Origin of the sequence: Salinarimonas ramus (assembly GCF_014645695.1) — a bacterium.
GTDB classification, from domain to species: Bacteria; Pseudomonadota; Alphaproteobacteria; order Rhizobiales; family Beijerinckiaceae; genus Salinarimonas; species Salinarimonas ramus.
In genome coordinates this window covers 1-53,958 of the sequence record NZ_BMMF01000016.1, presented here as the reverse complement: position 1 = coordinate 53,958, position 53,958 = coordinate 1, and the positions used below count along the sequence as shown (strand labels likewise).

General features: G+C 71.5%; 56 protein-coding genes, 1 pseudogene and 2 riboswitches (1 of these 59 only partly in view). Of the genes and pseudogenes, 29 read left to right on the top strand and 28 right to left on the bottom strand.

The annotated features are described in order from the left end of the window. The 3 genes in view from IEX89_RS22050 to flbD are tightly spaced (at most 11 nt apart) and all read left to right on the top strand, a layout consistent with a single transcriptional unit that may run on beyond the window. Window positions 1–582 carry the 3' portion of a FliH/SctL family protein gene (locus tag IEX89_RS22050; RefSeq protein ID WP_188915441.1) on the top strand. Its footprint begins 18 nt before the window's first position, so the window shows 582 of its 600 coding nt (coding positions 19–600); its start codon lies off the left edge, out of view; its stop codon occupies window positions 580–582. Between the two features lie 4 nt (window positions 583–586). Then, a complete protein-coding gene (fliN, locus tag IEX89_RS22045; RefSeq protein ID WP_188915440.1) occupies window positions 587–940 on the top strand; it encodes a flagellar motor switch protein FliN in 354 nt (117 codons plus the stop codon). Window positions 941–951: 11 nt separating this feature from the next. Beyond that, window positions 952–2,316, top strand: coding sequence for a sigma-54-dependent transcriptional regulator FlbD (flbD, locus tag IEX89_RS22040; RefSeq protein ID WP_188915439.1), 1,365 nt, complete (start codon window positions 952–954; stop codon window positions 2,314–2,316). A 35-nt stretch (window positions 2,317–2,351) separates the two neighbouring features. On the opposite strand, the gene trpA is transcribed toward flbD, so the two are convergent. The 7 genes from trpA to flgF form a co-directional block, all read right to left on the bottom strand. After that, entirely contained in the window at window positions 2,352–3,179 is an 828-nt protein-coding gene (trpA, locus tag IEX89_RS22035) for a tryptophan synthase subunit alpha (RefSeq protein WP_188915438.1), read from the bottom strand. Between the two features lie 46 nt (window positions 3,180–3,225). Beyond that, the gene (gene trpB, locus IEX89_RS22030; protein ID WP_373290628.1) at window positions 3,226–4,404 is read right to left on the bottom strand and encodes a tryptophan synthase subunit beta; all 1,179 of its coding nucleotides are present in this window, start codon (window positions 4,402–4,404) and stop codon (window positions 3,226–3,228) included. A 59-nt stretch (window positions 4,405–4,463) separates the two neighbouring features. Beyond that, window positions 4,464–5,156: a phosphoribosylanthranilate isomerase gene (locus tag IEX89_RS22025; protein ID WP_188915436.1), complete on the bottom strand. Its 693-nt coding sequence runs from the start codon at window positions 5,154–5,156 to the stop codon at window positions 4,464–4,466. Window positions 5,157–5,344: 188 nt separating this feature from the next. After that, window positions 5,345–6,106, bottom strand: a complete 762-nt coding sequence (gene flgH / locus IEX89_RS22020; RefSeq protein WP_244645646.1) for a flagellar basal body L-ring protein FlgH — start codon at window positions 6,104–6,106, stop codon at window positions 5,345–5,347. Between the two features lie 16 nt (window positions 6,107–6,122). Further along, window positions 6,123–7,211: a flagellar basal body P-ring formation chaperone FlgA gene (gene flgA / locus IEX89_RS22015; RefSeq protein ID WP_188915435.1), complete on the bottom strand. Its 1,089-nt coding sequence runs from the start codon at window positions 7,209–7,211 to the stop codon at window positions 6,123–6,125. Window positions 7,212–7,216: 5 nt separating this feature from the next. Then, entirely contained in the window at window positions 7,217–8,008 is a 792-nt protein-coding gene (gene flgG, locus IEX89_RS22010) for a flagellar basal-body rod protein FlgG (protein WP_188915434.1), read from the bottom strand. Window positions 8,009–8,027: 19 nt separating this feature from the next. After that, a complete protein-coding gene (gene flgF / locus IEX89_RS22005; protein ID WP_188915433.1) occupies window positions 8,028–8,777 on the bottom strand; it encodes a flagellar basal-body rod protein FlgF in 750 nt (249 codons plus the stop codon). 287 nt (window positions 8,778–9,064) lie between these two features. On the opposite strand from flgF, the gene fliL reads away from it, so the two are divergent. From fliL to IEX89_RS21980, 5 genes are all read left to right on the top strand, one after another. After that, a complete protein-coding gene (fliL, locus tag IEX89_RS22000; protein WP_188915432.1) occupies window positions 9,065–9,595 on the top strand; it encodes a flagellar basal body-associated protein FliL in 531 nt (176 codons plus the stop codon). 58 nt (window positions 9,596–9,653) lie between these two features. After that, window positions 9,654–10,820 (top strand): flagellar motor switch protein FliM, encoded by a 1,167-nt coding sequence (gene fliM / locus IEX89_RS21995; protein WP_188915496.1) that lies wholly within the window; start codon window positions 9,654–9,656, stop codon window positions 10,818–10,820. Between the two features lie 7 nt (window positions 10,821–10,827). Continuing rightward, window positions 10,828–11,400 (top strand): DUF6468 domain-containing protein, encoded by a 573-nt coding sequence (locus tag IEX89_RS21990; protein ID WP_188915431.1) that lies wholly within the window; start codon window positions 10,828–10,830, stop codon window positions 11,398–11,400. A gap of 25 nt (window positions 11,401–11,425) precedes the next feature. Then, on the top strand, window positions 11,426–12,343 hold the full coding sequence (locus IEX89_RS21985) for a MotE family protein (protein WP_188915430.1): 918 nt from the start codon (window positions 11,426–11,428) through the stop codon (window positions 12,341–12,343). A gap of 87 nt (window positions 12,344–12,430) precedes the next feature. After that, window positions 12,431–12,919, top strand: coding sequence for a MarR family winged helix-turn-helix transcriptional regulator (locus IEX89_RS21980; RefSeq protein ID WP_188915429.1), 489 nt, complete (start codon window positions 12,431–12,433; stop codon window positions 12,917–12,919). 21 nt (window positions 12,920–12,940) lie between these two features. Here the strand turns inward: IEX89_RS21980 and IEX89_RS21975 are convergent, their stop codons facing one another. The 10 genes from IEX89_RS21975 to rsfS all read right to left on the bottom strand — a co-directional run bounded on the left by IEX89_RS21975 (window position 12,941) and on the right by rsfS (window position 21,547). Beyond that, a complete protein-coding gene (locus IEX89_RS21975; protein ID WP_188915428.1) occupies window positions 12,941–13,525 on the bottom strand; it encodes a GcrA family cell cycle regulator in 585 nt (194 codons plus the stop codon). A 287-nt stretch (window positions 13,526–13,812) separates the two neighbouring features. Next, the gene (locus tag IEX89_RS21970) at window positions 13,813–13,974 is read right to left on the bottom strand and encodes a hypothetical protein (protein ID WP_188915427.1); all 162 of its coding nucleotides are present in this window, start codon (window positions 13,972–13,974) and stop codon (window positions 13,813–13,815) included. Window positions 13,975–14,052: 78 nt separating this feature from the next. After that, on the bottom strand, window positions 14,053–15,447 hold the full coding sequence (chrA, locus tag IEX89_RS21965; protein WP_188915426.1) for a chromate efflux transporter: 1,395 nt from the start codon (window positions 15,445–15,447) through the stop codon (window positions 14,053–14,055). 25 nt (window positions 15,448–15,472) lie between these two features. Continuing rightward, a complete protein-coding gene (gene hisE / locus IEX89_RS21960) occupies window positions 15,473–15,880 on the bottom strand; it encodes a phosphoribosyl-ATP diphosphatase (protein ID WP_188915425.1) in 408 nt (135 codons plus the stop codon). A 73-nt stretch (window positions 15,881–15,953) separates the two neighbouring features. Then, window positions 15,954–16,472, bottom strand: a complete 519-nt coding sequence (locus IEX89_RS21955) for an RNA pyrophosphohydrolase (RefSeq protein WP_188915424.1) — start codon at window positions 16,470–16,472, stop codon at window positions 15,954–15,956. Between the two features lie 6 nt (window positions 16,473–16,478). Continuing rightward, entirely contained in the window at window positions 16,479–17,738 is a 1,260-nt protein-coding gene (locus IEX89_RS21950) for a divergent polysaccharide deacetylase family protein (protein ID WP_244645645.1), read from the bottom strand. Window positions 17,739–17,874: 136 nt separating this feature from the next. Then, window positions 17,875–19,200, bottom strand: a complete 1,326-nt coding sequence (locus tag IEX89_RS21945) for a S41 family peptidase (RefSeq protein ID WP_188915422.1) — start codon at window positions 19,198–19,200, stop codon at window positions 17,875–17,877. Continuing rightward, window positions 19,200–20,630: a murein hydrolase activator EnvC family protein gene (locus tag IEX89_RS21940; RefSeq protein ID WP_244645644.1), complete on the bottom strand. Its 1,431-nt coding sequence runs from the start codon at window positions 20,628–20,630 to the stop codon at window positions 19,200–19,202. The genes IEX89_RS21945 and IEX89_RS21940 overlap by 1 nt, the downstream gene beginning before the upstream one ends. Before the next feature lie 2 nt (window positions 20,631–20,632). After that, complete coding sequence (gene rlmH, locus IEX89_RS21935; RefSeq protein ID WP_188915421.1) at window positions 20,633–21,121, bottom strand: 23S rRNA (pseudouridine(1915)-N(3))-methyltransferase RlmH; 489 nt, start codon at window positions 21,119–21,121, stop codon at window positions 20,633–20,635. 6 nt (window positions 21,122–21,127) lie between these two features. Next, the gene (gene rsfS, locus IEX89_RS21930; RefSeq protein ID WP_188915420.1) at window positions 21,128–21,547 is read right to left on the bottom strand and encodes a ribosome silencing factor; all 420 of its coding nucleotides are present in this window, start codon (window positions 21,545–21,547) and stop codon (window positions 21,128–21,130) included. A 349-nt stretch (window positions 21,548–21,896) separates the two neighbouring features. On the opposite strand from rsfS, the gene rpsT reads away from it, so the two are divergent. Both rpsT and dnaA read left to right on the top strand, forming a co-directional pair. After that, window positions 21,897–22,175, top strand: coding sequence for a 30S ribosomal protein S20 (rpsT, locus tag IEX89_RS21925; protein ID WP_188915419.1), 279 nt, complete (start codon window positions 21,897–21,899; stop codon window positions 22,173–22,175). A 1,070-nt stretch (window positions 22,176–23,245) separates the two neighbouring features. After that, the gene (gene dnaA, locus IEX89_RS21920; RefSeq protein ID WP_188915418.1) at window positions 23,246–24,715 is read left to right on the top strand and encodes a chromosomal replication initiator protein DnaA; all 1,470 of its coding nucleotides are present in this window, start codon (window positions 23,246–23,248) and stop codon (window positions 24,713–24,715) included. Between the two features lie 64 nt (window positions 24,716–24,779). Here the strand turns inward: dnaA and IEX89_RS21915 are convergent, their stop codons facing one another. After that, window positions 24,780–25,949 carry an aminotransferase class V-fold PLP-dependent enzyme gene (locus tag IEX89_RS21915; protein WP_188915417.1) on the bottom strand — a complete coding sequence of 390 codons (1,170 nt, stop codon included), beginning with the start codon at window positions 25,947–25,949 and terminating at the stop codon, window positions 24,780–24,782. A gap of 89 nt (window positions 25,950–26,038) precedes the next feature. Between IEX89_RS21915 and kynA the strand changes: the two genes are divergently transcribed. Continuing rightward, on the top strand, window positions 26,039–26,857 hold the full coding sequence (gene kynA, locus IEX89_RS21910) for a tryptophan 2,3-dioxygenase (RefSeq protein WP_188915416.1): 819 nt from the start codon (window positions 26,039–26,041) through the stop codon (window positions 26,855–26,857). A 4-nt stretch (window positions 26,858–26,861) separates the two neighbouring features. On the opposite strand, the gene IEX89_RS21905 is transcribed toward kynA, so the two are convergent. Further along, window positions 26,862–27,212: an ArsR/SmtB family transcription factor gene (locus tag IEX89_RS21905; protein WP_244645643.1), complete on the bottom strand. Its 351-nt coding sequence runs from the start codon at window positions 27,210–27,212 to the stop codon at window positions 26,862–26,864. A gap of 196 nt (window positions 27,213–27,408) precedes the next feature. Between IEX89_RS21905 and IEX89_RS21900 the strand changes: the two genes are divergently transcribed. The 3 genes from IEX89_RS21900 to IEX89_RS21890 all read left to right on the top strand — a co-directional run bounded on the left by IEX89_RS21900 (window position 27,409) and on the right by IEX89_RS21890 (window position 32,388). Further along, a complete protein-coding gene (locus tag IEX89_RS21900) occupies window positions 27,409–30,789 on the top strand; it encodes a DEAD/DEAH box helicase (protein WP_188915414.1) in 3,381 nt (1,126 codons plus the stop codon). A 632-nt stretch (window positions 30,790–31,421) separates the two neighbouring features. Further along, on the top strand, window positions 31,422–31,913 hold the full coding sequence (locus tag IEX89_RS21895; RefSeq protein ID WP_188915413.1) for a YciE/YciF ferroxidase family protein: 492 nt from the start codon (window positions 31,422–31,424) through the stop codon (window positions 31,911–31,913). Between the two features lie 70 nt (window positions 31,914–31,983). Continuing rightward, on the top strand, window positions 31,984–32,388 hold the full coding sequence (locus tag IEX89_RS21890) for an acyl-CoA thioesterase (protein ID WP_188915412.1): 405 nt from the start codon (window positions 31,984–31,986) through the stop codon (window positions 32,386–32,388). Window positions 32,389–32,416: 28 nt separating this feature from the next. On the opposite strand, the gene IEX89_RS21885 is transcribed toward IEX89_RS21890, so the two are convergent. Beyond that, window positions 32,417–32,707, bottom strand: coding sequence for a PilZ domain-containing protein (locus tag IEX89_RS21885; RefSeq protein WP_188915411.1), 291 nt, complete (start codon window positions 32,705–32,707; stop codon window positions 32,417–32,419). A 76-nt stretch (window positions 32,708–32,783) separates the two neighbouring features. Continuing rightward, a complete protein-coding gene (locus IEX89_RS21880) occupies window positions 32,784–33,932 on the bottom strand; it encodes an AI-2E family transporter (RefSeq protein ID WP_188915410.1) in 1,149 nt (382 codons plus the stop codon). A gap of 230 nt (window positions 33,933–34,162) precedes the next feature. Here IEX89_RS21880 and IEX89_RS21875 point away from each other — a divergent pair, with 230 nt between their 5' ends. The 9 genes from IEX89_RS21875 (at window position 34,163) to gcvPB (ending at window position 41,933) form a co-directional block, all read left to right on the top strand. Then, window positions 34,163–34,414, top strand: a complete 252-nt coding sequence (locus tag IEX89_RS21875) for a hypothetical protein (RefSeq protein WP_188915409.1) — start codon at window positions 34,163–34,165, stop codon at window positions 34,412–34,414. 114 nt (window positions 34,415–34,528) lie between these two features. After that, window positions 34,529–34,933 (top strand): hypothetical protein, encoded by a 405-nt coding sequence (locus IEX89_RS21870; protein WP_244645642.1) that lies wholly within the window; start codon window positions 34,529–34,531, stop codon window positions 34,931–34,933. A 131-nt stretch (window positions 34,934–35,064) separates the two neighbouring features. Beyond that, window positions 35,065–35,556 carry a pyridoxamine 5'-phosphate oxidase family protein gene (locus IEX89_RS21865; protein ID WP_188915408.1) on the top strand — a complete coding sequence of 164 codons (492 nt, stop codon included), beginning with the start codon at window positions 35,065–35,067 and terminating at the stop codon, window positions 35,554–35,556. A 102-nt stretch (window positions 35,557–35,658) separates the two neighbouring features. Continuing rightward, the gene (locus IEX89_RS21860; RefSeq protein WP_188915407.1) at window positions 35,659–36,267 is read left to right on the top strand and encodes an exonuclease domain-containing protein; all 609 of its coding nucleotides are present in this window, start codon (window positions 35,659–35,661) and stop codon (window positions 36,265–36,267) included. A 125-nt stretch (window positions 36,268–36,392) separates the two neighbouring features. Beyond that, a riboswitch (glycine riboswitch) is annotated at window positions 36,393–36,484 on the top strand. Window position 36,485: 1 nt separating this feature from the next. Further along, a riboswitch (glycine riboswitch) is annotated at window positions 36,486–36,590 on the top strand. Between the two features lie 67 nt (window positions 36,591–36,657). Further along, window positions 36,658–37,806, top strand: coding sequence for a glycine cleavage system aminomethyltransferase GcvT (gcvT, locus tag IEX89_RS21855; RefSeq protein WP_188915406.1), 1,149 nt, complete (start codon window positions 36,658–36,660; stop codon window positions 37,804–37,806). Between the two features lie 38 nt (window positions 37,807–37,844). Next, entirely contained in the window at window positions 37,845–38,219 is a 375-nt protein-coding gene (gcvH, locus tag IEX89_RS21850; RefSeq protein ID WP_188915405.1) for a glycine cleavage system protein GcvH, read from the top strand. A gap of 13 nt (window positions 38,220–38,232) precedes the next feature. Next, window positions 38,233–38,721, top strand: a complete 489-nt coding sequence (locus IEX89_RS21845; protein ID WP_188915404.1) for an OsmC family protein — start codon at window positions 38,233–38,235, stop codon at window positions 38,719–38,721. 16 nt (window positions 38,722–38,737) lie between these two features. After that, the gene (gcvPA, locus tag IEX89_RS21840; RefSeq protein WP_188915403.1) at window positions 38,738–40,081 is read left to right on the top strand and encodes an aminomethyl-transferring glycine dehydrogenase subunit GcvPA; all 1,344 of its coding nucleotides are present in this window, start codon (window positions 38,738–38,740) and stop codon (window positions 40,079–40,081) included. Window positions 40,082–40,355: 274 nt separating this feature from the next. After that, entirely contained in the window at window positions 40,356–41,933 is a 1,578-nt protein-coding gene (gcvPB, locus tag IEX89_RS21835; RefSeq protein WP_188915402.1) for an aminomethyl-transferring glycine dehydrogenase subunit GcvPB, read from the top strand. A 69-nt stretch (window positions 41,934–42,002) separates the two neighbouring features. Here gcvPB and IEX89_RS21830 read toward each other — a convergent pair whose 3' ends face one another. Next, window positions 42,003–42,617, bottom strand: coding sequence for a LysE family translocator (locus IEX89_RS21830; RefSeq protein ID WP_188915401.1), 615 nt, complete (start codon window positions 42,615–42,617; stop codon window positions 42,003–42,005). Between the two features lie 124 nt (window positions 42,618–42,741). Beyond that, window positions 42,742–43,278: an RNA 2',3'-cyclic phosphodiesterase gene (thpR, locus tag IEX89_RS21825; RefSeq protein ID WP_188915400.1), complete on the bottom strand. Its 537-nt coding sequence runs from the start codon at window positions 43,276–43,278 to the stop codon at window positions 42,742–42,744. A gap of 93 nt (window positions 43,279–43,371) precedes the next feature. Here thpR and IEX89_RS21820 point away from each other — a divergent pair, with 93 nt between their 5' ends. The 4 genes from IEX89_RS21820 (at window position 43,372) to IEX89_RS21805 (ending at window position 47,516) form a co-directional block, all read left to right on the top strand. Then, entirely contained in the window at window positions 43,372–44,499 is a 1,128-nt protein-coding gene (locus IEX89_RS21820) for a DUF2336 domain-containing protein (RefSeq protein WP_188915399.1), read from the top strand. A gap of 264 nt (window positions 44,500–44,763) precedes the next feature. Further along, window positions 44,764–45,825 (top strand): ABC transporter substrate-binding protein, encoded by a 1,062-nt coding sequence (locus IEX89_RS21815; protein WP_188915398.1) that lies wholly within the window; start codon window positions 44,764–44,766, stop codon window positions 45,823–45,825. Between the two features lie 91 nt (window positions 45,826–45,916). Continuing rightward, the gene (locus IEX89_RS21810; RefSeq protein ID WP_373290624.1) at window positions 45,917–46,708 is read left to right on the top strand and encodes an ABC transporter ATP-binding protein; all 792 of its coding nucleotides are present in this window, start codon (window positions 45,917–45,919) and stop codon (window positions 46,706–46,708) included. Window positions 46,709–46,730: 22 nt separating this feature from the next. Then, on the top strand, window positions 46,731–47,516 hold the full coding sequence (locus IEX89_RS21805; RefSeq protein ID WP_188915396.1) for an ABC transporter permease: 786 nt from the start codon (window positions 46,731–46,733) through the stop codon (window positions 47,514–47,516). Window positions 47,517–47,529: 13 nt separating this feature from the next. Here the strand turns inward: IEX89_RS21805 and IEX89_RS21800 are convergent, their stop codons facing one another. From IEX89_RS21800 to IEX89_RS21790, 3 genes are all read right to left on the bottom strand, one after another. Next, complete coding sequence (locus IEX89_RS21800; protein ID WP_188915395.1) at window positions 47,530–48,792, bottom strand: cytochrome b/b6 domain-containing protein; 1,263 nt, start codon at window positions 48,790–48,792, stop codon at window positions 47,530–47,532. Between the two features lie 68 nt (window positions 48,793–48,860). After that, window positions 48,861–49,442 (bottom strand): YceI family protein, encoded by a 582-nt coding sequence (locus IEX89_RS21795; RefSeq protein WP_188915394.1) that lies wholly within the window; start codon window positions 49,440–49,442, stop codon window positions 48,861–48,863. 234 nt (window positions 49,443–49,676) lie between these two features. Beyond that, complete coding sequence (locus IEX89_RS21790) at window positions 49,677–51,860, bottom strand: esterase-like activity of phytase family protein (RefSeq protein ID WP_188915393.1); 2,184 nt, start codon at window positions 51,858–51,860, stop codon at window positions 49,677–49,679. Window positions 51,861–52,036: 176 nt separating this feature from the next. Here IEX89_RS21790 and IEX89_RS21785 point away from each other — a divergent pair, with 176 nt between their 5' ends. Together IEX89_RS21785 and IEX89_RS21780 are read left to right on the top strand one after the other, a co-directional pair. Then, the gene (locus IEX89_RS21785; protein WP_188915392.1) at window positions 52,037–52,438 is read left to right on the top strand and encodes a RidA family protein; all 402 of its coding nucleotides are present in this window, start codon (window positions 52,037–52,039) and stop codon (window positions 52,436–52,438) included. Then, window positions 52,438–53,220: a creatininase family protein gene (locus tag IEX89_RS21780; protein WP_188915391.1), complete on the top strand. Its 783-nt coding sequence runs from the start codon at window positions 52,438–52,440 to the stop codon at window positions 53,218–53,220. The genes IEX89_RS21785 and IEX89_RS21780 overlap by 1 nt, the downstream gene beginning before the upstream one ends. A gap of 62 nt (window positions 53,221–53,282) precedes the next feature. Here the strand turns inward: IEX89_RS21780 and IEX89_RS21775 are convergent, their stop codons facing one another. Continuing rightward, complete coding sequence (locus IEX89_RS21775; protein WP_188915390.1) at window positions 53,283–53,693, bottom strand: DUF7282 domain-containing protein; 411 nt, start codon at window positions 53,691–53,693, stop codon at window positions 53,283–53,285. 110 nt (window positions 53,694–53,803) lie between these two features. Beyond that, window positions 53,804–53,958 (bottom strand): annotated as a pseudogene (locus IEX89_RS21770) (transposase); the annotation flags it as partial.

Here is a 53,958-nt window from a genome sequence, read left to right as displayed (position 1 = left end):
TTCGATCGCGACTTCTCCCGCCCCGCGGGCACGCCCTCGCCGAAGGCAGAGGCGGCGCTGGCGGAGGCGGAGGCGCGCGGCCACGCCCGCGGCGTCGCCGAGGGCCGCGCGGCCGCCCTGGCGGAGGTCGACGCGGCCAAGCGCGAGACGCTGGCGCGCATCGCCGAGGCCTCCCGCGCGCTCCTCGCCGACGCCGACGCGCGCGGCAACGCGCTGGAGGCGGAGGCGCTGGCCTTCGCCGAGACGCTGGCGCGCACGCTGGCCGGCGCGGCGCTGGAGCGCTTCCCCCTCGACACGATCATGGAAGCCGCCCGCGAGGCCTTCGGGCACCTGCGCGGCGTGCCCCACCTCGTGGTGCGCGTCGAGGAGAGCCTCGTCGACGAGGTCGAGGCGCTGGTGAAGACCCTCGCCCGCGAGCGCGGCTTCGAGGGCCGCCTCGTCGTCATCGGCGAGAACGACATCGCGCGCGGCGACGCGCGCTTCGAATGGGCCGACGGCGGCGTCGTGCGCGACGGCGCGGCGCTCGCGGCCGAGATCGCCCGCAAGACCACGGGCGCGACGCACGAGACACCGGGAGCGTGACGCGATGAGCGGAGACTTCACCCTGCCTCAGCTCGACGACGAGGACATCGGCTTCGACCCGCAGGCGGCGCTGCCGGCGGAATCGACCCGCGACGGGCCGGTCGTCCAGCGCACGGCCGCGGATCTCGAGCAGATCTTCGACGTGCCGGTGGCGGTCTCGGCCGTGCTCGGGCGCGCCCGCATGCCCGTGGGCGATCTCCTGCAGATCGCGCCCGGCGCCGTGCTGGAGCTCGACCGCAAGGTCGGCGAGGCCGTCGACATCTTCGTCAACAACCGCCTCGTCGCCCGCGGCGAGGTCGTCCTCGTCGAGGACAGGCTCGGCATCACCATGACCGAGATCATCAAGAGCGACCATTAAGGAGCCGGATCATGCGCCTTCTCATCATCGGACGGCTCGACGGCGAGCTCACCACCGCCTCGCGCATCGCCATGAGCCGCGGCGCCTCCGTGGTCCAGGCCGACGACCTCGACCAGGGGCTCGCGGTCCTGCGCGCCAAGGGCGCCGACCTGATCATGGTCGACGTCGCCCTCTCCGTGTCGGACCTCGTGGGCGCGCTCGAGGCCGAGCGCATCCGCACCCCCGTCGTCGCCTGCGGCGCGGGCGCCGACACCCGCGGCGCCGTCGACGCGATCCGTGCCGGGGCGAAGGAATACATCCCGCTGCCGCCCGACGCCGACATGATCGCGGCGATCCTGGAAGCGGTCGCTGCCGACCAGGCCGCCTTCGTGTGGCGCGATCCCGCCATGGAGAAGGTGGTGAAGCTCGCCGAGCAGGTCGCGCGCTCGGACGCCTCCGTGCTGATCACCGGCGAGAGCGGCACCGGCAAGGAGGTGCTCGCGCGCCACCTGCACCAGCGCTCGGCCCGCCGCTCGAAGCCCTTCGTCAGCGTCAATTGCGCGGCGATCCCGGACGCGCTGCTCGAGAGCGAGCTGTTCGGCCACGAGAAGGGCGCCTTCACCGGCGCCGTCGCCCGGCGCATCGGCAAGTTCGAGGAGGCGAACGGCGGCACGCTGCTCCTCGACGAGATCTCCGAGATGGACGTACGGCTCCAGGCGAAGCTCCTGCGCGCGCTCCAGGAGCGCGTCATCGACCGCGTCGGCGGCGCCAAGCCCGTGCCCGTCGACATCCGCGTGCTGGCCACCTCGAACCGCAACATGGCCGACGCCGTGCGCGCGGGCACCTTCCGCGAGGACCTGTTCTACCGCCTCAACGTCGTCCACCTGCGCCTGCCGGCTCTGCGCGAGCGCCCCGGCGACATCATCGAGCTCGCCCAGCATTTCGCGCGCAAGTACGGGCAGGCGAACGGCCTGCCCGAGCGCGGCCTCTCCCACGACGCCAAGCGCGTCGTCCTCAAGAACCCCTGGCGCGGCAACGTGCGCGAGCTGGAGAACGCCGTGCATCGCGCGGTCCTCCTCGCGACGGGCGCGGAGATCGGGCCGGACGCGCTGATGACGCCGGAGGGCGATGCGCTCGGCGCCGAGCCCGACGCCGCGACCCGCGCCGCGCGCACGGCGGAGGCGGTGACGCGCGCGCTCGTCGGGCGCACGGTGGCGGAGGTCGAGCAGGACCTCATCCTCGACACGCTCGACCATTGCCTGGGCAACCGCACGCATGCGGCGAAGATCCTGGGGATCTCGATCCGCACCCTGCGCAACAAGCTCAACGAGTACACGGCCTCCGGCGTGGCCGTGCCGGAGCCGGGCCAGGCCCGGCCCGTCGCGATGGCGGGCTGAGACGCGGATCGAGCGGCGCGCGATCCTCTCGCCGCTCAGCCCTTCGCGACCGAGCGCACGCCCGCCGCGAGCTCGCCGACGAGGCCTGTCACGGCCTCCACCGTGCCTGGGCCGGCGGCGCCGTCGACGAGGCTGCGCTCCAGCGCCGAGACCAGAGCCGTGCCGACGACGACGCCATCGGCGCCCTGGGCGATGGCGGCGGCGTGTGCGCCGGTCTTCACGCCGAAGCCGACGACGACGGGCAGGTCCGTGTGGCGCTTGATGCGCTCGACGGCGCTCGCGACCTTGCCGAAATCGGGCGTCGCCGCACCCGTGATGCCGGTGATCGAGACGTAGTAGACGAAGCCCGCCGTGTTCGCGAGGACGGCCGGAAGGCGCTTGTCGTCCGTCGTCGGCGTCGCGAGCCGGATGAAGGCGAGGCCCGCCTCGAGCGCCGGAAGGCACAGCTCGGCGTCCTCCTCCGGCGGCAGGTCGACGACGATGAGCCCGTCGACGCCGGCCGCCTTCGCGTCCGCGAGGAATCGCTCGACACCGTATTGGTAGATCGGGTTGAAGTAGCCCATCAGGATGATCGGCGTGTGCGCGTCGCCATCGCGGAAGCGGCGCACGAGGTCGATCGTGCCGGCCGTGTCCTGCCCCGCCTTCAGCGCGCGCAGGCCCGAGGCCTGGATCGCCGGGCCGTCGGCCATGGGATCGGTGAAGGGCAGCCCCACCTCGATGATGTCGGCCCCCGCCGCCGGCAGCGCGCGGATGACGGCGAGCGCCGTCTCCGGGTCGGGATCGCCCGCCATGACGTAGGTGACGAGGGCGGCGCGGCCCTCGGCGCGGGCCTTGGCGAAGCGGGCGTCGATGCGGGCGGTCATGGGGTCGGTTCCGGTATGGGGCAGGCAGGCGTCGATGCGGGCGCGATCACAGCCCGCCCCGCAGATGCTCGGCCACCGTGAAGATGTCCTTGTCGCCGCGGCCGCACAGGTTGATCACCATGATGTGGTCGCGCGGCTTGCCCGCCGCGATCTCCACCGCCTTGGCGATGGCGTGGGAGGGCTCGAGCGCCGGGATGATGCCTTCGAGCTTCGACATCAGCTGGAAGGCGTCGAGCGCTTCCTTGTCGGTGGCGGAGGTGTAGGTGACGCGGCCGACGTCCGCGAGCCAGGAATGCTCGGGCCCGATGCCGGGATAGTCGAGGCCCGCCGAGATCGAGTGCGCCTCGGTGATCTGGCCGTCGCCGTCCATGAGCAGGTAGGTGCGGTTGCCGTGCAGCACGCCGGGCTTGCCGCCGGTGATGGAGGCCGCGTGCTCGCCCGTGTCGATGCCGCGCCCGGCGGCCTCGACGCCGTAGATCTCCACGTTCTCGTCGTCGAGGAAGGGGTGGAACAGGCCGATGGCGTTGGAGCCGCCGCCGATGGCGGCGATGAGCGAATCCGGCCCGCGGCCTTCCGCCTCCTGCATCTGCCAACGCACCTCCTCGCCGATGACGCACTGGAAGTCGCGCACCATCGCCGGATAGGGATGCGGGCCGGCCACCGTGCCGATGCAGTAGAACGTCGTCTCGACGTTGGTCACCCAGTCGCGCAGCGCCTCGTTCATGGCGTCTTTCAGCGTCTTCGAGCCGGACTGGCAGGGTACGACGGTCGCGCCGAGCATCTCCATGCGGAAGACGTTGGGCTTCTGCCGCTCGACGTCGACGGCGCCCATGTAGACGATGCATTCCAGCCCGAAGCGCGCGCACAGCGTCGCGGTGGCGACGCCGTGCTGGCCCGCGCCCGTCTCGGCGATGATCCGCTTCTTGCCCATGCGCCGCGCGAGCAGGATCTGGCCCAGCACGTTGTTCACCTTGTGCGCGCCGGTATGGTTGAGCTCGTCGCGCTTGAGGTAGATCTTCGCGCCCTGCCCGGCCCCGGCCGTCTCGCGCACGTGCTCGGTGAGGCGCTCGGCGTAGTAGAGCGGGCTCGGCCGGCCGACGTAGTGCGTGGCGTAGGAGCGCAGCTCGCGCTCGAACTCGGGATCGGCCTTGGCCGCCTCGTAGGCGGCTTCCAGCTCGAGGATGTTCGGCATCAGGGTCTCGGCCACGAAACGGCCGCCGAACATGCCGAAATGGCCGGTCTCGTCCGGGCCGTTGCGGAAGGAATTGGGCTTCTGCGGAGCGGTCACGGCGTTCCTGCCTCGTCCTGAGCGCGCCATGCGGCGCGGGCGGCGGCCACGAAGGCCACGATCTCGATAGGGTCCTTGAGCCCCGGCGCGGTCTCGACGCCGGAGGACACGTCGACGGCGCGCATGCCCGTGAGGGCGATCGCCGTGCCGACGGTCTCGGCGGTCAGCCCCCCTGACAGCATGGCCGGGCGCCCGGGGTCAAGCGCGGCGACGAGCCGCCAGTCGAAGGCGATGCCGTTGCCGCCGGGCAGCACGGTCGCGCCGTCGGCAGCGGGCTTCGGGGGCTTCGCGTCGAAGAGCAGGCGATCGCAGACCGCCGCGTAGGGCGGTACGCGGGCGAGATCCGCCTCCTCGGCGATGCCGATCGCCTTCATCACCGGCACGCCGAAGCGCGCCTTGACGGCGCCGACGCGCTCGGGCGTCTCCTTGCCGTGGAGCTGGAGTAGATCGGGACGCACGCTCGCGACGAGGGCGTCGAGGAGGTCGTCGTCGGGATCGACCAGAAGCGCCACGACGGAGGCCCGCCCCCGCGCCCGCTCGGCGAGAAGACCGGCCTCGGCGAGATCGATGTGCCGGGGGCTGCGCGGGAAATGCACGAGCCCGACCATGTCGGCGCCCGCCGCGAGGGCGGCGTCGAGCGTCGAGGGCGTCTTCAATCCGCAGATCTTCACGAGGCCGGGCGTCTTCATCCGGCTTCGATTAAGGCACCGTGCCCGCGTTGTGAAGAGGACCGGCGGTCGCGCTCTCGAAGCGTCGATTCCGGCGGAAGACGGGGAAGCGGCCCCGGCTCGGGGAAGCCGGGGCCGCTCGGGGTCGGAGGGCGGCACGTGGGGAGCGGCCGATCCTCCGGGGGAGCTCGGGAGCGAGGCGGGGCGCCTCAGAAGGGCAGGAGGATGTCGAGCACCTGCTGGCCGTAGCGCGGCTGCTGCACGTCCGTGATCTGGCCGCGGCCGCCATAGGCGATGCGGGCCTGGGCGATCTTGGTCGAATCGATGGTGTTGTCGCTCTCGATGTCCTCCGGGCGCACGACGCCCGCGACGATGAGCTCGCGCACCTCGAAATTGACGCGCACCTCCTGCTTGCCCTCGATGACCATGTTGCCGTTGGGCAGGACCTGGGTGACCACCGCCGCGACGTTCGTCGTCAGCTGCTCGGAGCGGCGAATCGAGCCCGCGCCCTGGCTGGAGGAATCCGAGGACGCCTGGACGAGGGCGTCGGCCTCGACGTCGTCGCCCAAGACCTGCTCCAACTGGGACTCGAGACCAAACATCCCGCCTGCGCCGAGATCCTCGGAGTTCGAGCGCGAGCGCCGCGTCTGGTTGTCGAACTGGGCGCGATCGGTGATCCGCACGCGCACCGTGACGAGATCGCCGACGACCGCGGCGCGCTGGTCCTTGAAGAAGCCGCGCGCGCCCTGGCGCCACAGCGAATTCGAGGCGAAGGACACGACCTCCGGCTCGGGCATGGGCATGCGCACGGGCACGTAGCCGGGCTGGGCCGTCGGGTCCTCGATGGCGGAGAGGGGCGGCGCCTGCCCGATGCCCGCGAGGCGGTCGGCGGCGGCGCAGGCGCCGAGGCTCGCCGCGAGGGCGACGATGGCGAGGGCGCGCACGAGGAGCGTGGCGAGAGTACGGGTCACGATGGCGTCCTCCGGGTCAGCGCGCGAGAGCCGCGACGCGGCCGTGGAAGGCGGGGCCGACGCGCACCGTGCCGGGGCCGATCACCTCGCCCTGCACGATCCGCTCGGAGACGGGGTTCTCGACGTCGACGATGTCGCCCTCCGAGCCCGCCTGGCGGGCGCGCCCGCGCAGCGTCAGCGTCAGCGCGCCGCTCTCGTAGACCATGAGGACGGTGCCGTTGCGCTCGACGAGGACCGGACGCTCGACGTCGCCCTGGCGCAGGAGCTGCCCGGCGGCGAGCGTGCGGCGGGCGACGCGGCCGTCCACCTCGATCGCGTCGAGGCGGCCGTCGGCGGGCACCTGCTCCACGGCGCGGCGCTCGATGCGGTAATCGTCGGCGCGGATCGCCTCGCCGCGCTCGATGCCGCGGGCGAGCACCGCCACCGAGACCACCCGGCGCGCCACGCCGCTCACGGTCGCCTGCGCCCGTCGCTCGGCGGCGCTCGGGCCGACGAAGGCGGTCGCCGCGAAGCGGCGCGTCGCCGGATCGTAGGCGAGGTCGGTCACGGAGACGGGGTCCACGACGTCCGGCGAGACGAGGAGCGCGGGCGCGGCGCCGTCGAAGGCGATCTCGACCTCGTCGGCGTCGAGGCCGCTCGCCTCGGCGACGCGCATCGCGAGCGCCTCGGCGAGAGCCGCGTCATCGATGCGGCGCGCGGCGCGGGTCACCGTGACCTGCTCGCGGCCCTTCGTGTCGATGTCGACGAGCCCCAGCGTATGCGCGGCGAGGAGGAGGCGCGCCACCTGGATCGTGCCCATCTCGCCGAGCGCGGGAGCCCGGAAGACGGGGGTCGCGGCGACGTCCGCGGGCGCGTCCGCGACGAGGTCGGAGAGGCGGATGACGTCCGCGGAGACGACGACGTCGCCGCGCAGGCTCGGCACGGAAGCGACGGGCGCCGGCGCCGGCATCACCTCGGCGATCGCGGCGACCTGCGTCTGCGCGAGCGCCGGGCGGGCGGCGACGAGGAGCGCGAGGCCGAGGCCGACGAGCGCGGCGGCGCGCAGGGCGGCACCGAGCGGCAGGCGGCCGTGGCGCGGGCGGATGGGATCGTAACGGAGGTTCATCGTCGTCACCCGCGGAACATCTGGCTGGCGGCCTGGAGCATCTGGTCGGCGGCGGAGATCACCCGCGAGTTCATCTCGTAGGCGCGCTGGGCCGAGATCAGCGCCGAGATCTCGGTCACCGCGTTGACGTTGGCCTCCTCGAGGTAGCCCTGCTGCAGCGAGCCGAAGCCCTCCTCGTTGGGCAGGCCCTCGGCGGGCGCGCCGGAGGCGGCGGTGGCGCCGAACAGGTTGTCGCCGAGCGACTCGAGCCCGACCTCGTTGACGAAGCGCACGAGCTGCAGGCGTCCGACCTCCTCGGGCTCCGCGGCGCCCGCGCGCGTGACCTCGACATGGCCCGCCGCGCTGATCGAGACGCTCTGGACGTCCTCGGGGATGGTGATGCCCGGCGCGACCTCGTAGCCGTCCTTGGTCACCAGCCGGCCCTGGCCGTCGAGATCGAAGCCGCCGTCGCGGGTATAGGCGATGCGCCCGTCGGGCAGGTTGACCTGGAAGAAGCCCTCGCCGCGGATGGCGATGTCGAAGTCGCGCTCGGTCGGCGTCAGGTTGCCCTGCGACATGGCGCGGGCGGTGGAGACCGCCTTCACGCCCGAGCCGATCTCGACGGCGGAGGGCGTCTGCGTGTCCTGCGCCGAGGTCGTCGCGCCCGCGCGGCGCATGGTCTGGTAGAGGAGATCCTGGAAATGGGCCTGCTGGCGCTTGTAGCCCGTGGTGCGCATGTTGGCGATGTTGTTGGAGATGACCTGGACGTTCAGCTCCTGGGCCATCATCCCGGTCGCGGCGGAGTAGAGGGCGCGCATGGTGGCGTCTCCTTGACGGTCAGGCCGCTTCGCCCAGCGAGCGGATCGCGGTCCGCTGCAGGTCGGTGAGGCTGGAAATGGTCGAGGCGACGCGCGTATAGGCGCGGCTCACCTCCATGAGGCGGGTCATCTCGTAGACGGCCCGGACGTTGGAGCGCTCGATGAAGCCCTGCTGCACGCTGGCGGTGGCCTCGGCGGCGCGGGGCTGCTGCGCGGGCTCGATCGCCGCGAACAGGTTCGCGCCCACGTTCGAGAGGAATTGCGGCTGATCGAAGCGCACCAGCGCGAGGCGTCCGCGCAGGCCGGCATCCGTGGAGATCGTGCCGTCCTTGGCGATGACGATGCCGGTATCGCCCGGCTCGAGCTGGATCGCGCCGCCGTCGCCCATCACCGGAAAGCCGTCGGAGGTCACGAGGCGGCCCTGCGGATCGACCTGGAAGGCGCCGTTGCGGGTGTAGCGCTCGCCGGCGGGGGTCTCCACCACGAAGAACCCCTCGCCGCGGATCGCGGCGTCGAGCGGGTTGCCCGTCGGCTCCGCCGCACCGTCCGAGAGGTCGATGGGGCTGCCCGCGTCGATGACGAAGGACAGGTCCCGATCCGGCCACGGGAAGGTCTCGGCCGAGGCGTCCGGCTCGAGGTATTCCTCGAAGCGCGACGAGCGCGCCTTGAATCCGTTGGTGTTGACGTTCGCCATGTTGTTGGCGATCACGTCGAGCTCACGGGCCAGCGCCACTTGGCGCGACAGGCCGATGAGAAGCGTGTTCTCCATGAGAGACGCTCCTTCTTGTCCCCGATCTTCCCCGCCGGCCCCGTATCGCGCTCCCCAGCGCCGGACCCGGCACGCTCCTCGTTGCGAGCGCCGTGCCAGACCGCGCCGAGCGTCTCGAACCTTTGTGGATCAAGGCTTTCGCGTTAGGCGCCCGTTCACCCTGAGGGGAGCCGCCGTCGACCGGGCGGCAAGAAGGACCCGGCAGCTTTTGCCGCCTTAACGGGGAATTAACCACGCCTCGACGAATGTCGGGGGAACGTGCCGATCGAGACGGGCGCGAGGGGCAGATGGCGAAGAAACCACGCAAGGGCGAGGATCCCGAGGTCGAGGGCGAAGGCGCCCCCGCCGAGGGCGGCTCGAAGAAGAAGAAGCTGATCCTGATCGGTGCCGTGGCGGGCGTGCTCCTGCTCGGCGGCGGCGCGGGGGCCTACTTCTTCCTGTTCTCCGGCCCCTCCGAGGAGGAGATCGCCGAGGCCGCGGCCCAGGCGGAGGCCGAAGCCGCACGCCAGATCGCCTTCGTCGACGTGCCGCAGATGACGGTGAACCTCGCGCCCGAGCCCACCGACGAGCGCCCGCGCTTCCTGCGCTTCACCGCGCGCCTCGAGGTCTCCGACCCCGCGGCCGTCACCACGATCCAGCCGCTCCTGCCCCGCGTCGAGGACGCGTTCCAGACCTACGTGCGCGAATTGCGCGCCTCCGATCTCCACGGCTCGGCGGGCGTCTACCGCCTGCGCGAGGAGCTGCTTCGCCGCGTGAACATCGCCGTCCACCCCGCCAAGGTGAACGCGGTGCTCTTCGGCGAGGTCGTCGTCCAGTAGGGAGGGCGCCGTGGCCGACGAACCCGAGGAGGTCGAGGACGATTGGGCCGCCGCCCTGATGGAGCAGAAGGCGGGCGAGGAAGCCGACGCCTCGCTCGCGGACGAGTGGGGCCAGGCCCTCGCCGAGCAGGGCACGGCCGCCGCCGCCTCCGACATGGCCGCCGAATGGGCGACCATGATCGACGAGGCCGAGGACGACAGCTCGCCGGAGCTCGCGGGCGCCGACCGCATCCTCGTCCAGGAGGAGATCGACCAGCTCCTCGGCTTCTCGCTGCACGAGATGTCGGCGTCGGGCGCGGGCGGCATCCGCGCCATCGTCGATTCGGGCGTCGTCTCGTACGAACGCCTGCCCATGCTCGAGATCATCTTCGACAGGATGGTGCGCCTCCTGTCGACGAGCCTGCGCAACTTCTTCAACGACAACGTCGAGGTTCAGCTCGACAACATCTCCTCCGTCCGCTTCGGCGACTACCTCAACTCGATCCCGCTGCCCGTGCAGCTCGCCGTCTTCCACGCCGAGGGCTGGGAGGGCTCGGGGCTCGTCACCATCGAGTCGAACCTCGCCTACGCGACGCTCGACCTCCTGCTCGGCGGAAAGCGCGGCAACCAGGGCACGCGCCTCGACGGCCGGCCCTTCACCACGATCGAGATGCAGCTCGTCAAGCGCATGGTCGAGATCGTGCTCACCGACGCCGAGACCTGCTTCGGCGTGCTGACCTCGGTGAAGTTCGACGTCGACCGCATCGAGACCAACCCGCGCTTCGCCACGATCACGCGCCCGGCCAACGCGGCGATCCTCGTCGAGCTCAAGCTCGACATGGAAGGGCGCGGCGGCACGCTGCAGATCCTCCTGCCCTTCGCCACCATCGAACCCATTCGCGAGCTCCTCCTGCAGAGCTTCATGGGCGAGAAGCTCGGCCGCGACGCGGTCTGGGAGGGGCACCTCGCCACCGAGATCTGGCAAGCGGATTTCGAGGTGGAGGCCGTGCTCCACGAGATGAGCCTGCCGCTGCGCAAGGTGATGAAGCTCGAGGTCGGGGACACGTTGATGCTCGGCATCAAGCCCACCGACCTCGTCACGCTGCGCTGCGGCGACTGGCGCCTGACGCAAGGGCGCGTCGGGCGCGCCGACGACAAGATCGCCATCCAGGTGGCGCGGCCGCTCAGGCGCGCGCGCACCACGCTCGCGAGCTTCGAGGCGAGCCTCAAGGGAACCAGGGAGTGAGGCCGGCATGACGTCCGTCCTGATGATGATCGCCGAGCTGCTCGTCGCCGTGCTGCTCGTCGCCTGCATGGTCACCTGCGCCAAGCTCGGCAGGCGCATCGCCCGCCTGCAGGCGGACGAGGCCTCCATGCGGCGCACGATCGGGGACCTGGTCCAGGCCACCGAGAACGCGGAGCGCGCCATATCGGGCCTGCGCGCCACGCTCGGCGAGTGCGACCGCACGCTCGCGGATCGCCTGCGCACGGCGGAGCGCTACGCCGCCGATCTCGCGAGCCAGGTGGAGGCGGGGGAGAGCATGATGGGCCGCATCATGCAGATCGTGGATTCCTCCCGCCGCGCCGCGGCGGCCGAGCCGGCGCCGCGCATGCCCGAGCCGCGCATGCAGGAGCCGGCGCCCGCGCCGCGAGCACCCGAGCCGCGCATCGCCGAGGCGCCGCGTCGCCCGCCTTTCATGGCGCCGCCCCGGAGCCCCGAGCCCGTCGTCGCGGCCCGCCCCGCCGAGCCGCCCCGCAGCGCCCGCATCAGCGCGGCCGCCGAGATCCTGGCCGAGCGCGCCGCGCGCCGGCTCGGTCGCGGCTGAGCCGAGGGAGGCCTGAGGACGAGGAATGGACGCGCGCGAGGCCCTTCGCCGCATCGGCGAGACGAAGCTGAGGCTGACGGACGCGGTGGTGATCGCCGCGGCCGCGCTCCTGCTTCTGAAGGGCGTCGCCTTCGTCGCGCGCGAGCCGGAGCCGCCAGCGTCCGCGATGACGGAGGTGCCGGGTCCGAGCGTCGTCACGCCCGAGGATACGCTGCCCGCCTTCGCCCGCGTCCTCGCCTTCGCGCGCAGCGACACGCCCGCGCCCGAGGTCGTCACCACGGGCTCCGCGCCCGACGGCGAGGACGAAGCCGGCGAAGGCGGCGAGGCGGATGCCGCAGCTGCCGCCGAGGCACCGCCCGTCGACGGGCTCGCGCCGGAGCTCCTGCCGAACCTGCGCACCCCCGTCTCCTCGTCGGAGGCGGCCTTGCGCGAGAGCATGGTCGAGCAGCGCGCGGCTCTCGAGCGGCGGCTGCGCGATCTCGACATGCGCGAGGAGCTCCTCGCCGCCGCGGAGGCGCGCCTCGAGGAACGCCTCGCCATCGGCGCCACCGGCGGCGAGGCGGCCGCGGCCGGCGTGCAGTCCGCCTCGGCGATGCCCGGCGGCGGCCCGGCCGCTCCGGCGCAGGCGGCGCCGCAGGAGACGCCGTCCGAGGCGATGACACGGCTCGTCTCGATGTACGAGGCCATGCGCCCCAAGGACGCCGCGCGGGTCTTCGACCGGCTCGCCCTCGAGGTGCTCGTGCCCATCGCCGTGGAGATGAGCCCACGGCGCATGGCGGAGGTGATGGCGCAGATGTCGCCGGAGGCCGCGGAGCGCCTCACCATCGCGCTCGCCATGCGCGCGCGGGGCATGCCGCTCCCCGGCGCGGCCGTGCCGGTGACGACGCAGCGGACGCTGCCGCCCACCGAGCTCCAGGCGATCCCGCTTCCGCAGAGGAATTGAGCAGCTCGACGTGCATCGCTGCCGCTGGCCTGCACGGCGCCGGCGCCCTATGCTTCCCAGGACCCGGCCGACGGATCGAGGGAGACGATGACGCGACGCGCGACCGCCGCCGAGACGGCCCCCGACGGTGCCGACACCGACCGTACGACGACGCCGGACGACCCGGATTTCCGGCTGGAGCGCCAGGTGGGGCACCTCGTGCGCCGGGCGCACCAGCGCAATGCCGAGATCTTCAACGCGGTGATGGGGCGCTTCTCGGTGACGCCGACGCAATTCGCCGCGCTCGTCACCCTGCTCGACCGCGGCCCCACACCGCAGAACCAGCTCGGCCGCCTGACGGGCATGGACCCGGCGACGATCTTCGGCGTCGTGGGGCGCCTGACGAAGCGTGGCTACGTGCGCCAGAGCGCGGTCTCGGAGGACGCGCGCCTCGTCGCCATCAGCCTCACCCGCGAGGGCGAGGCGGCGGCGCGGGAGATGCGGGCCACCGCCGAGGAGGTCTCCACGCGCACCCTCGCGCCGCTGACGCCGGAGGAGGCGGCAACGCTGCTCGCGCTCCTCGCCAGGATCGGCTGAGGCCGGGACGACGCGCGACGTTCAGCCCGCCAACGCCTTGCGGTCGCGCCGGCGGTCGGCGGAGGGCTGGTAGGCGATCTGCGCGTGATGCGTGCAATAGGGCATGCCGGTCAGCGAGCGCGCGCCGCAGAAGCGGAAGTCGGGCGAGCTCGGATCGCCCATGGGCCAGCGGCACATGCTCTCGCGCAGGTCCATGATGGTCACGCGCTCGGAGAGCGGCACCACGATCTCGCCGGCGGGCTGCGGCGCCGGGCGCGGCTGCGCCAGCGGCGCGGCCTCGGCGCGGGCCGGCTGCGGCTCGAGGGCCGCGGCGAGCGCGTTGGCGCCGACGGTGATGGGCCGCGAAGGCTGCGGCGCCGCGACGGGCGCCGCCTCCTCGGCCGCCGCGGCGGCGGGGGCCTGCTTCGGCCGCGGACGCGCGGGCGCCGGCTTCTCCGGCGCCTTGCCGCGGCCCGACAGGCCGAGACGATGGACCTTGCCGATGACCGCGTTGCGCGACACCCCGCCGAGCTCGGCGGCGATGGCGCTCGCGCTGCGACCCTCCTGCCAGAGCGTCTTCAGACGCTCGACGCGCTCGTCGGTCCAGGTCAGGGTTGCATCGGTCATCGCCGCCTCCTCGCGGACGCTGATTCGCGGAATCCGTCTTCGCTCGCGGACGATCGATTGCTCGACCGCGTTCCCGTCGCGCGCAGATGGTATAGAGATTTGCCGCACCAGATGTCGTGTTCGACACAGGCGAACGTACTAGATGCGTCGACTCGCGCGCAAGAGTCGCCCTCCCCGCCCGCTGTGGACGGCCGGCCGTTTTCCCCAGGCAAAGCACGTGCGACGGCGCGAGATGCGGCGATCCGACTCAGGGCGCGGGAGGCACGCCGAGCGCGGCGCGCGCGCCCTCACTTGTTGAGCATCATGATGAGCGCGAAACCGACCTCGTGTCCCGCGGTCTCGTGGGGCGTCGGCGCGCCGGACGCCATGACGCCGATGCCGCCCGCGAGGCCGATCACCATCGTGACGTAGAGGGTGGCGGCGGCGAGGGCGAGCGGACGCTTGAACATGGCGGACCTCCGGCGTGACGGAGGCCCTTGTAGGGCAGCGCACCGGAACCGTTCCCGAACGCGCCGTTCAGCTTCGCTTCAGGTTGCGACCAGCCCCGCGAGGTGGAGCGCGATGCCGGCGAGCGCCGCGCCGGCGAGGACCGCGAGCATGCCCGCCTTGGCGACGAAGACGGCGAGGAGCGCTCCCGCGGAGAGCAGCGCCGCCCACGGATCGAGGCTCGCGAGGACGGGCGCGTCGACGTCGAGCCAGTAGGCGGTGACGGGCAGCGTCTCGCGGAAGAGGACGTGGATCGAGAACCAGAGGGCGAGGTTGAGGATCACCCCCACTACCGCCGCCGTGATCGCCGAGAGCGCGCCCGCCAGCGGGCGGTTCTCGCGCAGCCGCTCGATGAAGGGCGCGCCGAGGAAGATCCACAAGAAGCAGGGCGCGAAGGTCACCCAGGTGGCGAGGAGCCCACCGAGGACGCCCGCGAGCACCGGATCGAGCATGCCGGGATCGCGGAAGGCCGCGAGGAAGCCCACGTATTGCAGGACCATGATCAGCGGCCCCGGCGTCGTCTCAGCCATGCCGAGCCCGTCGAGCATCTCGCCGGGCGCGAGCCAGCCGTACGCCTCCACCGCCTGCTGGGCGACATAGGCGAGGACCGCGTAGGCGCCCCCGAAGGTCACCATCGCCATCTGCGAGAAGAACAGCGCGATCTGCGTGTAGGTGTCTCCCGGCCCGAGCGCGAGAACGAGCGCGAGGACGGGGGCGAGCCAGAGCGCCAGGCATACGGAGGCGACCGTCAGCGTCGCGGCGCGGGTCGGCTTCGCGTGCGGCGGCAGGTCGTCGCCCACGAGGAAGGCGCCCGCGGCGTCGCCCGCCGCGTTCTCCGGCTTGGGCGCGGGCAGGAAGGACGGGTTGCCCGCGCGCGCCGCGAGAAAGCCGATCAGGCCCGCGCCGATCACGATGACGGGAAACGGCACGCCGAAGAAGAAGATGCCGACGAAGGCCGCGGCCGCGAGCGCCGTCATGGCGCCGTTGCGCAAGGCACGTCCCGAGAGGCGCACCAGCGCCTGCAGCACGATCGCGAGCACCGCCGCCTTGAGGCCGAAGAACAACGCTTCGACGAAGCCGACGTCGCCGTAGAGCGCGTAGACGATCGACAGCGCCATGATCGAGACGGCGCCGGGGAGGATGAACAGCAGCCCCGCCATGGCGCCGCCGAGCGTGCGATGGGTGAGCCAGCCGAGATAGGTCGCGAGCTGCTGCGCCTCGGGGCCGGGAAGCAGCATGCAATAGTTCAGCGCGTGCAGGAAGCGCGCCTCCGACACCCAGCGCTTCTCCTCGACGACGATGCGGTGCATCACCGCGATCTGCCCCGCCGGGCCGCCGAAGGACAGAGCGGCCACCCGCGCCCAGACGCCGAACGCCTCCGCGAGGCTCGGATGCGCGCGCGCCGCCGGGGCGTGATCGGGAGCCGTGTCGGGCATGGTGCGGGCCTCTCGATGGCGCCGGTCAGCGCGGGCGATGCGGCGGCAGGCCGGAGAGATGCGCAGGCGCGGGATCGCCGGACGCGTCGGCGCGGGCCTCGCGGCGCCCGGCCTTCTGGTCGCTCTTGGGCACCTTGGCCGCGATCCCGTAGAGCCGCTCGCGCCGCTCCATCTCCTCCCAGATCGCCGACGGCTCGATCCCCGTCGCGGCCCACAGGACGCACAGGTGATACAGGAGATCGGCGCTCTCCGCGACGATGCGGGCCTTGTCGCCCGTCTGCGCGTCGAGCGCGGTCTCGACGGCCTCCTCGGCGAGCTTCTTGCCCATCTTGGGCAGCCCGGCGGCGAGGAGGCGCGCGGTCTTCGAGGTGGCGACGTCCTCGTCGCGGGCGGCGAGGATCGCGCGGTGCAGACGGTCGATGGAATCGCTCATCGGTCCCGCATGAGACATTCGCGTGACGCCGCGATGACGGCGGCCCGCGACCACCCGCCGCCGCTACGCCGTCTCACGCCGGCACGCCGGAAAAACGTGCGAATTCGGCGACGACGCGTTCGTAGACCGGGCGCTTGAAGGGGATGATCAGCTCGGGCAGGCGCTCCAGCCGCTCCCAGCGCCAGGCCTCGAATTCCGGCTCGTGGCCGGCGGGGCTCGCGATGTCGATCTCGCTGTCGTCGCCCTCGAAGCGGAAGGCGAACCACATCTGCGTCTGGCCGCGCCACTTGCCCTTCCAGGCCTGCGACGCGACCGTGCTCGGCAGGTCGTAGGCGTACCAATCCGACGCCTGGGCGAGGAGCGTGACGCTCCTCACGTTCGTCTCCTCGTGCAGCTCGCGCGTCGCCGCCGCGAGCGGCTCCTCGCCGGGATCGATGCCGCCCTGCGGCATCTGCCAGACGTGAGGTCCCTCGACGTGCTCCGGGCCGGAATCCGGGATGCGCTTGCCCACGAAGACGAGGCCCTCGCGATTGAACAGGACGACGCCGACGCAGGGGCGGTAGGGCGGCTTCTCGGGGACTTCTTCCGACACGGGCGATCATCCTCCGGTGGACGTGGCGAGGGCGGCGGAGACCGGGACGAGACGCACGCCGCGCCGCTCGGCGTCCGCGGCCCAGGCGGCGATGCGCTCGACCGTCATCGGCAGCGCGCTCGCGGTGGCGACGGCGAGCCCGCGCTCGCGGGCGAGGCGCTCGAGGCGCGCGAGGGCGGCGTCGATGCGCTCCGGGTCGGGCGTGGTGTCGAGGACGAGATCGCCGAGCGCCACGGGCAGGCCGAGGTCGGCGGCGAGCGCCGGCCCGCGCGTGCGCGAGGAGGTGCCGTCGTCGACATAGGCGAGGCCGCGCGCGCCGATCTCGCCGAGGATGGGGCGCATCGCGTCGGCGTCCGCGGTCAGCTTGGCGCCCATGAAGTTGACGATGCCGACATAGCCGGTGAAGCGCCCCATCACCCAGTGCAGGCGATCGCGATTGTCCTCGTCGGAGGCCTCGCTGGTGAGCGTGTGCGGGCCCGGGTCGCTCTGCGGGTAGTCGAAGGGCTCCATCGGCACCTGCAGGAAGATCTCGTGCCCGTCGGCGCGCGCGGCGGCGACGTGCTGGTCGAGATCGCCGCCATAGGGCGCGAAGGCGAGGCTGACGTCGGGAGGCAGCATGTCCATGGCGCGCATCGTGCCGGACTGGCTGATGCCGAGCCCGGTGACCAGGATGGCGACGCGTGCGGTCTCGCTCATCGTCATCGGAGACGGCGGGCGGGCGTAGACCCGCGCGGGCGTCGCGCCGTCCTCGCCGATGCGGGGCAGGAGACCGTAGCGCGTGCGCTCGACGAGGCGCGGGTCGGGCGCCGGCGCGAGGCCGCCCATGCCGCCGCCGTCGGGAGCGGGCGCCGTGCCCTCGCTCGGAGGCACGCGGATGATGAGGGCGCCGGGCTCGCTCGCGCCGCCGGGGCGCGTCACCGACACGCCCGAGGCGCGCTCGATCTCGGCCGCCGTGGCGCCGGGCCCCGAGCGCGAGAGGTCCTGGATCAGGGCGAGGCCGCTCTGCGGGGAGGCCGAGGGCTCCGCCCCGGCCACCGGGGCCGTCGCCGTCTCCGGCGCGGCATCGCGGATCTCGACGAGCGCGTGCGGCTCTCCGCCGAAGGGATCGTCCGCCAGCGCGAGATAAGCGCCGACGGCCGCGGCGGCCGCCATGGCGACGCCGGACGCGATGCGCCCGAGCGGCAGGCGCGACAGGAACGAGGGCGCGCGGGCGCGAGTCTCGGCGCCGAGCGGTTTCGTCAGGTCGTCGTCGGACGCGCTCGCCACGTGCCGCGTCTCCGCTGTCGCCGAATCAGATCGGCCCGCCTCCAATGTCGAGCATCGGAAGCGGGCCGTCGAGTGCATGCCCGTCACTGGCGGGCGAAACCCGCCCGGACGCTCACGTCTGGACCGAGGGCGGTCCTCAGTTCGGGACGGTCTCGCTCTGCGGAGCGCCGCGCGAGGCGGAATCGACCCGCTCGCCGCGCAGGAGCGCGAGGGCGGCGGCGATCTGCGTGTCGTCGGCCGGGTCCGGCGGCACGTAGGCGGAGGAGGCGGTGCGCTCCTCCTCGCCGTTGGAGAGGTGACCGCGCAGGCCCGCCTCGCCTTCGACCGTGTCGCGGCCCTGGAGCTCCTCCGGCACGTTCTGCAGGACGACGATGTTCGGCTCGATGCCGCGCGCCTGGATCGAGGTGCCTTCGGGCGTGTAGTACCGCGCGGTGGTGAGGCGCAGCGCGCCCGAGCCGCCGAGCGGGATGATCGTCTGGACCGAGCCCTTGCCGAAGGACCGGGTGCCGAGCACGGTGGCGCGCTCGTGATCCTGCAGCGCCCCCGCCACGATCTCGGACGCCGAGGCCGAGCCGCCGTTGACGAGCACGACGACCGGCTTGCCGTTCGTCAGATCGCCGGACCGCGCGGTGTAGCGCTGGGTCTCGCTGGCGTTGCGGCCGCGGGTCGAGACGATCTCTCCCCGGTCGAGGAAGGCGTCGGACACGTCGATCGCCTGGTCGAGCAGGCCGCCGGGATTGTTGCGCAGGTCGAGCACGAAGCCCCTGAGCCGCTCCTCGCCGATCTCGTCGGTGAGCTCGCCCAGCGCGCGCTCGAGGTTCGGGTAGGTCTGCTCGTTGAACTGGGTGATGCGGACGTAGCCGACGTCGTCCTCGACCCGCCAGCGGACCGGACGAATGCGGATGATGTCGCGGGTGATCGAGACCGTGATCGGCTCGGCGCCCTCGCCGCGGCGGATGCGCAGCTCCACGGCGGAATTGACGGGGCCGCGCATGCGGTCGACCGCCTGGTTGAGCGTGAGGCCCTGGACCTCCTCGCCGTCGATGTGGGTGATGAGATCGTTGGCGAGCACGCCGGCCTGGGCCGCGGGCGTCTCGTCGATGGGGGTGACGACCTTGACGAAGCCGTCCTCCATCGTGACCTCGATGCCGAGCCCGCCGAACTCGCCGCGGGTCTGCACCTGCATGTCGCGGAAGCTCTTGGGGTCGAGATAGCTCGAATGGGGATCGAGCGAGGTGAGCATGCCGTTGATCGCGGACTCGATCAGGGCCGCGTCCTCGGGCGCCTCGACGTAGTCGGTGCGCACCTTCTCGAACACGTCGCCGAAGAGGCTGAGCTGACGGTAGGTCTCCGCCGAGGCCGCGATCGCGCTCGTGCCCGTGAGGAGCTGCGGCTGCGACGCCACGGTCGCCGCGCCGGCGCCCATCGCCGCGCCGATCATCAGAAGTGAAAGCTTGCGCATTATCCGCGAACCTCTTGGCCTTCGGTTTCCTGCCACCAGGGTGAGGGGTCGATCGACCCGCCGTCCTTCTTCAACTCGACGTACAGGACGGGGTCCGACGTCTCCAACGCACCGGCGATCGGCGAGAGCGCACCTCCCGCGCCCATCGTCCCCACGGGCTCTCCCGCGAGCACGAACTGGCCGACCTCCACCGTGATCGTCTCCATCCCTGCCAGCAAGAGATAGTATCCCTCGCCCGCATTGATGATCAAGAGACGCTCGAAGGAGCGGAACGGCCCCGCGAAGGCGACCCACCCGTCCGCCGGTGCCGTGACGATCTCACCGGGTCTTGTCGAAAGTGAGATTCCCTGCGTGCGCCCGCCATACCCGTCGGGTGCGCCGAATGCGCGCAGCGTCTCTCCCGAGACGGGTCGCGGCAGCGCTCCGCGGGCCTCGTCGAACGGAATCGCGGGGGAAAGACGGGCGGGATCGCGGAACGCCGCGGCCTCGAAGCGCGCCCGCGTCTCGGCGAGGCGCGCCTCGCTCGCCGCGCGCGCCGCCGATGCTGCGTCGCGAGCGGCGGCGATCTCGCGCTCCATCCCGGCGATCAAATCTTCGAGGGTGGCGGCCTCGCGGGCGAGCGAGGCGGTGCGCGCGCGCTCCGCCGCGGCGTTCTCCCGCGCGGCGGCGAGCCGCGCCTGGCGCGCCTCCACCAGCGCGGTCAGCCGGGTACGTTCGGAGGCGAGCGCCTCGAGCTCCGCGGCGAGCGTCGCGCGGTCGGTGGCGATCGCCTCGCGCAGGCGAACCAGCTCCTCGAGATCGAGCGCGAGCGCCTCCGTCTCGGCGCGCAGCTCCGGCACGACGGAGCCGAGCAGCATGGACGTGCGCACGGCCGCCAGGATGTCCTCCGGCCGCACCAGCACGGCGGGGGGCGGGCGCCGACCCATCCGCTGGAGCGCGGCGAGCACCTCGACGATGACGTCGCGCCGGCTCTCCAGCGAGCGGCGGATCGCGGCCTCCGAGCCGAGCAGCACGCTCAGGCGCTCCTCGAGCTCGCCCGCGCGCGTCTCGAGCCCGCGGATGCGGGCCGTCGTGTCGATGAGGGCCTGCGCGAGCCGCGCGCGATCGTCGGCGAGGCGGGCGATCTCCTCGTCGAGCGCGCGGCGCTGCGCCGCCGCCTCGTCGAGGGCCGAGCGCAGGGCCTCGAGCTCCGCCGCGCGGGCGTCGCGCACGGCTTGGGTGTCCTGCGCCTCGCTCTCGAGCGCCGCCGGATCGACCTCGCCGCCATCGCTCGCGGCCGGCGCCTCGGGCTGCTGCGCAGCGGCGGGGACGTTGCCTCCGAAGAGAACGATCGCGCCGGCGAGGAGCGCGGCGCGGGCGAGGCGGCTCGGGCTGGTCGCCGGGAGCTCGCGCACGAAGAGCGGCGCGCGCATGATGAGGAGCTCGCGCATGATCAGGTCTCGCCGCCGCGGTGGTACGGGTGCCCGGAGAGGATGGTGAGCGCGCGATAGGTCTGCTCGGCGACGAGCGCGCGCACGATCTGGTGGGGGATGGTGAGCCCGCCGAAGGAGAGGACGAGGTCCGCCCGCGCACGCAGCGTCTCGTCGAGCCCGTCGGGTCCGCCGATCACGAAGGTCGCGGCGCCGCGCCCCGCGTCACGAAAGCCGCCGAGCCGGCTGGCGAAGGTCGGGCTGTCGAGGCTTCGGCCGCGCTCGTCGAGGACGACGAGCGCCCCGTCGGGCAGCTTCGCCGCGAGCGCGGCGGCCTCCTCGGCCTTGCGGTCCGCCTCACGGCGTGCCTTCGATTCCGCGATCTCGACGAGATCGGGGCCGGAGAAGCCGAGCGGACGGGCGAGCGCGCGGGCGCGCTCGACGTAGCGATCCACGAGCGCCCGTTCGGGGCCGGCCTTCAGCCGGCCGATCGCGACGAGCGCGAGCCGCACGGCCTCTCAGCCGTCGATCCGCTCGGCCGGCCGATCCGCGCCCCACATCTTCTCGAGATTGTAGAAGGAGCGGACCTCGGGGCGGAACACGTGCACGATGACGTCGCCGGCATCGATCAGCACCCAGTCGCACACGGGCATGCCCTCGACACGCGGGGTGCCGTGGCCGTTGTCCTTGAGCGTCTGGATGATGCGGTCGGCGATCGCGTTGACGTGCCGGTCCGAGCGGCCCGTGGCCACGAGCATGGCGTCCGCGACCGACGTCTTGCCGACGAGATCGATCTCGACCACCTCCTCGGCCTTCATGTCGTCGAGACACGTCTTGGCCAGGGACAGGATTTCCCCGTCGGGCGAGGCATCCGCCTCGGGACGGGCGTGAAGCGGCGCGGTTTCCGCTTCACGCGGAGACACTTGAGCCAGCGTCATGTCCTCTCTGCGCTTGCGACGGCACGATTTACCGCCGCCTCCAAGATGCGCTCGCCGCGCGCGAATTTCAACGTCGATCTCGTGCGTCTCGCGCGAGCAGGCTCGCCCCTATATATATGGACTCGAATCGCCAGCGCGTGCCGTGCCCGACGGCGCATGGGAGGCTCGGCCGACGGCAGCGTCGATGAGGCGTTGACGGCGGGCCCGCGCGCGACTATACACCCGGCTTCACGGGCGCGCGCCGGTATCGCGGTGGGTCGCCCATGGGTTCCTGAGACATCAGCCGATCCCCGCTGCGTGGGCCACCAGGCCTCGCCGGTCGGCGCATCTGAACGGGGTTCTACCAGCCATGGCCAATACGCCCTCGGCCAAGAAGATGACGCGCAAGATCGCCCGTCGCACGGCGATCAACCGCATGCGTCGCTCGCGCATGCGTACCTTCATCCGCAAGGTCGAGGAGGCCCTCGGCAGCGGCGACGCGACGACCGCGCGCAGCGCCTTCGCCGTGGCGGAGCCGATCATCATGCGCAGCGCTCAGAAGGGCGTCACGCACAAGAACACGGCGGCCCGCAAGGTCTCCCGCCTCGCCAAGCGCGTGAAGGCGCTCGAGGCCCGCGCGAGCGCCTGACGCCGCGCGCCGGCGAAAGCCGGCGGACGACCTCGCCTTCCGACCTGGACGTCTCGCAAGCCCGGCCTCGTGCCGGGCTTCGGCGTTCCTGGGGCGGGCTCACGGCGCGCCCGCAGGGGCGTGGCCGACGGTCTTGCGAGCACTTAGCGCGACTTCATGAGTCGCTGCGGACGGCTCGACACGGCGCCTCGCGAAATGTACGTCCACTTGCAGTTCGTCTAACGTTCTGCTTGACTCTCGGGGTCCGATTTCGGGTGGAACACTTGCCTCTAGACTTGCCGCGGCTCCTCCGGACCGCGCAGATAAACTCTTTAAAGCTCAATATCTTAGGGGGCAAAGCAGAAAAGGCCACGGAATCGTGGCGATCAGAAGGCGGTGGCGGCGACGTTTCACAATGCGCCAGGGGCGCTCCGGAACCGGGCGAGACGGGTTCCGAAGGTAAGTAAAACGTTAAGAGCTACAGCGACTTACCCCTGCGCGAAGGCCACGTCCGGCGCCCGCGGGGCCCGTCAAGCCCCCTCGCGAGATTCCTTTCTGTTGCACCCCCCGGAGGGCCTGTGTAAGGTCTCAGGACTTCGGGGGGCTCTTCGAAGTAACTCTTCAGAAATCCAGGGTTCAGCCTCAGGAGCGGGGGGTCTCGCGGTGTTCGTCGTCGGCAACAAAGAAAAACTGCGACCGATGACGACGCTCGACGGGACCCGCACGTCCGCTCTGTAGCCCGACCCGGACAAGATCGCACATCGCGAAGACTTCTGAATGCCTCGGCGGCGGTCGAGGCAGCCGAACGGTTTTCCGTTCGGCGAGACGAGCTTTACTTTACGGGGCGGGCGACATCGACCAGCGGCGGCGGGCGATGCGTCGAAGGTGCGAGAAGGAGGGCGACGATGTTTCACGGGGGCGAAGAGCGCGCGAAGGCACTCGCAGCGGCCTTGGACTGCGGCGGCGCGGCCGTCCGGTCCGGCTCCGGTGCGGGCGGCCTACCGGGCACGTCGTCGAGGGGCATCGCCGATCGGGGATCGGCCGGGGCTGCGCGCGCAGCGGGAGGCGATATCGCCGGGAAGGACGTCGTGATGGAGGACGCCGCCGGCGAGGACACGTCCCCCGCGAACCTCTCGGACGAGAACGTCGCGAAGGAGACCTGGGCGCGCGTCCGGCGGCGGCTGCGCGCCGAGCTCGGCGAGGACGTCTTCACCTCCTGGTTCGCGCGCCTCGAGCTCGACACGCTCGGCGACGGCTGCGCCCGCCTGACCGTTCCCACCCGCTTCCTCAAGAGCTGGATCGAGGCGCATTATCTCGATCGCGTCCTCGACATCTATCGGGCCGAGGAGCGCGGCGTCGAGCGCATCGCCCTCTTCGTGCGCGGGACGACGACGCGCGACGCCGTGCGGCGCACCGAGCCGATGCCGGCCGCGCGCGCCGACGCCGCGCCGCGCCGCGAGGCGCCGAGCACGCCGACCCCCGTCGCCACGGCGACGCCCGCGACCGCCGGCGCCGAGAGCGACATCGCCGGCGCGCCCCTCGATCCGCGCCTGACCTTCGAGAGCTTCGTCGTCGGGCGCTCCAACGCCCTCGCGCACGCGGCGGGCGACCGGGTGGCGCGCCACGACGGGCCGGCGCTCTACAACCCGCTCTACCTCCATGCGGGCGTGGGGCTCGGCAAGACGCATCTCCTCCACGCCATCGGCCACGGGGCGCGGGCGCAGGGCAAGCGCGTCATCTACCTCACCGCCGACCGCTTCATGTACGGCTTCGTGTCCGCCCTCAAGGCGCAGACGGCGCTCGCCTTCAAGGAGCGGCTGCGCGGCATCGACCTCCTGATCATCGACGACGTGCAGTTCATCCAGGGCCGCACGATCCAGCAGGAATTCGGCCACACGCTCAACGCCCTCATCGACGCCGGGCGCCAGGTCGTCATCGCCGCGGACCGTCCGCCGGCGGATCTCGAGAGCTTAGACGAGCGCGCCCGCTCGCGTCTCGCCGGTGGCCTGGTCGTCGAGGTGGGCAATCTCGACGAGGATCTGCGCCACGCGATCCTCGGCGCGCGCATCGCCGCCGTGCGCCAGACGCATCCCACCTTCGACGTCGCCCCCGACGTCATCGCCTGGGTCGCCCGCCAGATCACGACGAACGGCCGCGATCTCGAAGGCGCCGTGAACCGGCTGCTCGCGCACGCGACGCTCACCGGGACCGCGGTGACGCTCGAGACCGCCGAGACCGCGATCCGCGACCTCGTCAAGAACCGCGAGCCCAAGCGCGTCAAGATCGAGGAGATCCAGAAGCTCGTCGCCTCGCGCTACAACGTCTCGCGCTCCGACATCCTCTCCGAGCGCCGCACGGCCGCCGTGGTGCGCCCCCGCCAGATCGCCATGTATCTGTCGAAGACGCTGACGCTGCGCTCGCTGCCCGAGATCGGTCGCCGCTTCGGCGGGCGCGACCACACGACGGTGCTCCACGCCGTGCGCAAGATCGAGAAGGCCATCGGCGAGGACACGACGCTCGGCGAGGAGGTCGAGCTCCTCAAGCGCATGCTCCAGGAGTGAGACGCACGCCCGCTCCGGGAAGCGAGGAGCGGGCCGTTCCTGTCTCTCGCGCGCCCCGCGTACCTCAGCGCAGGGCTGCGGCGACGCGGCGCGCGGCCTCTCCCATCTCGACCTGGGCGTGGTAGAGCCCGAAGCCGAAGCGCAGCACGTCCGCGCGCACGTCCGTGACGATGTCCGCCGCCATCAGGCGCTCGTGGAGCGCCGCCGCGTCCGGCCTCCGGAAGGCGAGGAAGTTCGCCCGGTTCGGCTCGTCGAGCCCCACCACGAGATCGGCGCGGGTCAGCCCCGCCCCTTCCGCCTCGAGGCCGGCGACGAAGTCGCGCTGGCAGGCATGCGCATGGGCATGCACCTCGGCCGCGCCGATGCCGAGCCCGTCGAGCCAGCGCATGACCGCGTCGAAGCGATAGAAGGCCGTCGGGTCGAAGGTCGCGCCCATGAAGCGAAAGCCGTCCTCGGCATAAGCGACCTGCCCTTCCTGCCGCGCGGTCAGCGCGCCGAAGGCGGCATACCAGCCGGTCGCCCGCGGCCGCTCGCCCCAGCCCGGCGGGCAATGCATGAAGGCGACGCCCTCCCCGCTCATGACGTACTTGTAGCCGCCGGACATGTAGAAGACCCGGCTCGCCAGGCGGGAGAGATCCGTCGGCATCGCGAGGAAGCCGTGATAGCCGTCGATCACGACGAAGGTTTCGCGATCGGGCACGGCGTCGACGAGCCGCTCCATGTTCGCGATGACGTAGCCCGAGCCGAACAGCACCTGGCTGAAGAGCACGATGTCCCAGCCCCCGCGCGCCGCCGCCTCCGAGAAGCGCGCCTCGAACGTGGCGAAGGGCTCGACCGGCACGGTGACGAGATCGATCAGCCGGTCCTCGGCGAGGCGGCGTGAGTAACGGTTGAAGGAATGGAACTCCCCGTCCGTCGCCAGCACCCGCGTCGGGCGGTCCGTCGGCATGCAGGAGAACAGCCGCAGCCAGAACTCGAACGTGTTCTGCCCGAAGACGACGCTGCCGGCATCCGGCAGCCCGAGCACCCGCGCCACGTGGCCCTGCGCCGCCTGCCAGACCGGGCCCAGCACGTGGCCCCATTTGCGGTCGGCGAGCCGCGCGGCGTCGTCCCAGGCGACGAGCTGGGCCTCGCGCGTCACGTCCGGCCAGTAGTGGTGGCTGTGGGCGGCGAGGTGCAGGCGCTGCGGGGCGGCGTCGCGATAGCGGGAGAAATGGTGGCGCAGGTCGAGCATGGGATCTTCACGTCCTCTCATCGGGTTCGAGCTTGTGCCGCGGCGCGCGATATTTCAAGCTTGAACCAATCCCGCGACAGGAGCCTCCCATGGCGGACGACGGCGTCAAGACCGACTTCTCCAACGACATGTCCTACGGCGACTATCTGGGGCTCGATACGCTGCTGGCCGCCCAGCACCCTTTGTCCGCGGAGCACGACGAGCCGCTCTTCATCGCCATCCACCAGGTGCAGGAATTGTGGATGAAGCTCTTCATCCACGAGCTCGACGCGGCGATCTCGGCGGTGCGCGGCGATCGCCTGCGCCAAGCCTTCAAGGCGCTCGCGCGCTGCGGGCGCATCCAGGAGCAGCTGGTGAGCGCCTGGGACGTGCTCTCCACGATGACGCCCGCGGACTACCTCGCCTTCCGCGAGCGGCTCGGCGCGTCCTCGGGCTTCCAGTCCTTCCAGTATCGGATGATCGAGTTCAAGCTCGGCGCCAAGGCGGAGGGCATGCTCGAGCCGCACGCCCACGATCCAGCCCGCCACGACCCGCTGCGCGCCGCCTTCGAGGCGCCCTCGATCTACGACGAGGCGATCCGCCTCCTCGCCCGCCGCGGCCTGCCCGTTCCCGCCGACCGGCTGACCCGCGACGTAACCAAGCGCCACGAATACGACCCGGAGCTCGAGAGCGTCTGGGAGGAGGTCTATCGCCGCTCGGAGGCGTTCTTCGACCTCTACGAACTCGCCGAGGAGCTGGTCGATCTCGAGGATCTCATGCGCCAATGGCGCTTCCGGCACGTGACGACGGTGGAGCGCATCATCGGCTTCCGCCGCGGCACCGGCGGCTCCGCCGGCGTGTCGTACCTGAAGAGCGTGCTCGAGAAGCCGTTCTTCCCCGAGCTGTGGCAGCTGCGCACGAAGCTTTGAGAGATCAGGGTCGCGCGGGCGGGCAGAAGGTGCGCTGAAGGGCGCCGATGATCTCGATCACCTCGGGGCGGGCGAGGGAATAGTAGATGTTCTTGCCGTCCCGGCGGCTGGCCACGAGGTCGTCGGCGCGCAGGCGCGCGAGCTGCTGGGAGACGGCGGGCTGGCGCATGTTCAGCATGGCCTCGAGCTCCGTCACCGACTTCTCGCCCTCGATGAGGACGCACAAGATGATGAGCCGCGTCTCGTGCGAGAGCGCCTTGAGGAATTCGCTCGCCTGACGGGCGTTGGCGAGGAGCTCGTCGACGTCGATGGCCGTAGGGTCGGCATGATCCAGGATCGGTGCGGCGGCAGTCATCGAGGCGCCCTTCGGCTCGCGCGGCATTCGAACATCGGTCCCACGTATATAGCCGTCTTTTCCGGCGAAGGAAGCGCGCCGGGCGTGCGGGCACGACCGGGCGAGCGCCCTCCGACGAAGGCTGCGGCGACGGCTGCGGAAACCTCGGCACGCGCTCGGCGTTCCTCGCAGCCCGCCGCCCGAGCACGCACGATCCATGCCGAACCGAACGAACGCCGCTCCGGAGAGCCTCAACGCTCCGGATCTCCCCGCCGCCGCGCCCGTCGGGCGGCTCGCTCTCGCGCTCGCCCGCATGGCGCGGGAGAACATGGCGCGGGAGGGCGGGACGGACGGGCCGCTCGTCCATGTCGCCGAGAGCGGCCGGCGCGCGGATGCGCTCGCGGCGTGCGTCGCCGCGCTCGCGCCGGACCTGCCGATGGCGCGCCTGCCGGCGTGGGATTGCTTCCCCTACGACAGGATGCCGCCTTCGCAGGCGTGCATGGGCGCGCGGATGAGCGTCCTGCGCCGCCTGGCGGAGGGCGGGCTCGCCGAGGGCGGCGCGGACGCGCCGGCGCTCGTCCTGACGACGCCCGCCGCCCTCCTGCGCCGCGTGCCGCCGCGCACGGTCTGGGCGCAGGGCCGGCTCGCGTTCCGCGTGGGCGAGGCCTTCGATCCGCCCGCCGTCGAGGCCGCGCTCGTGCGCCTCGGCTACCGGCACGACGAGCGCGCCGACGAGCCCGGCGAGGCGGCCATGCGCCCGCACGTCCTCGACGTCTTCCCCGCCTCCGCCGATCGCCCCGTGCGCATAGAGCACACGGACGGGCGCGTCGCTGCGATCCACGACGTCGATCCGGCGACCTCCGCGACGACTGCCGATCGCGACGCCCTCGACCTCGACCCCGCCTCCGAGATCGTGCGCATGCCCGACGCGGAGGCGACGCCGCTGCCGCAGGGCGCGGAGCATCGCCTCGCGGAGCGCTACGAGGGCCTCGAGACGCTCTTCGACTACGCGCCGCGCGCCCGCCTCGTCCTCGACCCCGACGCGGCGGAGATTGCGAACGACGTCCTGCGCGACGTCGCGGACGCGCACGCCGCCGCCGTCGCGCTCGCGAGCGCCGAGGAGACGCGCCGCCCGCCGCTCCCGCCGGACACGCTCCATCTCGGGAACGAGGAATGGGAGGCCGCTCTCGCGCGCCGCCTCGTCGCGACCGTGCCGCACGCGGACGAGAACGAGGCGAGCGGCGTGCCGCGCTTCGTCCTCCAGGAGCGCCCCCGGCGCGCCTTCGCGCGCTTCGTGCGGTCTCATCGCGAGGCCGGCCGACGCGTCGTCCTGTGCGCGGACGCGTCGACCTCCCCGCTCTTCCTGCGCCGGGCGCACGCCGCGCTCGGCGAGAGGCCGGATCGGATCGGCTCCTTCGACGAGGTGGCGAAGGCCGAGGCGGGCGCGCTCCTCGCGCTCGCGGTGCCGCTGGAGGCCGGCTTCGTGGACCGCGCGAGCGACGCGGTGCTCGTCGCCGCCGCCGATCTCCTCGGCGAGGTCGGCCGCGCCGACACGGGCCCCGCGAGCCCGATGGACGACCCGAGCCTGCCGTCCGTGGGCGACGTCGTGGTCCATGCCGAGCACGGCATCGGGCGGCTCGAGGGGCTCGAGCGCGTCGCGACTCACGAGGCGGATGCTGAGGAGGCGGGCGAGGCCGTGCGCCTCGCCTATGCCGACGGCGCGACGCTCCTCGTGCCGGTGGAGGAGCTCGACCGGGTCTGGCGTCACGGCGGTGCCGACGACCGGGTGACGCTCGACCGGCTCGACACCGACACCTGGGCGAAGCGTCGCGCCGGCATCGAGGCCGCCATCGCCGAGACCGCGCGCGACCTCGCGCGCCTCGCCGCCGAGCGGGCGGCGGCGAAGGCGCCCGCTCTTCAAGCCGCCGAGCGCGACCTCGCCCGTTTCGCGGCGCGCTTCCCCCATCCGCCGACCGCCGACCAGGCCTCCGCCATCGCCGCCGTCACCGCCGATCTCGCCCGCGAGACGCCCATGGACCGCCTCGTCTGCGGCGACGTCGGCTACGGCAAGACGGAGGTCGCCCTGCGCGCCGCCGCCATCGCCGCCTTCGCGGGCAAGCAGGTCGCCCTCGTCGCGCCGACGACGGTCCTCGCGCGCCAGCACGCGCAGACGATGCACGCCCGCTTCTCCGGCTTCGGCATCGAGACGGCGCAGCTCTCGCGCCTCGTCTCCGCCGCGGAGGCCGCGCGCGTGCGCGAGGGGCTGGCGGACGGCTCGATCCGCATCGTCGTGGGCACCCACGCGCTCGCCGGCGAGGACGTGCGCTTCGCCGATCTCGGCCTCGTGATCGTGGACGAGGAGCAGCGCTTCGGCGCCGAGGACAAGGAGGCGCTGCGCCGGCTCGAAGCCGGCGTGCACGTCCTGACGCTGACCGCGACGCCGATCCCGGCGACGCTGGCGGGGAGCCTCGCGGGCCTGCGCGACCTCTCCACCATCGCGACGCCGCCCGTGATGCGAAAGCCCGTGCGCACCGCGCGCGCCGAATGGGACGACGGGCTCGTGCGCGAGGCGCTCGCCCGCGAACGGGAGCGGGGCGGGCAGAGCTTCGTCGTCGTGCCGCGCATCGCCGACATCGCGGCGATCGAGGAGCGCCTGCGCGCCCTCGTGCCGGACCTGCGCGTCGCCGTCGCGCACGGACGCATGAAGCCCGCCGCCATCGACGAGGCCATGGTGGGCTTCGCCAGCGGCGAGGATCCCCCCGACGTGCTGCTGGCCACCGACATCGTCGAGAGCGGGCTCGACGTGCCGCGGGCGAACACGATGCTCATCGTCCACCCGGACCGCTTCGGCCTCGCCCAGCTGCACCAGCTGCGCGGGCGGGTGGGGCGCGGTGCCCGCCAGGCGCATTGCTGGCTCCTCACCGAGCCCGGGGCGGAGCTGGCGGACGCGACGAGCGAGCGGCTCGACGCCCTCGTGGCGCACGATCGGCTCGGCTCCGGCTTCGCCCTGTCGCTTCGCGATCTCGACCTGCGCGGCGCAGGCGCGCTGCTCGGCGAAACGCAGGCGGGGCACGTCGCCGAGATCGGCATCGGCCTCCACCGCGATCTCGTGGCGCGCGCGCTCGCCGCGCAGCACGAGGACGAGCCAGAGCGCCGGCGGGTACAAGCGGTCACACGGCTCGCGCTCGGCGTCGCCGGCGCGATCCCCGAGGCGGAGATCGCGAGCCCGGACATGCGCCTCGAGCTCTACGCCCGCCTGGCGCGGCTCGAGAGCGAGGAGGCGCTCGACGCGCTGTGCGACGAGATCGAGGACCGCTTCGGCATCGCCGCCGACGCGCTCGGCCCCGTCGTCACGCTCGCGCGATTGCGCCTGCGGGCGGGCGCGCTGGGCGTCCTGCGCCTCGAGGCGGGCCCGGCGGCCCTCGCCGTCACCCTCCACGAGGACGTCGCGCGCCGCCTCGCGAAGAAGCGCCTCGCGGAGCCCGCGAGCCTCGACGGCAACCGCCTGATCTATGCACGCGAGACAGACGACGCGGCCGCGCGGCTGGCGCTGGCGGAGAAGCTGATCGACGCGCTGGAGACGCTGCTGGAAGGATGAGCGTAGCTGGGCGCGAGCAGGTGCGATCGTACTTGCATCAGCGTGCAGAAATGCTATCTTTTCTACGGAGTGACTAGAGAGGGTTTCCCCTCTCCGGTCCTTGCATCAGCCCAGCGCCAGGCGGAGGACGAGGGACCAGCTCGTCCTCCGCACCCTGCGAAGGGTGATGGACACGCTGATGCGTGGCGGGAGCCACCTCATAGCATATCCTCCGTACGATCAGGCGAGGCTCTCGCCCAGAGGCCCCGGGAGCCCGTCTCCCGGGGCGGGGCACTGGACCGCCCTGGCGTGCCGCCTGACCGACGCCGCCACCATGGCGCGCAAGAGGCGGCTAGTCTACATAAGTACCCTCCTTTGATCTAATTTTGTTTTTGTTTCTATCTTAAGATGTTCTTACATCGACAACCGCACACCCGTCGCGCGCTCATACGCAATCTCCCGATGCGCCGCCACGCTCTACCGCAACTCCCGCCCCGCTTTAAAGAAAGCAGGATCGGCAACCGGCCGCCGCGCCGACCGCGAAGCGCGTCCCGAACGCCGCGCCCCGCGACGGGCACGCCAGCGCGCGCCGAGCCGGAACCCGGCTTCCTCTTCTCCGTTCGTGAGGCTCCCCAACCAGGAGACACGCTGCCATGGCCAACGAGAAGACGCTCGAGGACCTGTTCCTCGACACGCTCAAGGACGTCTACAACGCCGAGAAGCAGGCGCTGCGCGCCTATCCCCGCCTCGTCAAGGCGGTGGAATCCGACGACCTCAAGGCGGCGCTAGAGCAGCACCGCGACGAGACCGAGACGCAGATCGAGCGCCTCGACAAGGTCTTCGAGATGCTCGAGAAGCCCGCCCGCGGCAAGACCTGCGAGGCGATCCAGGGCCTCATCGAGGAATCGAAAGAGATCCTCTCGGAGTTCAAGGGCGCGCCCGCCCTCGACGCCGGCATCATCGCCGCCGCGCAGGCCATCGAGCACTACGAGATCGCCCGATACGGCACGCTGCGCACCTGGGCGAACGAGCTCGGCATGAAAGATGCGGCGAAGCTCTTCGAGGAGACCCTGAAGGAGGAGAGCCGCACCGACGAGAAGCTCTCCAAGCTCGCCGAGAAGGCCGCCAACAAGAAGGCGGCCTGACGCGAGACTTGACGCGAGACTTGCCAACCCGCCCCCGCTGACGCATCACGGAGCGTCACGGGAGGCGGGGATGGCGCACGAGACGATTGCCAGGACGGAGCACGAGCCCCGCGGCGACCTGACGGTCCGCACGCTGGCCATGCCCTCCGACACCAACGCCAACGGCGACATCTTCGGCGGCTGGGTGCTCTCGCAGATGGACCAGGCCGGCGGCATCGCCGGCGTGGAGCGCGCGCAGGGGCGCGTCGTCACCATCGCGGTGGAGGCCATGACCTTCATCCGCCCGGTCAAGGTCGGCGACGTCCTGTGCGTCTACACCGAGGTCGAGCATGTCGGCCGCACCTCGATGAAGATCCACATCGAGGCCTGGGCGCGCCGCTTCATGACGAACGTGCGCGAGAAGGTCACCGTGGCCACCTTCACCTTCGTCGCCATCGACGACGAAGGCCGCCCGCGGCCGATCCCGCGAGACTGAGCCCGCCCGAGCCGCGTCCCCCAGATCTTCAGCGATAGCGGAACTTCACGCCGAGCCGGGTCGGGCTGCGGCGAACGACGTCGCACACGCGCCGGATCGCTTCCGTGCCGTTGATGAAGAGCACGAACGCGTCCGGAAGGGCCTCGGCTTCCGTGCAATGCACCTGCGCGCCGCGCTCCGAGAGGTCGAGGACGGTGCACGAGAAGCGCAGCCGCGATTGCGGATCGTAGGCGATGCTCTGGAGACCGAGCTTGCGGCGCACCTCGCGTCGCCGCTCGCCCTCCGGCGGACCTTCCGTATAGAGCCAGCCGCGTTGCATCCGCACGCCTCCTTCAGTCGCGCGAACCCTAGCGATTTCCCGTGTGCGAATGGTGAATGCGAACGGTAAACGCCGATCAGCGTTCGTCGGCGTCCTCCTGCTCGCGGGTGAGCGAACCCGCGAGGAAGGCGCCGACCATCCGCCAGGAGGGGAGGTGGTCGCACACCGTCTTGACGATGACGAGGATCGGCACCGCGAGGAACACGCCCACGGGCCCCCACAGCCATCCCATGGCGGCGACGCCGACCAGGATCGCGATGGCGTTCAGCTCGAGGCGACGTCCGAGTATCAGCGGCGTCACGACGTTGCCCTCCATGGAGGTGCAGGCGAAGTAGACGAGCGGCGGCGCCAGCGTCGTCCAGAAGCCGTCGAACGTCACGACGGAGACCGCCGCCGTGATCATCACGCCGACGATCGCGCCGAGATAGGGCAGGAAGTTGAGCACCGTCGCCATGGCGCCGAAGAGGATCGGCGTCGGCATGCCCACGAGCCACAAGACCGCTCCCACCACGATCCCGAGCCCGATGTTGATGAGCGTGATGGTGAGGAGGTAGCGCGAGATCGAGCGCTCGATGGCACGCACGATCTCCACCGCGGTGCGCTTGTCGTGGAAGGTCGGCAGCACGTGGACCATGCGCTCGTAGATCCGGTCTCCGGCGGCCAGGAGGAAGGCGGCCAGCAGGGCGGCGACGACCACGATGACGAAGACGCGCAGGAGGCCGCTCGATGCGGTGGTGAGGAGGCTCGGCTCGCGCACCACCACCTCCTCGACGCCCGGCTCGCGATCGCCGGCGGCGAGCTCGTCGACGCGCTGGCTCGCCTGCTCGACCGCCTCGAACGAGGTGCGCAGCGAGCGCAGCTCGCGCTCGATCTCGTAGCCGATCTCGGGCGCGCGAGAGAGCCAGTCGGAGAGAGGGAAGGAGAGCGTGTAGGCGCCGAGCCCGAGCGTTCCGACGAGGGCGACGACCATGAGCGGTGCCGTGGCCCAGGACGGCACGCCGCGCCGATCGAGGGTGCGCACGATGGGGCTCAGCGTCAGCGTCGCGAGAACGGCGAGCGCGAGCGGCAGGAGCAGATCCTGCGTGAAATAGAGCGCGCCGACGCCGAGCACGATGGCGCAGACGTGGATCGAGAGCGCGATCGGGCGAGTCAGGCGCGCCTCGACCACGGCGCGCGGGCCCGTCTCGTCTTCCGGCGGCTGCTCCCGCCGCCTCTGCTCCAGCATGTCCGCGTCCTCAGGCTCGTGCGCGCGAGCGACGGTCCGAGGCGCGCGACGAAGCGAGAAACGGCGCAGCTCCCGGCTTGTTCCGAAAGGCGCTTTCCACGGCGAAAGACGGGCTCGCCGCGCGATCGGCTACGCTCTTTCCTCTAACATGCGTTATGATGTCTCAGGCGATCCGGGCCGCGGCCGGCGCGAATCGCCAGGCGGGAACAACGTGCACGGGGGGCGAGCACATGTATGTCGGCATCCTCGCGGCGGGAGCGGTCTTCGGCCTCGTGGCCGGCCTGCGCCTCGGCCTGCCCGCCTTCGCGCTCGGCGTGATCCTGTCGCTCGCGACCCTCGTCATCGCCGACACGGCCGCCGATGCCGGGACGATCGCCACGATCTGCCGCGCGCTCGGCCTCGCCTTGGTGCTGCACGCGCTCTACGGCGCGGGGCTCCTGTGGCGCCACCTCTCCGGTACCCCGCCGCGCGAGCCCGCCTGATCGAGGCTCCTCGAACGCGTCTCCGACGCTCGTGCGAACGCTCGGCGCCTCCGCGCCGTTGTCTCGGCGACATCGGCCGAGGCGACGGCCCCGGCGACAGGAGAGGAGAGCGTCATGACCACGCGTTTCGAAGACGGCCCGCCCGGCTACCGCGCCATGTACCGCGACGGCGACCCCGACGGCCTGCGCGCTCGGGTGCCCGTTCGGCACGCCCGCGAGAGGGCACGCGACATGGCCCACGACGTCGCCGGCTATCTGCCGAGCGGATTTCCCGGCCACCTGCGGACGAGGCGGCTCGCCGCGGCGAGCGTCGGTGCGACCGCGATCGGCGCGCTCGCGGTGGGTGCCGTCGCCATCGGCGCGCTCGCGATCTCGCGCCTCGCCATCTCCCGCATGGGCATGCGCGAGGGGCACATCCAGTCGTTGACCATCGACGAGCTCCGCGTCAGGCGCCTGCGCATCGATCGCGAGGAAGGCCCCCGTCCGCTGCCGCGCTATGCCGCCGCGCGTCGCCCCTGATCGCGACGCCGACGCCCGCCGATCGCCCCGCGCTGCGACGAGGGTGCGATCTCGCGGCGCGAAACAAAACCGGGGCCGCCGCCGTTCCGAGGGCGAACGATCGACGCCCCGGCATTCAGGAGGCCCCGACAATGACCACCGATCCCAAGGCTCGCGAGAAGCTCTTCGACCTCATCGAGGACATCCGCATCGCCATGATGACCACCCAGGAGGCGGACGGCTCGCTGCGCTCGCGCCCGATGTGGAGCCAGAAGCCCGACGACAACGGCGACCTCTGGTTCGCGACCCGCATCGACTCGTCGAAGACCCGCGAGATCGACCGCGACCACCAGGTCGGCCTCGCCTATGCCGACCCGGACGACCAGGATTACGTCTCGATCTCCGGGCGCGCGACCATCGTGCGCGACCGCGGCGCCATCGACGCTCATTGGCAGGAGGGCCTGCGCGCCTGGTTCCCGGACGGCAAGGACGACCCGGAGCTGGCCTTCATCAAGGTCACGCCGGAATACGGGGAGTATTGGGACGCGCCGTCCTCGAAGATGCTCCACGTCTACGGCTATGCGAAGGCCGCGATCACCGGCGAGCCGCCCCATCCCGGCAAGGAGGGCAAGGTCGACCTCTGAGGCGAGATCGACCCGCCGAATAGCTCGGCACGGCCCGCGGCGGCCGTGCCGCACTGGACCCCGGACGCACGGGTGGGCTAGGCATGAGCCTTCAGCCCACCCGTGCCCGGGGTTCGATTCGTGGATTACTGCGTGCTCGACGTCGAGACCGCCAATACCGATTGCGGCTCGATCTGCCAGATCGGCATCGTCTGCGTCGAGGGCGACGCCGTGATCGCCGAGCACGTCACCTACGTCGACCCGGGCTGCGGGTTCTCGCCCTTCAACATCCGCGTTCACGGCATCCGCCCCGAGCACGTCGCCGGCGCGCCGACCTTCGCCGCGCTCTACGACGAGCTGCGCGCACGCCTCACGGGGCATCTCGTCGTGCAGCAGGGCGGCTTCGACAAGACGGCGCTGGCCCGCGCCGCGGCGGCGTGCGGTCGCGAGGAGATCGACGCGCGCTGGATCAACAACGTCTCGGTCGCCCGCCGCGCCTGGCCCGGCCTGCCCGGCTACGGGCTCGCGAAGATGGCGGCGCGCCTCGAGCTGACCTTCCGCCACCACGATGCGCTGGAGGACGCCCGCGTCACCCAGGCGATCTTCGCCCGCGCCGTCGCCGAGACCGGCATCGCGCCCCACGACTGGCCCGCCCGCCTCGCCGCGCCGGTGCAGCGCAAGCCGTCGACGCGCCGCGAGCCGGCCCCGGAAGCCGCGACGGCCGCGGAGTAAGCGGCGGACGCTCCGGCCAGCGCTCGTCGACGCCCCCTGCCCAAAGGTACGGCTGCCGTGCCCGGCTTTTGCACACGTGTCGCGATTGACTTCGCGGGGGGCGTCTCTAAAACGTCATGAGCCGCACGATCCCCGCGGGAGAGACCGGGTTTCCATGCCCGGCGCCGAAGGCGCAACCGCCCCGGAAACGCTCAGGCAGAAGGACCGCGGGGAGCTGGCACTCTGGAAAGCGGCGAGGCTCGCGCCTCGCCCACCGAAGGGCGTAACCGTTCGCGCTACCCACGGGACCGCGGCGGGAAATCTCTCAGGTCGACGACAGAGGGGGCGCGCAGCGAAGGCTTCACGAGGAGCCGTCGGCGCGCCCGCTCACGATCGATCGAGAGGCACGACATGGCCGACAGCCAGGCCGGTTCCGGCGAGACGCTCCTGCATACGCCGCTCCACGCGAGCCATGTCGCCGCGGGGGCCCGTATCGTGCCCTTCGCGGGCTACGCCATGCCCGTGCAATATCCCGCCGGCATTCTCGCCGAGCATCTGTGGACGCGTGCGCAGGCGGGCCTGTTCGACGTGTCGCACATGGGCCAGGCGACGCTCGTCGGCCCCGACCACGAGACCACCGCCCGCGCCCTCGAGACGCTGGTTCCCGCGGCGATCCTCGAGCTCAAGCCCGGCCAGCAGCGCTACACCCAGCTCCTCACCGACGAGGGCGGCATCCTCGACGACCTGATGGTCTCGCGCCCCACCGCCGAGGCGGACCAGGGCAAGCTCCATCTCGTCGTCAACGCCGGCACCAAGGAGGGCGACTACGCCCACATGGCCGCGCGCCTGCCGGCCAACGTGCGCCTCGAACGCCACGACGACCGCGCGCTCCTCGCCCTCCAGGGCCCCGCCGCGGAGGCGGTGATGGCGGATGCCGGCGCGGCGGACGCGGTCGCGCTGACCTTCATGCGCACGGCGCGCCTCTCGCTCCACGGCCACGACGTCCTCGTCTCGCGCTCCGGCTATACCGGCGAGGACGGCTGGGAGATCTCCGTCGCCGCCGCGGACGCGCCGGCTCTGTGGGACGCGCTCCTCGCCGACGAGCGGGTGAAGCCCATCGGGCTCGGCGCGCGCGACAGCCTGCGCCTGGAGGCGGGCCTGTGCCTCTACGGCCACGACATCGACACCACCACGAGCCCCGTCGAGGCCGGGCTCGTCTGGTCGATCCAGAAGCGGCGGCGCGAGGAGGGCGGCTTCCCCGGCGCCGCCCGCATCCAGCGCGAGCTCGCCGAGGGCCCGGCTCGGGTCCGCATCGGCATCGCGCTCGAAGGCCGCGCGCCGGCGCGCGAGGGCGCCGCGATCACGACGCCGGACGGCGAGGGCGTGGGCGTCGTCACCTCGGGCGGCTTCGGGCCGAGCGTCGAGCGGCCGATCGTCATGGGCTACGTCCGCCCCGACATGGCCGAGATCGGCCGGGCGCTGCATTGCGTGGTGCGCGGCAAGGCCCTCGTCGGCCTCGTCGCCCCCCTCCCCTTCACCCCGGCGCGGTTCAAGCGCTGAGCGGCAACGACAGTCGAGAACTTCTCCGGAGCCCCGTCATGACCGTCTACTTCACGAAAGACCACGAATACATCCGCGTCGAGGGCGACGTGGGCACCGTCGGCATCACCGACTACGCACAGGGCCAGCTCGGCGACGTCGTCTACGTCGAGCTGCCCGAGACCGGCAAGGCGCTCGAGAAGGGCGGTGAGGCGGCGGTGGTGGAGAGCGTCAAGGCGGCGTCCGAGGTCTACGCCCCTGTCTCCGGCGAGGTCGTCGAGGTCAACGGCGAGCTCGAGGGCACGCCGGCGATGATCAACGAGGACCCGCTCGGCAAGGGCTGGTTCGTGAAGGTCAAGCTGTCCGACACCGCTCAGCTCGACGAGCTGATGAGCGAGGCGGATTACGAGACCTACGTGAAGTCGATCTCGTGAGGCGAGAGCGGCGATGAGCGCGGAGGCCGGCCATCACTACGGCGCGCGCGTGCACTGGGCACGCGGGGACGGCGACTTCCTCGGCGCCGCCTACGATCGCGGCCACGTCTGGATCTTCGACGGCGGCATCGAGATACGCGCCTCCGCCTCGCCTTTGAACGTTCCCTTCCCCTGGTCGCACGCCGATGCGGTCGATCCGGAGGAGGCCTTCGTCGCGGCGATCGCCAGCTGCCACATGCTCACCTTCCTCGCCATCGCGGCGAAGAAGCGCTTCCTCGTCGACGCCTACGAGGACGACGCGACGGGCGAGATGACGCCGAACGCCGACGGCAAGCTCTGGGTCTCGCGGGTCGTGCTCGATCCGCGGATCGCCTGGGACGGCCCGCGCCGCCCCGACGCGGCGACCATCGCCGACATGCACCACCTCGCCCACCGCGAGTGCTTCATCGCCAATTCCGTCCGCACCCGCATCGTGGTGGCGGGCCTCGACGATCACACCTGACGAGACGGCAAGCCCCATGCGCTACCTCCCGCTTTCCCCCGACGACCGCGCCGAGATGCTCGCGAAGGTGGGCGTCGCCACGATCGACGACCTCTTCGCCGACGTCCCCGCGGACAAGCTCCTCACCGAGCCTCTCGATCTGCCCCGCCGCAAGGGCGAGCTCGAGGTCGAGCGCATCCTCGGGCGCATGGCCGCGCGGAACACGACCGCTTCCTCGGTGCCGTTCTTCGTGGGCGCGGGCGCCTACAAGCACCATGTGCCGGCCTCCGTCGACCACCTGATCCAGCGCTCCGAGTTCCTGACGAGCTACACGCCCTATCAGCCCGAGATCGCGCAGGGCACGCTGCAATACCTGTTCGAGTTCCAGACGCAGGTGGCCGCGCTCACCGGCATGGATGTGGCCAACGCCTCCATGTACGACGGCTCCACCGCCGCCGGCGAGGCCGTGCTGATGGCGCATCGCGTCACCAAGCGTGACAAGGCGATCCTCTCGGGCGGGCTGCATCCGCATTACGCCGAGGTGATCGAGACGCTCTGCGAGATGTCGAACGATCGCGTCGAGCGGCTGCCCGCGGACGTGACGGCCGCGGAGGACATCGTCTCGAGGATCGACAAGGAGACGTCCTGCGTCGTCGTGCAGACGCCCGACGTGTTCGGCAACCTGCGCGATCTGCGCAAGATCGCCGACGCGGCGCATGCGGCGGGCGCGCTCCTCATCGCGGTCTTCACGGAGGTCGTCTCGCTCGGCCTCGTGACGCCGCCGGGCGCCATGGGCGCGGACATCGTCGTGGGCGAGGGCCAGTCGATCGGCAACGCGCTCAATTTCGGCGGTCCGTACGTCGGCCTCTTCGCCGCGCGCCACAAGCACGTGCGCCAGATGCCCGGGCGCCTGTGCGGCGAGACGGTGGATTCGGAAGGGCGCCGCGGCTTCGTGCTGACGCTCTCGACGCGCGAGCAGCACATCCGCCGCGACAAGGCGACCTCCAACATCTGCACGAATTCGGGCCTGTGCTGCCTCGCCTTCACCATCCACATGACGCTGCTGGGCCAGGTCGGCCTCCAGCGGCTGGCGCGGATCAACCACGCCAACGCCGTGAAGCTGGCGGACCGGCTCGCCGGCGTGCCGGGGGTGGAGGTCGTCAACGAGACCTTCTTCAACGAGATCACGCTGAAGCTTTCCAAGCCCGCGGCGGACGTGGTGGAGCGCCTCGCGAACGAGGGCGTGCTCGCCGGCGTGCCCTATTCGCGCCTCGCGCCGGCCTCCGGGCTGGACGATCTGCTGCTGGTCGCCTCGACGGAGGTGAACACCGACGAGGATCGCACCGCGCTGGTGGACGGGCTGAAGGGGGTGCTGTCGTGATGCCCCGCCCCGCATGCTCGGCCGACCACCTTCCCTGTAGGGGAAAGTGGCTTGGCGAAGCCGAGACGGATGGGGCGCGGCGCGCAGCGACGCGTTCCGCGAAGCGGAAATGCCCGGGCGGCCCACGATCTCACCCGTCGAATTCGGCTTCGCCGAACGCGCTTCGCGCGCCCCATCCGTCACCGCGCTGCGCGCGGCGCCACCTTCCCCTACAGGGAAGGAGAGAGATCGCCGCGCCGCCCCATCGCACACATTCCTTTAGCGGAGCCCTCTCATGCTGAACCGTCAGGGACGCCCCACCGCCGCCGGCTCCGCCGAGGCGGCCGAGACCGCCGGCACCTTCACCGGCAACCGCGCCCTCATCCAGGAGGAGGCGCTGTCCTTCGAGATCGGCCGCTACGACACGACCGGCGTCGATCTCGACGAGCCCGAGGACTTCGCGCCGCGCCTGGGCGCCCTGGCGCGCGAGGGCGAGATCGGCATTCCCGGGCTCTCCGAGCCCGAGACGATGCGCCATTTCGTCAAGCTCTCCCAGAAGAACTACGGCATCGACACCGGCCTCTTCCCGCTGGGTTCGTGCACCATGAAGCACAACGCCCGGCTCAACGAGAAGATGGCCCGCTTGCCGGGCTTCTCCGACGTCCATCCGCTGCAGCCGGTCTCCACGGTGCCGGGTGCGCTCGCGCTGATGAACGAGCTGTCGCACTACCTCGTCACGCTCACCGGCATGACGACGGTGGCGCTCTCGCCCAAGGCGGGCGCGCACGGCGAGCTCTGCGGGATGATGGCGATCAAGGCCGCCATCGTGGCCAAGGGCGAGGACGAGACGCGCGACGTCGTGCTCGTGCCCGAGAGCGCCCACGGGACCAACCCGGCCACCGCCGCGCTCCTCGGCTTCAAGGTCCGCGAGGTCCCCGCCGCCGAGGACGGCACCGTGCGCGTCGAGGCCGTGCGCGAGCTCCTCGGCCCGGAGGTCGCCGCGATCATGCTGACGAACCCCAACACCTGCGGCCTGTTCGAGCCGCAGATCGTCGAGATCGCGCAGGCGCTCCACGAGGTCGGCGCCTACTTCTATTGCGACGGGGCGAACTTCAACGCCATCGTCGGCAAGGCACGCCCGGGCGATCTCGGCGTCGACGCCATGCACATCAACCTGCACAAGACCTTCTCGACGCCCCATGGCGGCGGCGGGCCCGGCTCCGGCCCCGTCGTGCTCTCGGAGCGTCTGGCGGCCTTCGCGCCGGTGCCCTTCGTCACCGCGGGCGCGGACGGGTCGCTCACCCTCGTCGAGCACGAGGGCGACGCGCCGGACGGCTCGCCGTTCGGGCGCATCACGGCCTTCCACGGCCAGATGGGCATGTACGTGCGCGCGCTCTCCTACATGCTCTCCCACGGCGCGGACGGCATGAAGCAGGCCTCCGAGGACGCGGTACTCAACGCCAACTACATTCGCGCCGGCCTCGTCGACCTGATGAGCCTGCCCTTCCCCGACCATCCGTCCATGCACGAGGTGCTGTTCGACGACGAATGGCTCAAGGACACGGGCGTCTCCACCCTCGACTTCGCCAAGGCGATGATCGACGAGGGCTACCACCCGATGACGATGTACTTCCCCCTCGTCGTCCACGGGGCCATGCTGATCGAGCCCACCGAGAGCGAATCGAAGGCCTCCCTCGACCTGTTCGTGGCGGCGCTGCGCGATCTCGCCATGGCGGCGAAGGCGGGGGAGACCGCCCGCTTCTCGGGTGCGCCCTACCATGCCCCGCGCCGGCGCCTCGACGAGACCCGCGCCGCGCGCCAGCCGATCCTGCGCTGGACGCCGCCGCAGCCGGTCCGCGAAGCGGCCGAGTGAGGCGTCGCCGCGAGCGTACGGCCTGTCGCGAAGAAACGAGCCCGGCCGCAGCGCCGGGCTCGTCTCGTTTCAGGCTCGCACCAGGAGCGCGACGCCCACCAGGATCAGCACGCCGCCCGCGAGGCGGCCGAGCCAGAGCCCGGCACGCGCTCCGAGGGCGGCACCGGCTCGCGCGGCCAGCGCCGCGTAGACGAGCTTCACCGCGCCCACCGCCACGGCGATGACGAGGACGAGGAGCGCGATTTCCCCCGCACCGATGCTATCGAGGGAGACGAAGGCGGGCAGGAAGCCCAGATAGAACAGGACCGCCTTCTGGTCGGCGAGCGTGATGGTGAGCCCCGCGAGCGCGCTGCCCGCGAGCGATCCGGCGCCGCTCCTCTCGGCAGGGCCCGGGGCGCCGGCGCGCAGGAGCGCGACGCCGATCCAGATCACGTAGGCCGCGCCCGCCCAGCGCACGAGATAGGCGCTGTCGCCGAGCGCTCGATCGAGGAGCTCGAGCCCGAACAGAGCGACCAGCAGCCAGACCACGTCGCCCGCGACGATCCCGAGCGACGTCGCCGCCCCGTGCGCGAAGCCCCCGGAGGCCGCGCGCGCCGTCACCGCGAGCACGCTGACGCTCGGCGTCGCGGCGAGGAGCGCCATCGCCCCCGCGAGCGCCGCGAGGGAGGCGAGCGTCGTCTCCATGTGCGGCTCCCCCCTCTTATGCGTCCGCCCGCTCGGGCGAGCGTGGCCGTTCGTGCATGAGAGCCGCCGCGTCTGGCAACGGCAACCGCACGGGGCGCAGGGCTGGGATGCGCCCGCCGGGCGATCACGCCATGGGGAAGGCCGCCTCGACGACGTAGGGACCGCCGCCGGTCTGCTCGCGGGCGGAGAAGACGGCGATGCGCTCGGCGGAGAAGCTCAGGCGCTCGAAGGGCGCGCGCGCCTCGATCCAGGCGGCGACGTCCCCGGGCGCGGCCTGCCGCAGGCGCGCGAGCGTCACGTGCGGCTTGAACTTGCGGCGCTCCGGCGCGAGCCCCGCGCGCCGCACCAGCCGCTCGGTCTCCTCGTGCAGCGCGACGAGCGCCTCGCTCGCGTGCACCTCGGCGAAGACGGCATGGGGCTTGTCGCCCCCGAAGCAGCCGAGCCCGTCGAGCACGATCTCGACGGGCGCGCGCGCCCGCGCCTCGGCGAGGAGCGCGTAGACGTCCTCCGCCACGTCGGCGTCCACGTCGCCGATGAAGCGCAGCGTGACGTGATAATTCTCCGGCTCCACCCAGCGCGCCCCCGGCAATCCGCCGCGGCAGGCGGCGAGCGCCGAGACGACGTCTTCCGGGATCTCGAGCCCCACGAACAGGCGCGGCATCGCTCACCCCCTCTGCCGGTATTCCCGGCGATTTCACAATTTCTCAAGGACTTTATGTCCTGATCGTCCGCGAGAGGAGCCCACAGGTTCGACATGGCGGCATTGATCAGCGTGATCGACGAGATCGACGACATCGTGTCGAACGCCGACGCGCGACGCCGGACGGCCATGCTGCGCAAGGTGACGAACCTCTTTCTCGAGAAGGCGCCCGATCTCGAGGAGGAGCACGTCGGCGCCTTCGACGAGGTGATCCTGCGCCTTGCGCGGAACCTCGAGTTCCGCGCCCGCATCGAGCTCTCCGAGCGCCTGGCCGACCAGGCGATGGCGCCGCGCAAGGTGGTGCGCGACCTCGCCTTCGACGACGAGGTCGCGGTGGCGGCGCCGGTGCTGACGCGCAGCGTGCGGCTGTCCGAGGAGGATCTCGTCGCCGTCGCCTCCAGCAAGGGCCAGGCGCATCTCCTCGCTCTGTCGCGCCGCCCGCGCCTCTCCGAGCGCCTCACCGACGTGCTGATCGACCGCGGCGACACGGTCGTCGTGCGCTCCGTCGCCGACAACGAGGGCGCGCGGTTCTCGCCGGAGGGCTTCACCGCGTTGGTCGAGCGCGCCCGCGCCGATTCCGATCTCCAGGAGGTGCTGGAAGCGCGCAGCCACCTCTCGGCGGAGCAGGTGACGCAGCTCGTGGAGATCGCCCGCGAGAAGGTCCGCGAGACGCTCCAGGACGAGCTCGGCCAGCGCATGCAGCGCGCCATCGACGCCGTCGTCGAGGACCTCGCCCGCCGCATGGCGGACACCGACGCGCCGGAGGTGGCCAAGGCCGACCTCGTCGGCTCCACCGACTTCGTGCGCGCCCGCGCCCGCACGCGCCCCATCGAGGAGCGCGACGTCGTCGACTGGATCAACCGCAACCGCATCGAGGACGGCCTCGCGGCAATCGCGCATCTCGCCGGCATCCCGGTGCGGATGGTGGCCAACGCCTATCACGCGCCGGACTGGGAGGGGCTGCTCTTCGTCGTGCGCGCAGTGGACTTCACCTGGGGCACGCTGAAGCTCCTGCTCACCAAGAAGGCCGGCCGCACGCCGCCGCTGGAGCTGACGCAGGCGGCCTTCGAGAGCTTCGAGCGCCTCTCCGTGCAGAGCGCCCAGCGCGTCCTGCGCTTCGCCGCCACCCGCGAGCGTTTCGGCCGCGCAGGCGGCAACGGCGGCATGCCGGGCGGCATGTGAGGCGACATGTGAGGCGACATGTGAGGCGACATGTGAGGCGGTCGCCCCGCACGCCTTCGGCGACGAGCGCGGCTGCCTCTCGGCTGTGCGCCTGCGGCCATAGGATATGCCCAAGAATGCAGCATCGACCTTGACCCTGCGGAGCTTTGTGCTTGCATGGGCGGGCCGGGTCTCGCCCGCCCGGTTCGGCACGGCCCTTGCCAGGGTCGCCGGACGAGACCAGCCAGAAGTTCCACCCGCCAGAGTCCGCAGGAGCGCCGCCGCATGACCTTCGCCCTCGCCACCCTCACCCGCCGCAGCCTCGTCGCCGCCTTCGCCGCCGGCGTCGCGCTCGCCGGCCTCGCCACCGCCCCCGCGGTCGCGCAGGATGGCCTGACCCCCGTTCGGTTCTCCCTCGACTGGCGCTTCGAGGGACCGTCCGCGCCGTTCCTCGCGGCCCTCGAGAAGGGCTATTTCGAGGAGGAGGGCCTCGACGTCACCATCGACGCCGGCGCCGGCTCGGTCGAATCCATCAACCGCGTGGCGTCCGGCCCCTACGACATGGCCTTCGGCGACTTCAACTCGCTGATCCGCTACCGCTCCTCGCCCGATTCCGTGCCGGTGAAGGCGGTGGCCATGGTCTACAACAAGCCGGCCTTCGCCATCGTCGGGCGCGCCTCTCGCGGCATCACCGAGGATCTCGAGAGCCTGCGCGGCAAGACCTTCGGCGCGCCGGAGGCGGACGCGGCCTATGCCCAGTGGCCGATCTTCAAGGACGTCAACGACATCGACGAGGCCGCCTGGGAGATGACCTTCGAGAACGTCGGCTTCCCCGTGCGCGAGCCCATGCTCGCCCAGGGCGAGGTGGACGCGGTGTTCGGCTTCGCCATGTCGTCGGCCATCAACCTCGCCGCCCGCGGCGTGCCGATGGAGGACATCGTCGTCCTCAACATGGGCGATTACGGCGTCGAGCTCTACGGCAACGTGATCATGGCCAAGCCCGAGTTCATGGAGGAGAACCCCGAGGCCGTCGCCGGCTTCCTGCGCGCCTTCATCCGCGGGCTCGAGGACACGATCGCCAACCCGACCGAGGGCGCCGGCTACGTCGTGCAGTACAACGACGTCGCCCGCCAGGAGGTCGAGGCCGACCGCTGGCAGATGACGATCGACAACAACATCCTCACCGAGGAGGTCGCCGCCAACGGCTTCGGCGACATCGACGCCGAGCGCTACGAGCGGGCGCTCGAGCAGATCGACCTCACCTTCGACTTCCAGAACCGGCCGGCCCTCGACGACGTGTTCACGTCGGAGTTCCTGCCGCCGATGGAAGAGCGCATGCTCCAGTGAGGTGCGCACGCGCTCGCAGAGCGAGCGCGCCGCAAGACCGCGTGAGGACGGCCCCGGCCATGCGCCGGGGCCGATGCATCCGGAGACATTCGTGCAGGCCTTCGTCGACATCCACGACGTCACCCACGTCTATGCCGGCGCCGAGGACGGCGCTCCCGCCGTCGAGCACATGACGCTCAAGGTCCGCGAGGGCGAGTTCGCCGCCATCGTCGGCCCCTCCGGCTGCGGCAAGTCCACGGTGATGAAGCTCGCCACCGGCCTGCAATTCCCCGCGAAGGGCACCGTCATCGTCGGCGGCGAGGAGGTGACGAAGCCCGTCAAGCTCGCCGGCATGGCCTTCCAGAACCCGGTGATGCTGCCCTGGCGCACCACCCTCGACAACCTGCTCCTGCCGCTCGAGATCGTCGAGCCGCACCGCTCGCGGCTGCGCCGCCACAAGGCGGAGTACGTGGCGCGCGCGGAGCATCTGCTGGCCGAGGTCGGCCTCGCCGGGCAGGGCTCCAAGTTTCCCTGGCAGCTCTCGGGCGGCATGCAGCAGCGCGCCTCGCTGTGCCGCTCGCTGATCCACGGCCCGAAGCTCCTCATGCTCGACGAGCCCTTCGGCGCGCTCGACGCGTTCACCCGCGAGGAGCTGTGGTGCATCATCCGCGACCTCCACGCGGAGCAGGGCTTCACCGTCATCCTCGTGACGCACGACCTGCGCGAGGCGGTGTTCCTGGCCGATCGCGTGTTCTGCATGTCGGCGCGGCCGGGGCGCATCATCGCCGAGCGCGAGGTCGACCTGCCGCGGCCGCGGGACCTCGAGGTGATGTACACCGCCGCCTTCACAGACATCGTCCACGAGCTGCGCGGGCACATCGCCGACGCGCGGCAGGCGGCCTGACGCGGCGCCGGGAGAGGTTCACATGACCCACGCCAAGCGCCGCCGACGCGCCATCCTCGCCGCCGCACCCTGGGTGTTCACGCTGGGCTTCTTCCTGATCTGGGAGCTCCTGGTGCGCGCCACCGGCACCTCGACCTTCGTGCTGCCGGCGCCCTCCTTGATCGCGGAAGCGCTCTGGCAGTTCCGCGGGCCGCTCTCGCTGCACTCGTTCCACACCGCGTGGATGACCTTCGCGGGCTTCGCGCTCGCCGTCGTCTTCGGCCTCCTGCTCGGCATGGCGCTCGGCGCCTCGCGCCTCGTCCATGCGGGCTCGTATCCGCTGCTGGTGGGCTTCAACGCCATCCCGAAGGTCGCCGTCGTGCCGATCCTGGTGATCTGGTTCGGCGTCGGCTGGCTGCCTCCGGTGCTGACCGCCTTCCTGATCTCGTTCTTCCCCATCGTCGTGAACGTCGCCACCGGCCTCGCCACGATCGAGCCCGAGACGGAGGACGTGCTGCGGGCGCTCGGCGCCTCCAAGCGCGACATCATCGTCAAGGTCGGCATCCCGCGCGCCATGCCGTATTTCTTCGGCTCGCTGAAGGTGGCGATCACGCTCGCCTTCGTCGGCTCCGTCATCGCCGAGTACAACGCCTCGAATTTCGGGGTGGGCAACCTGATGGCCCGCGCCTCGGCGGACTTCAACGTGCCGCTCCTCTTCGCGGCCCTCATCGCGCTGGCCGTGCTCGGCGTCATCATGTACGCCGCGACCGCCATCGTCGAGAAGCGCATGACCGGTTGGGCCCAGCGCTCGCAGATGGCGAGCGCGTGATCGGTCACCCGAGTTACGCGCCCTCTCCCGCCGCCACGCCCCCGCGGCGGGCCTCGAGCGAGACGTCGATCTCGACCGAGAAGCCGACGGTGGCCTCGTCCGGGTAGCTCTCGCCCATGCCGAAGTCGCGGCGATCAACCGTCACCGTGCCGGAGGCGGTGGCGACGCCGTCCACGATCTCGAGCGTGAAGGGCAGCGTCACCGGCACCTCGGCGCCGGCGAGCGCCAGCGTGCCCTCGGCGCGATAGGGCACGTCCGCGTCGCCCTCCTCCGCCGCGAGGATGTCGGCGCTGAAGCGAGCGGCGGGGTGCGCCTCGGCGTGGAAGAACTCCGGCCCGCGCGCCTGCTCCGTGACGGAGCCGAGCGTCATCGAGGCGATGGGGATCACCACCGTGACCGATCCGTGCCGGCCGTCCGCGTCGGGCGTCTCTTCGAAAACGATCTCGGCATCGAACCGGCCGAAGCGGCCCGTGACGGGCGAGCCCATCTGGCGCACGGTGAAGGTCAGCTCGCCGCTCTCGACGATCCAGGAGGCGGGCGTCGTCGCGCCGACGGTCGCGGGCAGCGCGACGCCTGGGCGCGCGTCGCTCTCGGCATCCGGCCCGGCGATGGTGACCGCCGTGCCGCCGACGAGACCGTAGACGAGGAGCGCGCCGAGCGCCGGGGCGAGCGCATGGCGGCGCGCCGGGACGGGGGTGCCCGACGAAGCGGCGAGGCGGCCGGGCAGCATGCGCGCCAGCGTGCCGTCGCGATCGACGAGATGGTGCTTGAGCGCACCCGCGACGTGGAGCGCGAGCGCCGCCATCAGGAGCTTCGTGAACACCGCGTGCACCGTGCCGGCGCCGGCCGCGAGGGCGGCGGATTGCGGCACGAAGGGCAGCGTCTGGCCGAGCGGCCACCAGATCGGCGCGAAGCCGGCGGCGGCGGCGTGCTGGACCCAGCCCGACAGCGGCACGGCGACGAGCGAGACGTAGAGAAGCCAGTGGACGCCTTCCGCGAGCGCCGTCTCGAGCCGCCGCTCGGGATGGAGCGGGGCGGGGCGCGGCTGGCTCAGCATCCAGCCGATGCGCGCGAGGGCGAGGAAGAAGATCGCCACCCCGATCGTCTTGTGGATCGAGAAGAGCAGCGCCTTCGTCGCGAGCGCGTCCGACGTGTCGTAGGGCCACTCGACGGCGACGAGGCCCAGCGGGATCATGGTGAGGATGAGCGCCGCGATCGCCCAATGCAGGGCCTTCGAGACCGCGCCGTAGCTGGAGACGGTGTTGCGCGCCTGCATGGGAGACCTCCGTCGACGAGACATGCCGGGCCGCACGCGGCGGCCCGGCCCGGATCATCCGGTCGCGATCACTCGGCCTGCATGGCCTCGATGGAGATGCGCACCTCGACCTCGTCGCTGACGAAGGGGGCGAACATGCCCAGCTCGTAATCGCTGCGCAGGAGCGTCGTCGTGGCGTCGAAGCCGGCCCAGGGCTTGTTCTCCATCGGGTGCGTGCCCGCCTGGTTGAGGGTCGCGTCGAGCACGACGGACTTCGTCACGCCGTTGAGCGTCAGGTCCCCGGTGATGAGCGCCGTGTTCTCGCCCGTCACCTCGATGCCGGTGGAGACGAAGGTGACCATCTCGTCCTCGGCGGCGCCGAAGAAGTCCTCCGACATGAAGTGCGAGAAGCGCTGCTCCCAGCCCGTGAGCATGGTGCGCACCGGGAACGAGACCTCCACGGAGGACGCCGCCGGGTCGTCCTGCACGAACTCGATCGTGCCCTCGAAGCCGGAGAACATGCCCCAGGTCGTCGAGTAGCCGAGGTGGTCGTACGAGAACAGGATCTGGCTGTGGCTCGAATCGAGCACGTAGGTCTCCGCCTGCGCGACGGGCGCGACGAGGAGAGCGGCGGCGAAGGCGGTACCGGCGAGGGCGGGGATGCGCAGCATGGGTCAGGGTCTCCGAATGACGAGGACGACGCGCCACGGGCGCGTTTCGAGAACGGAAGGTAGTGGAGACCGGCTGTGCAAAAAAGGCAGGATCGGATGCTGAGCGGCAGAGGTGTTCTTGCACGGATGCAGGCACGATGTCGTAATGGCGTCGCTCGCCCTGCCCCACCCAACGAAAAAGGGCCCGCCGAAGCGAGCCCTTCCCCTATCGAGATTGCCGGCTTGCCGGAGCGATCACATCGGCCCGATGGACCAGAAGAAGGTCTCGCCGGAGGAATCGTCCACGCCGTCGTTGTCGGTGACGGCGTAGCCCGTGCCGGCGGCGTCGATGGCGAAGCCCTCGACCTTGTCGACGACGAAGCCGTTCCACTGCGCGAGATCGGGGATGAAATCGCGCACGAGCTCCTTCTCCACCACCGGCAGCTCGCCACCCAGCGGCGCAGGGATCATCTGCGCCAGCGGCACGCGGTAGAGGCTCTTCGTGCCGACATTGCCGCCGATCTGGTTGTCGCGCTCGACGATGTAGACGTGCTCGCCATGGGCGGTGATCTCGGAGAGACCCATCCAGGCGCCCTCGCCGGGCGTCTCGAGGGGATAGCGCACCGCGCCCCACTCCTCGCTCTCGGTGTCGTAGGAGACGAGCTTCACGAAGCCGCGCTCGTCGTCGCCCCATTCGCGCTGAATGGCGATCCAGAGGGTGGAGCCCACCATGGTGACGCCCTCCGCGCCGAAGCGGCGCTCGACGGCGAGGAGCTCGGCGGGGAACGCCACCTCCTCCTGGATCTCGCCCTCGGCGTCCACGTGGTAGAGCGCGTGCGGGATGAGGCGGTCGGTGCGGCCCTCGGAGGCGAGCCAGAAGCCGCCCTCGCCGTCGGCGACGATGCCTTCGAGGTCGAGCTTCTGGGCGGGCCGGCCCTCGCGCGTCACGCGGATCGCGTCCGTGATCCGCGCCGGCGTCTGCGTGGCGTCGATGACGAAGATCGAGGGCTGCATGCTAAAGAAGCTGTCGTTCACCGCATAGAGCCGGCCGGCGACCTCCGGGTGGGCGGCGAGGCCCGAGAGCGCGGCGAAGCCGATCGGGCGGCCCTCGTCGTCCATCGTGGAGCGGATCGTCGGGTAGACGGGCGCGCCCTCGCCCATCTCGAACAGCATCACGTGTGAGCGGGGCAGGCCGTCCTCGCCGAGATCGGCCTCGTTGGCGACCGCGAAGAGGTTGCGCTCGGGGATCGCCACGGCACCTTCCGGCGCGATGCCCGAGGGGAGGAGCTGGACGAGCTCGGGCTCGGCGCCGGTGTCGCGATAGACGCCGACGATGGAGCCGCGCTCGGAAAGCAGGAAGATGTACGTGTCGTCGCCGAAGGTCGCGACCTCCATGCCCTCGGGCTCGACGCCCTTGTTGCCGGAGCGGCCTTCCGGATAGTGGCCGATCATCGCCACCTCGTACTCGAAGGCGAGGCCGGACTCGTAGAGCACCTCGCCCGTCTTCGAGAAGATGGTGAAGCCGCGCGAGCCGCCCTCGTAATCGCCCTCGTTGGCCGAGACGATGCGGTCGGTGCCGAGCCACTTCACGGCGTCGGGCTCACGCGGAACGGCGGTGAGCGTGCCGTCGAAGGTGAGCGCGCCCTCCTCCTGCGTGTCGACGTTGTCGAGATCGACCGCTCCGGCCGAGAAGTGGGAGACCACCGAGCCGTCGGCGGCGAGCACGACGACGTGGTTGTTCTCCTGCAGCGAGACCACGATCTCGCCGGCCTCGTTGACGTCGACGAATTCCGGCTCCGGATCCTCCGGCGCCACCTCGGCGAGGCCGGTGACGTCGGCCATGATCATGGCGTCGCAATCCGGCGCGCCGTCGTCGAGGGGGATGATGGCGACATGGCCGGCCGGCATCTGCGGGATGACGCCGTCGTTCAGGTCCTCGTCGCGCTCGTTCTCGATGGCGATGGCGACGAAGGAGCCGTCGGGCGCCACCGCGGTGGAATCGGGTTGGCCGCCGAGGTCGCAGGAGCGGGTGAGCGTGCGGGTGGCGACGTCGAGGATCGCGAGATGACCCGAGGGCGCGACGTAGCTCTCCGACGTGTTGACCGCGACGAACACCGTCTGGCCGTGCGCGGCGACCGAGGTCGGCTCGCCGTCGGTGGCGACGGAGCCGAGCGGCTGCGGGCTCGATGCGTCCGAGATGTCGACGAGGCCGACGGCACCCAGCGGGCTGTCGGAATAGACGAGGACCATGCCGTCGCCGGTGGCGGTGATGATCTCGGACGACGTCTCCGTCAGCGGATCGGCGTCGGCGGGCAGGTTCTGTGGCGTCGGGAAGGATGCGACGCGGTTGAAGCTCTGCGCGGCGGCGGGGATCGCCGTCGTGGCGAGGAGGGCGGCGGCGAGGGCGCCGCCGAGCGTACGGATCCGCGTGTGAGGCATGTCTTGGTCTCCCCCTGTCCCTTCGGTCGGCCGAGCTTGGCCCGTCCGGTCCTAGGGGCCGCGTACGACGGTCCGATGACATCTGCGGCCGCGAGACGCGGGCTTGGCCTTCGCGTCCCGCCGAGCCAAGATGCGCGAGCCGCCCGTCAGGACGAGACGCCCACCAGGACGAGAGCATGCGCCGCATCACGCCCGACACGATCCGCCCGCCCTTCGCCAATTACGCCCACGCCGTCGAGGTGCCGCCGGGGGCGCGGCTCGTCTTCGCCTCGGGCCAGCTCGGCATCGCCAAGGACGAGCACGTGCCCGAGGACGCGGGCGCGCAGGCGGACCTGTGCTTTTCCAACATCGCGGCGGTGCTCGCCGATGCCGGCATGGGCCCGGGCGACGTGGTGCGCATCAACGCCTTCGTCTCCGACCGCGCCCACCTGAAGCCCTACATGGAGGCGCGCGACCGCTGGGTGCCCTCGCCCGCACCGGCCTCCACGCTGATGATCGTCTCGGGCTTCGCGCGCGAGGTGTTCAAGGTGGAGATCGAGGTGGTCGCTGCGAAGGTCGAGAGCGGGGAGCGCGCCTGATGCCGCTCGTCGACTGGCACGACCTCTCCACCGCGGATTTCGCCGAACGCGACATGTCGCGCGCCATCGCGATCCTGCCCGTCGCGGCGATCGAGCAGCACGGGCCGCATCTGCCCACCGGCGTCGACACGCTCATCGCCGAGGGCTACCTCGCGCGGGTGCGCCACCTCGTCCCGGACGATCTCGACGTCCTCCTCCTGCCCACGCAGGCGATCGGCAAGTCGAACGAGCACCTCGCCTTCCCGGGCACGCTCACCCTCTCGGCCGAGACGACGATCGCCGCCTGGCGCGAGATCGGCGAGAGCGTCTTTCGCGCGGGCTGCAGGAAGCTCGTCCTCGTCAACTCGCACGGCGGCAACATCCCCGTCGTCGACATCGTCGCGCGGGAATTGCGGGTGCGGCTCGGCATGCTGTGCGTGACGAGCGCCTGGCACAGGCTCGGCTATCCGGAGGGGTTGTTCTCGGCGCACGAGCTGCGCCACGGAATCCACGGCGGCGAGATCGAGACCTCGCTGATGCTCGCCTTCCGGCCCGACCTCGTGCGCATGGAGCGTGCGGCGGATTTCGAGCCGATCATGGTGCGCATGGCGCGGGAGAACGCGCATCTCTCGGCGATCCAGCCCACGGGCTTCGGCTGGATGGCGCAGGACGTCCATCCCGCCGGCGTCGCCGGAAACGCCGCCGCGGCGAGCCCCGAGAAGGGCGTGGCCGCGGCGGATTTCGGGGCGCGGGCGTTCGTCGACCTCTTGCGCGACGTCGACCGCTTCGCGCTGCCGGTTTGAGCGACCGAGGATGAGCGGCCCGGGCGCGGAGCCCGGACCGCCCGTCGCCGGGCGGTGACGCGTTACTGCGCCTCGACGACCGTCATGACGAGATTGCCGTCCATGCGGATCGGGCCGTCCTCGGTGGCGCCGAGCGTGTACTCGAAGATGCCCGTCTGCATCCCGCCGTCCTCGGAATGGACCATCAGCATCAGCTTGTCGCCGGGCGCGACCTCCTCGGTGAGGATCGCGGCGACGTCCTCGGTCGTGCCCGCGCGCAGCGGAGCGTGACCGACGACCGGGCCGGGCTTCATGTCGTCGCCGGTGCGGTGGACGACGAGCCAGCCGTTGGCGGGCGCGGTGACGGTTTGGGCCGACACGATGCCGTTGGACACGTCCTGGTCCATGGCCTCGACCATCGGCATGTCCTGCGCCGACACGGCGGTGGCGAGGGTCGCGAGAGCGGCGGTGGCGATGAGCGTACGGGTGATCATGGGGTCGTCTCCCTGTTCGTTTCACGCGGGCCGGCGCGGTATCGCTCCGGCACCCGTCGGCGAGCAGGTACGGAGGGGCGGCCGGGCGAGTTTCGGGGCGGTCGGAAAAATTTCGAGATCGGCGCTGACCCGGAAAGCGACGCAACGCTCCGTGCAGGGAGCGTCGAGACGCCCTGGATGTAGGCCTCCTGGATCACGGCGGTGAGCGCCTTCTCGGCCATGCGCCGCGGCTCCAGGAAGCCCGGGAAGTAGCTGCCCTTGCGCA

Excerpts from the sequence above, each read along its gene's own strand:
- fliN (WP_188915440.1), top strand. The coding sequence starts at position 587 with ATGAGCGGAGACTTCACCCTGCCTCAGCTCGACGACGAGGACATCGGC.
- flbD (WP_188915439.1), top strand. The coding sequence starts at position 952 with ATGCGCCTTCTCATCATCGGACGGCTCGACGGCGAGCTCACCACCGCC.
- trpA (WP_188915438.1), bottom strand. The coding sequence starts at position 3,179 with ATGACCGCCCGCATCGACGCCCGCTTCGCCAAGGCCCGCGCCGAGGGC.
- trpB (WP_373290628.1), bottom strand. The coding sequence starts at position 4,404 with ATGTTCGGCGGCCGTTTCGTGGCCGAGACCCTGATGCCGAACATCCTC.
- IEX89_RS22025 (WP_188915436.1), bottom strand. The coding sequence starts at position 5,156 with ATGAAGACGCCCGGCCTCGTGAAGATCTGCGGATTGAAGACGCCCTCG.
- flgA (WP_188915435.1), bottom strand. The coding sequence starts at position 7,211 with ATGAACCTCCGTTACGATCCCATCCGCCCGCGCCACGGCCGCCTGCCG.
- flgG (WP_188915434.1), bottom strand. The coding sequence starts at position 8,008 with ATGCGCGCCCTCTACTCCGCCGCGACCGGGATGATGGCCCAGGAGCTG.
- flgF (WP_188915433.1), bottom strand. The coding sequence starts at position 8,777 with ATGGAGAACACGCTTCTCATCGGCCTGTCGCGCCAAGTGGCGCTGGCC.
- fliL (WP_188915432.1), top strand. The coding sequence starts at position 9,065 with ATGGCGAAGAAACCACGCAAGGGCGAGGATCCCGAGGTCGAGGGCGAA.
- fliM (WP_188915496.1), top strand. The coding sequence starts at position 9,654 with ATGGAGCAGAAGGCGGGCGAGGAAGCCGACGCCTCGCTCGCGGACGAG.
- IEX89_RS21990 (WP_188915431.1), top strand. The coding sequence starts at position 10,828 with ATGACGTCCGTCCTGATGATGATCGCCGAGCTGCTCGTCGCCGTGCTG.
- IEX89_RS21985 (WP_188915430.1), top strand. The coding sequence starts at position 11,426 with ATGGACGCGCGCGAGGCCCTTCGCCGCATCGGCGAGACGAAGCTGAGG.
- IEX89_RS21980 (WP_188915429.1), top strand. The coding sequence starts at position 12,431 with ATGACGCGACGCGCGACCGCCGCCGAGACGGCCCCCGACGGTGCCGAC.
- IEX89_RS21975 (WP_188915428.1), bottom strand. The coding sequence starts at position 13,525 with ATGACCGATGCAACCCTGACCTGGACCGACGAGCGCGTCGAGCGTCTG.
- IEX89_RS21970 (WP_188915427.1), bottom strand. The coding sequence starts at position 13,974 with ATGTTCAAGCGTCCGCTCGCCCTCGCCGCCGCCACCCTCTACGTCACG.
- chrA (WP_188915426.1), bottom strand. The coding sequence starts at position 15,447 with ATGCCCGACACGGCTCCCGATCACGCCCCGGCGGCGCGCGCGCATCCG.
- hisE (WP_188915425.1), bottom strand. The coding sequence starts at position 15,880 with ATGAGCGATTCCATCGACCGTCTGCACCGCGCGATCCTCGCCGCCCGC.
- IEX89_RS21945 (WP_188915422.1), bottom strand. The coding sequence starts at position 19,200 with ATGCGCAAGCTTTCACTTCTGATGATCGGCGCGGCGATGGGCGCCGGC.
- IEX89_RS21940 (WP_244645644.1), bottom strand. The coding sequence starts at position 20,630 with ATGCGCGAGCTCCTCATCATGCGCGCGCCGCTCTTCGTGCGCGAGCTC.
- rsfS (WP_188915420.1), bottom strand. The coding sequence starts at position 21,547 with ATGACGCTGGCTCAAGTGTCTCCGCGTGAAGCGGAAACCGCGCCGCTT.
- rpsT (WP_188915419.1), top strand. The coding sequence starts at position 21,897 with ATGGCCAATACGCCCTCGGCCAAGAAGATGACGCGCAAGATCGCCCGT.
- dnaA (WP_188915418.1), top strand. The coding sequence starts at position 23,246 with ATGGAGGACGCCGCCGGCGAGGACACGTCCCCCGCGAACCTCTCGGAC.
- IEX89_RS21915 (WP_188915417.1), bottom strand. The coding sequence starts at position 25,949 with ATGCTCGACCTGCGCCACCATTTCTCCCGCTATCGCGACGCCGCCCCG.
- kynA (WP_188915416.1), top strand. The coding sequence starts at position 26,039 with ATGGCGGACGACGGCGTCAAGACCGACTTCTCCAACGACATGTCCTAC.
- IEX89_RS21905 (WP_244645643.1), bottom strand. The coding sequence starts at position 27,212 with ATGACTGCCGCCGCACCGATCCTGGATCATGCCGACCCTACGGCCATC.
- IEX89_RS21900 (WP_188915414.1), top strand. The coding sequence starts at position 27,409 with ATGCCGAACCGAACGAACGCCGCTCCGGAGAGCCTCAACGCTCCGGAT.
- IEX89_RS21895 (WP_188915413.1), top strand. The coding sequence starts at position 31,422 with ATGGCCAACGAGAAGACGCTCGAGGACCTGTTCCTCGACACGCTCAAG.
- IEX89_RS21890 (WP_188915412.1), top strand. The coding sequence starts at position 31,984 with ATGGCGCACGAGACGATTGCCAGGACGGAGCACGAGCCCCGCGGCGAC.
- IEX89_RS21885 (WP_188915411.1), bottom strand. The coding sequence starts at position 32,707 with ATGCAACGCGGCTGGCTCTATACGGAAGGTCCGCCGGAGGGCGAGCGG.
- IEX89_RS21880 (WP_188915410.1), bottom strand. The coding sequence starts at position 33,932 with ATGCTGGAGCAGAGGCGGCGGGAGCAGCCGCCGGAAGACGAGACGGGC.
- IEX89_RS21875 (WP_188915409.1), top strand. The coding sequence starts at position 34,163 with ATGTATGTCGGCATCCTCGCGGCGGGAGCGGTCTTCGGCCTCGTGGCC.
- IEX89_RS21870 (WP_244645642.1), top strand. The coding sequence starts at position 34,529 with ATGACCACGCGTTTCGAAGACGGCCCGCCCGGCTACCGCGCCATGTAC.
- IEX89_RS21865 (WP_188915408.1), top strand. The coding sequence starts at position 35,065 with ATGACCACCGATCCCAAGGCTCGCGAGAAGCTCTTCGACCTCATCGAG.
- gcvT (WP_188915406.1), top strand. The coding sequence starts at position 36,658 with ATGGCCGACAGCCAGGCCGGTTCCGGCGAGACGCTCCTGCATACGCCG.
- gcvH (WP_188915405.1), top strand. The coding sequence starts at position 37,845 with ATGACCGTCTACTTCACGAAAGACCACGAATACATCCGCGTCGAGGGC.
- IEX89_RS21845 (WP_188915404.1), top strand. The coding sequence starts at position 38,233 with ATGAGCGCGGAGGCCGGCCATCACTACGGCGCGCGCGTGCACTGGGCA.
- gcvPA (WP_188915403.1), top strand. The coding sequence starts at position 38,738 with ATGCGCTACCTCCCGCTTTCCCCCGACGACCGCGCCGAGATGCTCGCG.
- gcvPB (WP_188915402.1), top strand. The coding sequence starts at position 40,356 with ATGCTGAACCGTCAGGGACGCCCCACCGCCGCCGGCTCCGCCGAGGCG.
- IEX89_RS21830 (WP_188915401.1), bottom strand. The coding sequence starts at position 42,617 with ATGGAGACGACGCTCGCCTCCCTCGCGGCGCTCGCGGGGGCGATGGCG.
- thpR (WP_188915400.1), bottom strand. The coding sequence starts at position 43,278 with ATGCCGCGCCTGTTCGTGGGGCTCGAGATCCCGGAAGACGTCGTCTCG.
- IEX89_RS21820 (WP_188915399.1), top strand. The coding sequence starts at position 43,372 with ATGGCGGCATTGATCAGCGTGATCGACGAGATCGACGACATCGTGTCG.
- IEX89_RS21815 (WP_188915398.1), top strand. The coding sequence starts at position 44,764 with ATGACCTTCGCCCTCGCCACCCTCACCCGCCGCAGCCTCGTCGCCGCC.
- IEX89_RS21805 (WP_188915396.1), top strand. The coding sequence starts at position 46,731 with ATGACCCACGCCAAGCGCCGCCGACGCGCCATCCTCGCCGCCGCACCC.
- IEX89_RS21800 (WP_188915395.1), bottom strand. The coding sequence starts at position 48,792 with ATGCAGGCGCGCAACACCGTCTCCAGCTACGGCGCGGTCTCGAAGGCC.
- IEX89_RS21795 (WP_188915394.1), bottom strand. The coding sequence starts at position 49,442 with ATGCTGCGCATCCCCGCCCTCGCCGGTACCGCCTTCGCCGCCGCTCTC.
- IEX89_RS21790 (WP_188915393.1), bottom strand. The coding sequence starts at position 51,860 with ATGCCTCACACGCGGATCCGTACGCTCGGCGGCGCCCTCGCCGCCGCC.
- IEX89_RS21785 (WP_188915392.1), top strand. The coding sequence starts at position 52,037 with ATGCGCCGCATCACGCCCGACACGATCCGCCCGCCCTTCGCCAATTAC.
- IEX89_RS21780 (WP_188915391.1), top strand. The coding sequence starts at position 52,438 with ATGCCGCTCGTCGACTGGCACGACCTCTCCACCGCGGATTTCGCCGAA.
- IEX89_RS21775 (WP_188915390.1), bottom strand. The coding sequence starts at position 53,693 with ATGATCACCCGTACGCTCATCGCCACCGCCGCTCTCGCGACCCTCGCC.